The organism is Holdemania filiformis, from assembly GCF_003459085.1.
In the GTDB taxonomy this organism is placed as follows: Bacteria; Bacillota_I; Bacilli_A; order Erysipelotrichales; family Erysipelotrichaceae; genus Holdemania; species Holdemania filiformis.
In genome coordinates this window covers 1-57,671 of sequence record NZ_QRUP01000010.1, presented here as the reverse complement: position 1 = coordinate 57,671, position 57,671 = coordinate 1, and the positions used below count along the sequence as shown (strand labels likewise).

At 50.0% G+C, this 57,671-nt stretch carries 49 protein-coding genes and 1 other annotated feature; of the genes, 17 read left to right on the top strand and 32 right to left on the bottom strand.

Features of this window, described 5'->3' with window-relative positions; translation table 11 throughout:
* Positions 1 to 27: 27 nt before the first annotated feature.
* From gluQRS to ispF, 5 genes are all read right to left on the bottom strand, one after another.
* Positions 28 to 975 (bottom strand): tRNA glutamyl-Q(34) synthetase GluQRS, encoded by a 948-nt coding sequence (gene gluQRS / locus DWY25_RS09365; protein ID WP_117895014.1) that lies wholly within the window; start codon positions 973 to 975, stop codon positions 28 to 30.
* Between the two features lie 262 nt (positions 976 to 1,237).
* Positions 1,238 to 2,092, bottom strand: coding sequence for an anti-sigma-V factor rsiV (locus tag DWY25_RS09360; protein WP_117895013.1), 855 nt, complete (start codon positions 2,090 to 2,092; stop codon positions 1,238 to 1,240).
* A 3-nt stretch (positions 2,093 to 2,095) separates the two neighbouring features.
* Entirely contained in the window at positions 2,096 to 2,590 is a 495-nt protein-coding gene (locus DWY25_RS09355) for a sigma-70 family RNA polymerase sigma factor (RefSeq protein WP_117895012.1), read from the bottom strand.
* Positions 2,591 to 2,885: 295 nt separating this feature from the next.
* Positions 2,886 to 3,185 carry a hypothetical protein gene (locus tag DWY25_RS09350; protein WP_006058448.1) on the bottom strand — a complete coding sequence of 100 codons (300 nt, stop codon included), beginning with the start codon at positions 3,183 to 3,185 and terminating at the stop codon, positions 2,886 to 2,888.
* Positions 3,182 to 3,664 carry a 2-C-methyl-D-erythritol 2,4-cyclodiphosphate synthase gene (gene ispF, locus DWY25_RS09345; protein WP_117895011.1) on the bottom strand — a complete coding sequence of 161 codons (483 nt, stop codon included), beginning with the start codon at positions 3,662 to 3,664 and terminating at the stop codon, positions 3,182 to 3,184. The genes DWY25_RS09350 and ispF overlap by 4 nt, the downstream gene beginning before the upstream one ends.
* A 394-nt stretch (positions 3,665 to 4,058) precedes the next feature.
* Here ispF and DWY25_RS09340 point away from each other — a divergent pair, with 394 nt between their 5' ends.
* The 4 genes from DWY25_RS09340 (at position 4,059) to brnQ (ending at position 7,837) form a co-directional block, all read left to right on the top strand.
* Positions 4,059 to 4,262 (top strand): helix-turn-helix transcriptional regulator, encoded by a 204-nt coding sequence (locus tag DWY25_RS09340; RefSeq protein ID WP_039864070.1) that lies wholly within the window; start codon positions 4,059 to 4,061, stop codon positions 4,260 to 4,262.
* Positions 4,259 to 4,687 carry a hypothetical protein gene (locus DWY25_RS09335; RefSeq protein ID WP_117895010.1) on the top strand — a complete coding sequence of 143 codons (429 nt, stop codon included), beginning with the start codon at positions 4,259 to 4,261 and terminating at the stop codon, positions 4,685 to 4,687. The genes DWY25_RS09340 and DWY25_RS09335 overlap by 4 nt, the downstream gene beginning before the upstream one ends.
* Before the next feature lie 189 nt (positions 4,688 to 4,876).
* Positions 4,877 to 5,746 carry a carbohydrate kinase family protein gene (locus DWY25_RS09330; RefSeq protein ID WP_181981770.1) on the top strand — a complete coding sequence of 290 codons (870 nt, stop codon included), beginning with the start codon at positions 4,877 to 4,879 and terminating at the stop codon, positions 5,744 to 5,746.
* 499 nt (positions 5,747 to 6,245) lie between these two features.
* Positions 6,246 to 6,480, top strand: a binding site (T-box leader).
* A 40-nt stretch (positions 6,481 to 6,520) separates the two neighbouring features.
* Positions 6,521 to 7,837 (top strand): branched-chain amino acid transport system II carrier protein, encoded by a 1,317-nt coding sequence (brnQ, locus tag DWY25_RS09325; RefSeq protein ID WP_117895008.1) that lies wholly within the window; start codon positions 6,521 to 6,523, stop codon positions 7,835 to 7,837.
* 186 nt (positions 7,838 to 8,023) lie between these two features.
* Here the strand turns inward: brnQ and DWY25_RS09320 are convergent, their stop codons facing one another.
* Both DWY25_RS09320 and DWY25_RS09315 read right to left on the bottom strand, forming a co-directional pair.
* Positions 8,024 to 9,487, bottom strand: coding sequence for a tetratricopeptide repeat protein (locus tag DWY25_RS09320; RefSeq protein ID WP_117895007.1), 1,464 nt, complete (start codon positions 9,485 to 9,487; stop codon positions 8,024 to 8,026).
* Between the two features lie 62 nt (positions 9,488 to 9,549).
* On the bottom strand, positions 9,550 to 10,578 hold the full coding sequence (locus DWY25_RS09315) for a diguanylate cyclase domain-containing protein (RefSeq protein ID WP_117895006.1): 1,029 nt from the start codon (positions 10,576 to 10,578) through the stop codon (positions 9,550 to 9,552).
* Between the two features lie 259 nt (positions 10,579 to 10,837).
* Here DWY25_RS09315 and DWY25_RS09310 point away from each other — a divergent pair, with 259 nt between their 5' ends.
* The 3 genes from DWY25_RS09310 to DWY25_RS09300 are packed head-to-tail and all read left to right on the top strand — an operon-like array spanning position 10,838 to position 13,313.
* Positions 10,838 to 12,334 carry a sensor histidine kinase gene (locus DWY25_RS09310; protein WP_244925956.1) on the top strand — a complete coding sequence of 499 codons (1,497 nt, stop codon included), beginning with the start codon at positions 10,838 to 10,840 and terminating at the stop codon, positions 12,332 to 12,334.
* Complete coding sequence (locus DWY25_RS09305) at positions 12,331 to 13,050, top strand: response regulator (protein WP_117895004.1); 720 nt, start codon at positions 12,331 to 12,333, stop codon at positions 13,048 to 13,050. The genes DWY25_RS09310 and DWY25_RS09305 overlap by 4 nt, the downstream gene beginning before the upstream one ends.
* Entirely contained in the window at positions 13,050 to 13,313 is a 264-nt protein-coding gene (locus DWY25_RS09300; protein ID WP_117895003.1) for a hypothetical protein, read from the top strand. Before DWY25_RS09305 ends, DWY25_RS09300 begins: the two co-directional genes overlap by 1 nt.
* 286 nt (positions 13,314 to 13,599) lie before the next feature.
* Here DWY25_RS09300 and fucO read toward each other — a convergent pair whose 3' ends face one another.
* Both fucO and DWY25_RS09290 read right to left on the bottom strand, forming a co-directional pair.
* Entirely contained in the window at positions 13,600 to 14,751 is a 1,152-nt protein-coding gene (gene fucO, locus DWY25_RS09295) for a lactaldehyde reductase (RefSeq protein ID WP_117895002.1), read from the bottom strand.
* Between the two features lie 91 nt (positions 14,752 to 14,842).
* On the bottom strand, positions 14,843 to 15,400 hold the full coding sequence (locus DWY25_RS09290) for a TetR/AcrR family transcriptional regulator C-terminal domain-containing protein (protein ID WP_117895001.1): 558 nt from the start codon (positions 15,398 to 15,400) through the stop codon (positions 14,843 to 14,845).
* Positions 15,401 to 15,657: 257 nt separating this feature from the next.
* Between DWY25_RS09290 and DWY25_RS09285 the strand changes: the two genes are divergently transcribed.
* The 5 genes from DWY25_RS09285 to DWY25_RS09265 all read left to right on the top strand — a co-directional run bounded on the left by DWY25_RS09285 (position 15,658) and on the right by DWY25_RS09265 (position 19,558).
* The gene (locus tag DWY25_RS09285) at positions 15,658 to 16,050 is read left to right on the top strand and encodes a hypothetical protein (protein WP_117895000.1); all 393 of its coding nucleotides are present in this window, start codon (positions 15,658 to 15,660) and stop codon (positions 16,048 to 16,050) included.
* Positions 16,044 to 16,511, top strand: coding sequence for a potassium channel family protein (locus tag DWY25_RS09280; protein WP_117894999.1), 468 nt, complete (start codon positions 16,044 to 16,046; stop codon positions 16,509 to 16,511). Before DWY25_RS09285 ends, DWY25_RS09280 begins: the two co-directional genes overlap by 7 nt.
* Positions 16,512 to 16,513: 2 nt before the next feature.
* Positions 16,514 to 17,179 (top strand): potassium channel family protein, encoded by a 666-nt coding sequence (locus DWY25_RS09275; protein WP_117894998.1) that lies wholly within the window; start codon positions 16,514 to 16,516, stop codon positions 17,177 to 17,179.
* Positions 17,176 to 18,654, top strand: a complete 1,479-nt coding sequence (locus DWY25_RS09270; RefSeq protein ID WP_117894997.1) for a TrkH family potassium uptake protein — start codon at positions 17,176 to 17,178, stop codon at positions 18,652 to 18,654. The genes DWY25_RS09275 and DWY25_RS09270 overlap by 4 nt, the downstream gene beginning before the upstream one ends.
* 262 nt (positions 18,655 to 18,916) lie before the next feature.
* Positions 18,917 to 19,558, top strand: a complete 642-nt coding sequence (locus DWY25_RS09265) for a chloramphenicol acetyltransferase (RefSeq protein WP_117894996.1) — start codon at positions 18,917 to 18,919, stop codon at positions 19,556 to 19,558.
* A gap of 216 nt (positions 19,559 to 19,774) precedes the next feature.
* On the opposite strand, the gene DWY25_RS09260 is transcribed toward DWY25_RS09265, so the two are convergent.
* From DWY25_RS09260 to DWY25_RS09180, 17 genes are all read right to left on the bottom strand, one after another.
* A complete protein-coding gene (locus DWY25_RS09260) occupies positions 19,775 to 20,224 on the bottom strand; it encodes a hypothetical protein (protein WP_117894995.1) in 450 nt (149 codons plus the stop codon).
* 64 nt (positions 20,225 to 20,288) lie between these two features.
* Complete coding sequence (locus tag DWY25_RS09255) at positions 20,289 to 21,623, bottom strand: MFS transporter (protein ID WP_117894994.1); 1,335 nt, start codon at positions 21,621 to 21,623, stop codon at positions 20,289 to 20,291.
* A 51-nt stretch (positions 21,624 to 21,674) separates the two neighbouring features.
* Positions 21,675 to 22,997 carry a hypothetical protein gene (locus tag DWY25_RS09250; RefSeq protein ID WP_117894993.1) on the bottom strand — a complete coding sequence of 441 codons (1,323 nt, stop codon included), beginning with the start codon at positions 22,995 to 22,997 and terminating at the stop codon, positions 21,675 to 21,677.
* A 54-nt stretch (positions 22,998 to 23,051) separates the two neighbouring features.
* Positions 23,052 to 26,081, bottom strand: a complete 3,030-nt coding sequence (locus DWY25_RS09245) for an AAA domain-containing protein (RefSeq protein WP_117894992.1) — start codon at positions 26,079 to 26,081, stop codon at positions 23,052 to 23,054.
* 491 nt (positions 26,082 to 26,572) lie between these two features.
* The gene (locus DWY25_RS09240; protein ID WP_006057238.1) at positions 26,573 to 26,950 is read right to left on the bottom strand and encodes a BlaI/MecI/CopY family transcriptional regulator; all 378 of its coding nucleotides are present in this window, start codon (positions 26,948 to 26,950) and stop codon (positions 26,573 to 26,575) included.
* 184 nt (positions 26,951 to 27,134) lie between these two features.
* A complete protein-coding gene (locus tag DWY25_RS09235) occupies positions 27,135 to 27,593 on the bottom strand; it encodes a hypothetical protein (RefSeq protein ID WP_147336680.1) in 459 nt (152 codons plus the stop codon).
* A 76-nt stretch (positions 27,594 to 27,669) separates the two neighbouring features.
* Entirely contained in the window at positions 27,670 to 29,601 is a 1,932-nt protein-coding gene (locus DWY25_RS09230) for a BglG family transcription antiterminator (RefSeq protein ID WP_117894990.1), read from the bottom strand.
* A gap of 71 nt (positions 29,602 to 29,672) precedes the next feature.
* Positions 29,673 to 30,902, bottom strand: a complete 1,230-nt coding sequence (locus DWY25_RS09225) for a hypothetical protein (protein ID WP_117894989.1) — start codon at positions 30,900 to 30,902, stop codon at positions 29,673 to 29,675.
* Between the two features lie 9 nt (positions 30,903 to 30,911).
* A complete protein-coding gene (locus tag DWY25_RS09220) occupies positions 30,912 to 31,331 on the bottom strand; it encodes a PTS sugar transporter subunit IIA (protein WP_117894988.1) in 420 nt (139 codons plus the stop codon).
* Entirely contained in the window at positions 31,324 to 32,196 is an 873-nt protein-coding gene (locus DWY25_RS09215; protein WP_181981769.1) for an HAD-IIB family hydrolase, read from the bottom strand. The genes DWY25_RS09220 and DWY25_RS09215 overlap by 8 nt, the downstream gene beginning before the upstream one ends.
* A complete protein-coding gene (locus DWY25_RS09210; RefSeq protein WP_181981768.1) occupies positions 32,189 to 33,001 on the bottom strand; it encodes a PTS system mannose/fructose/sorbose family transporter subunit IID in 813 nt (270 codons plus the stop codon). Before DWY25_RS09210 ends, DWY25_RS09215 begins: the two co-directional genes overlap by 8 nt.
* Positions 32,994 to 33,806: a PTS mannose/fructose/sorbose/N-acetylgalactosamine transporter subunit IIC gene (locus DWY25_RS09205; RefSeq protein WP_006057245.1), complete on the bottom strand. Its 813-nt coding sequence runs from the start codon at positions 33,804 to 33,806 to the stop codon at positions 32,994 to 32,996. The genes DWY25_RS09210 and DWY25_RS09205 overlap by 8 nt, the downstream gene beginning before the upstream one ends.
* Before the next feature lie 18 nt (positions 33,807 to 33,824).
* Positions 33,825 to 34,328 carry a PTS sugar transporter subunit IIB gene (locus DWY25_RS09200; RefSeq protein ID WP_117894985.1) on the bottom strand — a complete coding sequence of 168 codons (504 nt, stop codon included), beginning with the start codon at positions 34,326 to 34,328 and terminating at the stop codon, positions 33,825 to 33,827.
* Between the two features lie 337 nt (positions 34,329 to 34,665).
* Positions 34,666 to 42,342: a polysaccharide lyase family 8 super-sandwich domain-containing protein gene (locus DWY25_RS09195; RefSeq protein ID WP_117894984.1), complete on the bottom strand. Its 7,677-nt coding sequence runs from the start codon at positions 42,340 to 42,342 to the stop codon at positions 34,666 to 34,668.
* 459 nt (positions 42,343 to 42,801) lie between these two features.
* Positions 42,802 to 43,542: a YdcF family protein gene (locus DWY25_RS09190; RefSeq protein WP_117894983.1), complete on the bottom strand. Its 741-nt coding sequence runs from the start codon at positions 43,540 to 43,542 to the stop codon at positions 42,802 to 42,804.
* A 269-nt stretch (positions 43,543 to 43,811) separates the two neighbouring features.
* Positions 43,812 to 44,384 carry a guanylate kinase gene (locus DWY25_RS09185; protein ID WP_006057253.1) on the bottom strand — a complete coding sequence of 191 codons (573 nt, stop codon included), beginning with the start codon at positions 44,382 to 44,384 and terminating at the stop codon, positions 43,812 to 43,814.
* Positions 44,385 to 45,012: 628 nt separating this feature from the next.
* On the bottom strand, positions 45,013 to 45,900 hold the full coding sequence (locus tag DWY25_RS09180) for a 4Fe-4S dicluster domain-containing protein (protein ID WP_117894982.1): 888 nt from the start codon (positions 45,898 to 45,900) through the stop codon (positions 45,013 to 45,015).
* Positions 45,901 to 46,041: 141 nt separating this feature from the next.
* Here DWY25_RS09180 and DWY25_RS09175 point away from each other — a divergent pair, with 141 nt between their 5' ends.
* Complete coding sequence (locus DWY25_RS09175) at positions 46,042 to 46,788, top strand: TetR/AcrR family transcriptional regulator (protein WP_181981767.1); 747 nt, start codon at positions 46,042 to 46,044, stop codon at positions 46,786 to 46,788.
* Between the two features lie 346 nt (positions 46,789 to 47,134).
* Here DWY25_RS09175 and DWY25_RS09165 read toward each other — a convergent pair whose 3' ends face one another.
* From DWY25_RS09165 to DWY25_RS09145, 5 genes are read right to left on the bottom strand one after another with little or no spacing between them, the layout of a single operon-like run.
* Entirely contained in the window at positions 47,135 to 48,085 is a 951-nt protein-coding gene (locus tag DWY25_RS09165) for an alpha/beta hydrolase family protein (RefSeq protein ID WP_117894979.1), read from the bottom strand.
* On the bottom strand, positions 48,082 to 49,506 hold the full coding sequence (locus DWY25_RS09160; protein WP_117894978.1) for a glycoside hydrolase family 1 protein: 1,425 nt from the start codon (positions 49,504 to 49,506) through the stop codon (positions 48,082 to 48,084). Before DWY25_RS09160 ends, DWY25_RS09165 begins: the two co-directional genes overlap by 4 nt.
* A gap of 2 nt (positions 49,507 to 49,508) precedes the next feature.
* Positions 49,509 to 49,859 (bottom strand): PTS lactose/cellobiose transporter subunit IIA, encoded by a 351-nt coding sequence (locus tag DWY25_RS09155; RefSeq protein WP_117894977.1) that lies wholly within the window; start codon positions 49,857 to 49,859, stop codon positions 49,509 to 49,511.
* Positions 49,856 to 51,085 (bottom strand): PTS sugar transporter subunit IIC, encoded by a 1,230-nt coding sequence (locus DWY25_RS09150; RefSeq protein ID WP_117894976.1) that lies wholly within the window; start codon positions 51,083 to 51,085, stop codon positions 49,856 to 49,858. The genes DWY25_RS09155 and DWY25_RS09150 overlap by 4 nt, the downstream gene beginning before the upstream one ends.
* Positions 51,078 to 51,416 (bottom strand): PTS sugar transporter subunit IIB, encoded by a 339-nt coding sequence (locus DWY25_RS09145; protein ID WP_006057274.1) that lies wholly within the window; start codon positions 51,414 to 51,416, stop codon positions 51,078 to 51,080. The genes DWY25_RS09150 and DWY25_RS09145 overlap by 8 nt, the downstream gene beginning before the upstream one ends.
* 337 nt (positions 51,417 to 51,753) lie before the next feature.
* Between DWY25_RS09145 and DWY25_RS09140 the strand changes: the two genes are divergently transcribed.
* Positions 51,754 to 53,637, top strand: a complete 1,884-nt coding sequence (locus DWY25_RS09140; protein WP_181981766.1) for a BglG family transcription antiterminator — start codon at positions 51,754 to 51,756, stop codon at positions 53,635 to 53,637.
* A 267-nt stretch (positions 53,638 to 53,904) separates the two neighbouring features.
* Here DWY25_RS09140 and DWY25_RS09135 read toward each other — a convergent pair whose 3' ends face one another.
* Positions 53,905 to 55,014, bottom strand: a complete 1,110-nt coding sequence (locus tag DWY25_RS09135; RefSeq protein ID WP_117894974.1) for a hypothetical protein — start codon at positions 55,012 to 55,014, stop codon at positions 53,905 to 53,907.
* 437 nt (positions 55,015 to 55,451) lie between these two features.
* Here DWY25_RS09135 and DWY25_RS09130 point away from each other — a divergent pair, with 437 nt between their 5' ends.
* From DWY25_RS09130 to DWY25_RS09120, 3 genes are read left to right on the top strand one after another with little or no spacing between them, the layout of a single operon-like run.
* Positions 55,452 to 55,823 carry an iron chaperone gene (locus tag DWY25_RS09130; protein WP_244925955.1) on the top strand — a complete coding sequence of 124 codons (372 nt, stop codon included), beginning with the start codon at positions 55,452 to 55,454 and terminating at the stop codon, positions 55,821 to 55,823.
* Positions 55,820 to 56,416 carry a hypothetical protein gene (locus tag DWY25_RS09125; RefSeq protein ID WP_117894972.1) on the top strand — a complete coding sequence of 199 codons (597 nt, stop codon included), beginning with the start codon at positions 55,820 to 55,822 and terminating at the stop codon, positions 56,414 to 56,416. Before DWY25_RS09130 ends, DWY25_RS09125 begins: the two co-directional genes overlap by 4 nt.
* A gap of 35 nt (positions 56,417 to 56,451) precedes the next feature.
* Positions 56,452 to 57,555, top strand: a complete 1,104-nt coding sequence (locus DWY25_RS09120) for a radical SAM/SPASM domain-containing protein (protein ID WP_117894971.1) — start codon at positions 56,452 to 56,454, stop codon at positions 57,553 to 57,555.
* The last annotated feature ends 116 nt before the right edge of the window (positions 57,556 to 57,671 follow it).

Below are 57,671 nucleotides of genomic sequence, written 5' to 3'. Positions count from 1 at the left end.
GGTACACAGACCGGCAGCGCCGCTTTTCTATCCCTTAGATTCAATTTCTGAAAAGTCCGCGGTTACGACGATCGGCTCACGCCTGACCTTTGACCAGGCAAACTCGCCGATCAACTCCCGCGCCGTGATCGGTTCAAAATCATCGCGCAGGCCCGTCATCCAGGCCAGCTTTCCGATCAGCTCCGGCGCGCTCCAACGTTGACGCAGCTCGCCCAGATCCAGCGCCTGATCCCGTTTGGATAACCGCTGCCCATGTTCGTTGATTAACAATGGAATGTGATAAAACTCAGGGACAGGCAAGCCAAGACAATGATAAAGATAGATCTGGCGGGGCGTGGACGATAACAGATCCATTCCCCGGACAACCTCGGTAATTCCCGTTAATCCATCGTCAATGACCACTGCCAGCTGATAGGCGAACACGCCGTCGGAACGCCGCACAATAAAATCACCGCAGGTCTGATCCAGCCGCGACACCCCCTGTCCCTGAAGTCCGTCCTTCAACGCAATGACCCGATCGTCCACCCGGATCCGCATTGCCGGCCGGCGGTTTTTTTCAAGCGCATATTTTTCCTGTTCGCTTAAATGCCGGCAGCGTCCGCTGTAGAGCAGTTCCCCATCTGTTCCGTGCGGAGCGCTGGCGCTGTGCAGATCTGCCCGGCTGCAGTAACAGGGATAAATCAATTGCTTCTCCCGCAGCTCGCTGAGCTTTTCTTCGTAGATTGCCGTGCGCTCACTCTGCCAGAGGGGCGTTTCATCCCAATCCAATCCCAGCCAGCGCAAATCATCCAGGATCTGTTCGGCATATGCGCGCCGGCTGCGCTGCGGATCCAGATCTTCAATCCGCAGCACCCAGGATCCTTGTTGAGAACGCGCAGACAGCCAGCTTAACAATGCCGCCGTCACATTGCCCAGATGCATCCGTCCGCTGGGACTGGGCGCAAACCGTCCCCGAACTCGTCCTTTTTCAACCATAACCTTCCCCGCTTCCTTTTCCTCACGATGTTCGCTTCCACTTATTTCCAATACCCTGCTTTCACCGCCGGTTCTGAATGTTTTTATGATAAAACTTTTCAACGCAAAAGTAAAACAGACCGTTCGTTCTGATCCGGTCTGCTTACTCTCTTCTTATTCCAGTTCTCTTCTTTCCCCTTTCTTCAGGGTTTGACATTCCTTTTTTCAGCTTTGATCTTTGCCATTATCGCAATGCCTGACTTCTATCTTGATAGCCAGCCGCTTACTTAAGTAATGGCAGATTCAGGACAAATTCCGGCGTTCCGCTGGATCCCGGTGCGATTTCATATTCATCGAAAACAACGACGACCTGACGGTTTTCATTGATATAAAACTTCTGATCGGCCTTCAAGCCTGGATAACCGCCTTCTTCACTGAAATCGAAGAACGAGGATGGATCTTCAGCCAGACGCTGTTCAATTTGAGTGCGGATTTGTTGATCTGCCGCTTCCAATTTATCCTGGCCTATCACTTTCGTCAGCGTCAGCTCCTGTCCGGTTTCCAAGTCCAGATTAAAGAAATAGCGCTGATCATATCCGCTGGCCATCGTGGTTGTCGTGTCGATTGAGAAGCTCAGCAGCGTTCCCTGATTGTAATGAATGTGATAATCCGCATAGAAGTCCACCGGATTGTAGGGTTCAGTTCTGCCTTCCGCCTGTTTCTTCAGTTCTTCGGCTTGTTCGCGCGCTTCAGCGGACAAATGATCCAGTTCCTCCTCAATCCGCTGATTAATCTGTTTCTCAAATTCCGCGTTGCCGCTGTTTTCAACTTTCGGTAGCGTGATGTGAATCACTTCGTTTGCGTCTTCCTTATCGATCTGCACGCCCGTCACGATCCGCAGAAATTCGCCGATCACCGGCAAATTCGCCACATTCTGCGCAAATACCGGCGACACGTGCATCATCAGGGTAAAACAAGCTGCCGCGGCCGCAAAACTGATCAAGCCCTTCAACCCCCAACGGGCTTTCCGCACCGGACTTTGCCCCTGAGCTATCGCCTGTTTCACACGCATCTCCAGCTGCGGGGGCAGCGGTTGGTTCTGATATTCTTCTTTTGCCTTTTTCCAAGGTTCCTGCATTTTCTACACCTCCTGTTTCAATTGTGCTTTCAGTAATTCCAGTCCCTTATAGACCTGGGATTTGATCGTATTGACATTGGTTTGCGTCGCCGCCGCAATCTCGTCGAATTTCATTTCTTCAAAGAAGCGCAGGATGATCACCGTCCGCAGCTTCGGCTCCAAAGCCATGACCGCTTGAAACAGATCGCTGTACTCCACCGGCGATGCATCCTGGGTATAGCCCTGATACTCCTGCAGCGATGCCTGGCGCTGACGCTGTGTGATCTGTCTCCGGCATGTGCCGTTGGCCTCATTGATGCAGATCCGCACTAACCACGTCCGGATATATTCCGGCTGCCGGAGCTGGCCGATCTGCGAATACGCCTTGACGATCGTTTCCTGAACGACATCCAGCGCCGCCTGTTCCTCTTTCACGATGGAAAACGCGATCCGATACAACATCGTTTGATGGTCCAGGATCGTTTTTTCCAATAATTTCTTTTTTTCTTCTTTGTTCATGAGTCCGCTCCTTCCGATCTAAAATCAGATTGCCGCCGCGATTATCACCTCCGATTTTAGAAAAAGATCTTTTTCCGGGTTCTGCTTAATTAGGTGCTCTAGCTGCGGAAAAAGTTGAAATCTACTCTTCTTTTTTTATCTTTTTAATTATTTCGTTTAAGGAAAACAAAAAACCCTCTTTTCCGCAGACAACCGGGATTCAGAAAAAGAGGGAATTCAGTTTACACTGAGGCTGGGAACGATCAACAACATCAGCGCTTTCCCAACTCCTGCCGCAAACGAAATGGAGTTTTGTCTATCGGAAAGCCTGGCGGCTGCGCATGACCAGAAAGGTCATGATGCTGGGATCGATCAGGTTCAACAGATTAAACGACAGATCGACATGGTTCAGAACATTGATCAGGAAAATCGTCGCACACATCGTCCAATATAAACGCAGCCCCAACAAACGCCCCTGCATCAAAAGCGTCAGGCACCAAAGACTGATCGCCGCGATTCCCAGCATCATCCAGGCCTGACTGAACAAGCTCTCAACCGCGATGATTGCGTTGTAAATCAGACTCAGCTGCAGCCAGAAACGACAGAATTTACTCATGCTTCCGCTTTCTCCAACAGGACGACGGCCTGCGCCAGCACGCCTTCTTCCCGGCCGACAAAGCCAAGCTTCTCTCCGCGCGTCGCCTTGACGTTGACCTGATCCTCCGCACAATGCAGTGCCTGCGCGATGTTTTGGCGCATCAGCGGAATATGCGGAGCCATTTTCGGGCGTTCAATCATGATCAGCGCGTCGACATTGCCAATGCGATAGCCTTTGCTTTCCATAAGCTTCGTTACCTGTTCCAGCAGAAGCAGGGAGCTGATCCCCTTGTATTGCGGATCGGTATCCGGGAAATGTTTTCCCAGATCCCCCTCGCCCAATGCCCCGATCACGGCTTCCGCGATTGCGTGAAGCAAGGCGTCAGCGTCGGAATGACCGACTAACCCCTTTGTATGTTCAATTTCAACACCGCCCAAAACTAAACGGCGGCCTTCCGCCAGCTGATGAATATCGCTTGACTGTCCAATTCTAAACATGCTTTATCCTTCTTTCTTTTGTGTTTTTAATGTCGATTCTCAGATCCAACTGCTGCTTTTTCAAAAATCCAGCTTGATTTCCCTGCCTGGGGAATGGGAAACGAATCCTTCTTTCTTTTATTATAAAGAATACGGCGTAAAATCACATCCTTTCTCTGAAATATTTTATAAGAACTTTTCCCTTCTATCCTTCTCCCTAGTTAAAAACTGAGCGCTAAAGATTAGAAAAGCAAGTCATCGAATGAATCATTTCCCAAAAACTGTCCACTTCATCTCAATCTCGTTTGTTCCGTTCATTCTCAATTCCAGAGATAAATGGAAAGCAAACTTGATATAGAAACAAGACGTGCTATACTATAATGGAAAGCAAGCTTTCCACGAATGGAGGAGGTTTATGAAGAACAGACTGGAGGCGCTGCGTAAAGCGCGCGGCATCAAACAGGAAGAATTAGCAGCCGCCCTGGAAGTTTCCCGGCAGACGATCGGCTCGCTGGAAAACGGCAGGTATAATCCGTCGATTTTGTTAGCTTTTAAAATTGCCCGTTATTTTGACGTCAGCATTGAAGAAGTTTTCATTTATGAGGAGGAATCAAAATGAAGAAAAGAAACGCGCTTCTGCTTACCGCAGCCGGATTACTTTTGATCGCCGCTGGTTTACTTCTGCTTCGCACATCTAATTTCTCCACCGATAACCTGCCGGCTCTGCCTTATCTTCTGATCGGCGTTGGCTGCGGCGTTTTCGGTCATGGCGCCGGTGCAGGAATCAGCCGGCATGCCTTGAAAAACGCGCCTGAGATTCAGAAGCAAATCGAAATTGATCAACGGGATGAACGCAACGTGCAGATCGCCAATCGGGCGAAAGGCAAAGCTTACGACGCGATGATCTTTATTTTCGGTGCTTTACTGGTATCGTTCGCGCTGATGAACACGGATCTCTTTGTCATCCTGTCCTTGGTCGCCGCCTATCTGTGCGTCGTCGGCATTTCAATTTACTATCGCGTCAAATTTGACAAAGAAATGTGAAGTCGCAAACAATCAGTCAGGCTCATGAAAAATACAGGATTTTTTCGAAATCCACAAAGGAAGCCGACCGCTTCCTTTTTTCTTTTAAATTCGAAATATTTTCGCGGAATTCCACGTTATTTCCGCACAGATTGACAGTTTTCTTTCCGCCGAGTTTCTGTTATCATGATGGAAAAGGATGTGGGAATCATGAATGGTGTCGCTGTGGTCGGAACCTCAATGATCGATCTTGTCGTGATCGGCCGTCAGGTTTTTGAAATGGAGCATTGCAACAAAGCCCAGATCGTGCGAAGCTTCGGCGGATCGATGCACAATGTCGCGTATAATTGCGGCTGTTTAGGGCTGGAAACACATTTTGTCAGTAAATTCGGGCGTGATGATGCCGGACTGGCAATCGTGAACGATCTGCAGAAAAAAACGTGTTTCGTTTACGGCCCGGTCGTCAACCAAAGCACGCCGGTTTTCATTTCGGCCTCCGATCCGGAAAAAGGTCTGTACTTTTCATCCATCCAGCCAGAATTTCTCTTCCATGGCGAGGGGGAAGATCTTCCTTACTGCGTCCTCTCGGAATGTACCTGGGGAATCACCGATCAGACTGATCCTTTGTTCTTAACGACGCTCTTAGCCAAAACGCCGCAGACGCATTGGATTTTCAGCGGTCAGATTCCGCCGGAGACCACGTTGGACAAATGGGAAGGAATCGTGCTCAACCGCGATGAAATGACAGCTTACGCCGGCTCAGTCCCGATGGCGCAGGCTGCGAAAGCGCTGTTAAAAAAAGGCGTCAGCTGGATTATTATCACCTTGGATAAGGATGGCGCGCTGTTAATCACGCTGGACGGCATCCGCCCCTATTCGGCGGAGAAGGACGGCGATTATCCGCTGGGCTGCGGCGACGCGTTTTTAAGCGGACTGCTCTTAGGTCTGACGCAAGACAAACCGATCGAGCATTGTCTGCATCCGGCTTTAGCCGCCGCGGCGATCGTGCTGCAAGAACCAGCCGCCTTGTCAGAAAAGCTATGTCAGCTGAAACCCCGGACCACTTCCGAACCCCAGTAAATCAGGGATCAGCCAACCAAAATGAGAATCAACCTAATTCAAATTTTTTCAAAAAAAGAACCTTTGGCGTTCTTTTTCTTTGCGAACAATATTTCCATCATATTCTTAAGGAGTTATTTCTTATTTTCCGCAATATTCATTGTGCAGGGTTTTGTTGCCCGCGGATGCCCGTCCGGATAGAATCGACTTTTGGCCTTTTCAATTCGATTCAAGCAGACAGATTTTTGTCGTCTGTCGTAAAAGGAGGGCAATTCTGATGGAATTTCAACCTTTCCTTTCATTCTTAAGTTAATTTTATTTTGATTGATGAAAGAAAAAATCGGAATTATCCCGCTTCTATTTCTTCTGTATGGCAATGTTAGAAGATTAAGACTATCTCCGCCAAAAAAATCATGAGACTAACCTCAGTTCTGATTGATTAATGGTAAATCATGACCTATATTTCGTCGATCTTCCACAAAATAATTGACATCCTGCGGAAATCGAATACAATCAGGGTATAGATTCGATGACAAGAATAAGTAGACGGAAATTTCTGAACCTCACCAGAGAGCCGGATCCAGGTGTAAGCCGGCAGGCAGATTTCCAGCCGAAGTCCTCTTGAAGAAGCCTTCTGAACTGACAGTAAGAAGTGCCGGACGCTGATCCCGTTAAAGACACAGCCCATTGACAGATGGGAAAAGAGCCGGAATTTTCCGGAATCAAGGTGGTACCGCGGTCAAGCCGTCCTTTGTTGGACGGTTTTTTTGTGGATCGAACAGAAAGGAGAGTTTTATGAAAAAATGTTCTAAAAAGAATCTGATCCTGCTGAGCCTGACGTTGTTTTCGATGTTTTTCGGGGCGGGCAATCTGATTTTTCCGCCCTTCCTGGGCCAAAATGCCGGGACGCAGAGTCTGCCGGCGTTAATTGGTTTTCTGATCACCGCGGTGGGTTTCCCGGTGCTGGGAATCGCCGTTGTTTCCCGCTTCAATGGTCTGGATGTTCTGGCTCAGAAGGTTCATGCCGGATTTGGACTGTTCTTCGCAGTTTTGATCTACCTGTCCATCGGACCGCTGCTGGCAACGCCGCGGACAGCCACGCTGCCCTTTGAGATGGCGATCCTGCCCTTGCTTCCGGAAAGCACTTCCCCGCAGCTTTCCCTTCTGTTGTTTACGAGCATATTTTTCCTGATCGCCTGGCTGCTTTCCCGCAATCCAAGCAAGCTGATCGACCGGCTTGGAAAGCTCCTGACGCCGACGCTGTTAGTGTTGATTGTGACCGTCTTTGCCGCCGCGCTGATGCATCCGTTAGGACAGCCGGCCCTGCCGCAGCCTGATTATGCGTCCGGGCCGTTAATCAAGGGATTTTTAGAAGGCTACCTGACGATGGACGCGCTGGCTGCCCTCAATTTCGGCATTGTCGTTTCTTTGAACATCCGCGCGCTGGGGATTGACGACGATCAGGAAGTCATGTCCACCAGTATGAAAGCCGGCTGTCTGGCGGGGTTGATTCTGGCGGTGATTTATATCATGTTAACACTGTTAGGCACTTCGCTTTCCGGCATGCCGATCGGCGCTAACGGCGCGCAGACGCTGACGCTGGCCGTCACTTCGCTGTTTGGCGAAAGCGGCCGCTGGGTCATGGCTTTGATCTTCCTGTTAGCCTGTATGACGACTTGCGTCGGCTTGTTAACCAGCTGCAGCGAATTCTTTTCTTCGCTGACGCCGAAAATCAACTATTCTCAATGGTTATTATTCCTGACGCTGTTCGCGCTGGGCGTTTCTAATTTTGGTTTATCGGCGATTCTGTCGATCTCCGTTCCAGTGCTGAATATGATTTATCCGATGGCGCTGGTTCTGATCCTGCTGGGGTTGGGCGATCCTTTATATCGGGATAACCGCCTGATCTATCCGCTGACCGTGTTCAGCACGGGCGTCGTCAGCGTTCTGACTGAGCTGGATACTTTGGGTTTACGAATTCCCGGACTGACCCAGCTGTTGGAAAATCTGCCGCTGGCCTCGCAGTCGCTGAGCTGGATCTGCGTGGCAATAGCGATGTTCGGCCTTTCGCTGATTCTGGGCAGAAGAAAGAGACCGACGCAAACACATTAGTTCAGAAACGAATTTTCTTTTCAAAGTTAAATATAAAAGGATGATTCCAAAACAGCTATTCAACAGCTTTGCTTCTGGCGATCATCCTTTTCTTTTGCGATTTTAATAAATTCGTTTCTTTCTTCTAATTTCTTTTTTATCTCGGCTTATCGAAAAGCGGCTTTAAAAGCTATCATATAAAGGCTTCTATTCCTCGTCGCTTTTCAACAAAATCCCGCCGACGTTCGTCCGGAAGGCCTGGAAAGCCGCCCAGGCGACCGGTGAAGTCTCGAACACCGCCACTGCGGCATCCAAAACGGCTTTGAGATCCCAGGCAATAAAATCAAGGTACCCGCAATTGATTCCCGATGCGCCGCCCAGCCAGGCTGCGGCATCTGTTCCGGCCTTTTCGCTGATTTTCGCCTCCAATTCATCACGGAAATCCAGGATCGCTTTCGCCCGGTCTTCCCCTTGGAAGCCATCGATCGGATAATAGAAGAAGCCAGCCGCGATCCCCTCTTTATGCAGATCATCCACCGCCTGTGTCATTCCCTGCAAATACTGCTGAATCAGTACCGGGCAGCATGTCGAACCGACCGTCACATCGCCGCGCACCTGTTTTAATCTTTCCTCGCTCGGTTCCATCCGGTAGGCGGTATAGCTGTTCAGTACGCGCGCAGGATCGCGATTCAGATCCAGTCCCAGCGCGCGCAAAGCTTCCGGCAGTTCCGCCAGCGTCATGCCCGCGTCACTTTGCGGCTGAGATACCAGCTTAACCTCGTCAATCACCGCCATTGCGGCGATTTCTCCCAACGTCTGGTCGATCAAAATAGACAAAATCCACCAAACCTGATTTTCATTTTCCGCCATGAGCCCCGCCAGCGACGGGCAGCTTATCGCCAGCGACACCGACTTTTCACGATGCTCCGTGATCCAGACCTGCACTTCATCGGCCGAGATTTCCTGTCCCGCAATCCGCAGCGCCGCTTTGGGCGCCGGCTGGCGGCCGACCATCACGTTCCAGTGTTTCTTCAGACTTTCAGGCATCTGCTTCTGATAATAATCCAGCGCGATCAAGCGTACCCGATCACCCTCGGGCGTTAAGATCAGATCATAATGATCCTGATTGCAGCCCATCTCAAAGGCGATCTCTGAAAATGCCGGATGAAGCAGCCTAGTCGTCTGACTGATGATTTCCTCACTCTCAATCCGGTTGCGCATCCTGACCCGCAGCACCTGTTCCTCACTTTCAAACAAGCGCCAGCTCTCCTGCACCCGTGTCCGGAACGGCTTTTCAAAGCGAGGCAGCGCTAACCGCCGGCGGCAATCCTCAATAAATGCCAGCGTATCCTCATCCCCCGGCCGGGCCTCCAGCGCTCTTTCAAAATAATTCAGCGCCGGTCCCTCCTGATCAAGATAATAATACGCGTACGCCATCCTGAAATTCCAGTTATGATCTTTTCCTAACGGCTCTTCGACCGTTTTTAATAACGCAATGGCTTTCTCAAAACTTGCCTGGTCATTACTATCCGCGGCGTTATTATACGCTTTCGCCAGTTCGCTGATCAGTTCGGGTGTGAGTTGGTTTTCTTCCAGCGCTTCGATCGCATGAATGATCTGACTGTATTGTTCGTTTTCGTTCCAGAGTTCGATCTGTTTCCCTAAATCCATGATTGTCATCCTCCTGAAGATCAGCGCCGCAGAAATCCGACTGCTTTGATCTCATTTCTTGCTTAATCGCGTTCTTCACGCTCTCCACAGAACCGCAGACAGCCCCGGCCGGCCGCCTTCGCCTGGTACAGCGCCTGATCGGCATGGAGCCAAAGCTGGTCAAACCGCCCGCCCTGCTGAGGAAAACGGGCAGCGCCCAGACTGGCACTGACGGGAAACGTCAGTCCTTTTTGCCGCCGAAGCTCTTCCCAGACCCGCTGCAGCTGCTCTGCTTCCTTCTCAATCGCCGTTGTTTGCAGAGCTGAGCTTCCGGCCTGTTCTTCCTTTAAATAGAGGATGAACTCATCCCCGCCAATCCGCCCGCTTAACGCCTGGGGAAAGACGGTTTGGATTGCCTGGCCCAACGTTTCCAGCACTTGATCGCCCAGCGGATGTCCGAATGTGTCGTTGATCTGCTTAAACCAGTCGATATCCAGCATGATCATGACTCCCGGATCCCCTTCCTGCATCGCCACCGTGATCTGCGTTTCGACCCAGCGACGGTTTAACAGCTGCGTCAGCGAATCATGCCGGGCATTGTATTCCATCTGCCGGTAGGATTCTTCCAGTGCGCGCGTCTTTTCTTCAACCAGCTGTTTCAGCTGGCGGTTGGATTGTTCCATTAAACGATGGGGGAAGAATTCATCCGCCCCTTGTTCGGGATCCGGAACGGACTGGTGAACATGCAGGACTCTCCATTCGTTGTTCATCGCGTGCAGCAGGATCGTAAAGCGGAACCGGCCGATAAATTCCAGCGGATTCCCCGTTTGTTCCCGAACCCGCAGCTCGCCGATCACCAGCACGCTGTCCGCGCTGATCCACTGGCTTTGAAACCATTGATCTTCAATAATAAAGGCTGTCGTGCGGGCGTCGATTTCCGCGGAAATTTTATTAACGAACTGTTCGAGATTCCGGCTGACCTCATGTTCCCCAGTACCGATCACGGTTGTCTCCGGTACGAAACAGTCGCCCAGGATCGTGTAATTTTGATTTTCCAGATATTCATGCCAGAGATACTGGCAGAAAGCTTCGGGGGACGGCAAATTTTTCATGCGATCAACTCCTTTTTAACGTGTTTTCGAACTTTGCTTATTCGTTCGGTTCCGGCAGAAGACCGGGGAAATGTAAATCGTTTGATCCAGACCGGATCCGTTCATTTTCTGAATCGGCTGTTTCTATTATAGCGAACTTCGGGTTAAAAGTCTTTACGCAGCGAACGCAAACCCACGGAAATCAACCGTTATTTTTTCTTTTCGCAAAATGGACAGTTTCCTCATTTTAGGCTACAATCAGTACCAGGAGATGAGCACGATGTCAAATTCCCGGATTTCTTTTTCCAGGACGACGCTGCTGCACGGGCTGCAGATGACGGGATTGTTGGCGGGAGCGACCGGGATGGGCCTGGTTTTCCGCCAGCTGGGCTTCCCGGAAACCAACGTCGTTCTGTTATATTTACTGGCAGTGCTGCTGACGGCCTGGATGACCCGCGGTTATGCCTGCGGCGTACTGGCTTCGCTGGCGGCGACGCTGGTCTTCAATTACTTTTTTACCGCGCCCTACTGGTCGTTGTCCGTCGATGATCCGAGTTACTGGATCACATTCGTAATCATGACCATTACCGCCTTCATCACCAGCGCCCTGACGTCCAAAGCCAAGCTCAACGCGCAGAACGCGCTGCAGCGGGAACAGGAAATCAAGACGATGTATGCGCTCAGCCGGCGGCTGAATGAAGAGATCGACATCCGGCAGATCGCCCGTCTGGCTGCCGAGGTGCTCGCCGGCGTTTTGCAGGCCGAGGTCCGCTGCCTGTGTCTGGATGAAAATGAACAGCCGGCAGCCCTTTATGGCGCCCGGCCAGGTCAGAGCGCAATGCCTCTATCCGGCGATGAAACCGCGGTTAACGATAAACCCGGACTCCCGCTGAGCGGGGACACCGTCGAGCTGTTGCTGCAAAACAACGGTGTTCGGCTGGCAGTACTGCAAATTCCGTTAGAAACCATGAACACGATCAGCGAGGCTGACAAACAGCTGGTCCAGTCGCTGAGTGAAACGATCACGCTGGCGATGGACCGCTTCCGCACCGCGAAACAGAAAATCCGTTCGGAGGAGGAAGCAGCTCAGGAACGGTACCGAAGCAATCTGCTGCGGGCGATTTCCCACGATCTGCGCACACCGCTTTCGGCGATCATGGGCAGCGCGGAGATGATCCGCGGCATGAGTCAGGAAAACGATCCGCGGTACGACCTGGCGCAGGGGATCTATCAGGACGCAGACTGGCTGCATTCGCTGGTGGAAAATATTCTCAGCCTGACGCGCATTCAGGACGGTCATCTGAACCTGCATCTGGAAAAGGAAGCAGCCGAGGAAATCATCGCTTCCGCGCTCGATCACATCGCTAAACGGGCGCCGCAGCGCACGATCCAGGTTTCCATTCCGGACGAGGTGCTGATGATTCCGATGGACGGCAAGCTGATCCAGCAGGTGCTGATCAATTTACTGGACAACGCCCTGAAACATACCCGGCCGCAGGAGGAGATCACCTTGACGCTGCGGCGGGAACAGAACGAAGCAGTCTTCACCGTTCAGGACGAAGGCGAGGGGATCGCCGAGAAGGATCTCGAACACATTTTCCAGACTTTTTATACGACGCGCACACGCCGGGCCGATGCACAGCATGGCATTGGCCTGGGCTTGCCGATCTGCGAGTCGATCGTACAGGCGCATCACGGAACGATCAGCGCCCGCAACCGGACTGACGGACACGGCGCGGAATTCACATTCCGGCTGCCTTTGGAGGAAACACGATGAACAAGTTTACAGCCCGGATCCTGATCGTCGAGGACGATCCACAGATCCGTAATTTTATCAGCTATGTCTTGAGCGCCGAGGGCTTTGCCAGCGACAACGCCGCGACGGCGCAAAGCGCGATGACGCTGTTGACGGCGAATGTTTACGATCTGATGCTGCTGGATCTGGGACTGCCGGATTACGACGGCATGGATGTGATCCGTAAGGTCCGCGAATGGTCGGAAATTCCGATCCTTGTCGTATCCGCACGCGATCAGGATCAGGAAAAAGCTCAGGCGCTGGATGCCGGGGCTGACGATTATCTGACCAAGCCCTTTTCCACAACCGAGCTGATGGCCCGGATCCGCGTGGCGATCCGGCATGCTTTCCGGCAAAACACCGCGGCGGTTCAGAAGGTGCTGACGGTCCGCGAGCTGTCGCTGGATCTGGAAAAGCGCCAGGTTACACTGCGCGGCCAGCCGCTGCATCTGACGCCGATGGAATACAATCTGCTCAGTTTATTTCTGCGCAACAGCGGCAAGGTCTTAACCACCCGTTATCTTATCAGCGCGATCTGGGGCAGCGGTTATGGCGAAGACACCCAGGCCCTGCGGGCCTTGATGGCCGGACTGCGGCGCAAGATTGAGGAAAATCCCGCGAAGCCGCGCTATATCGTCACAGAAATCGGCGTCGGCTACCGGCTGGTGGAACAGGAAATTCAGAAAGGACCCTACTAATGCAGAAAATACAGACACAGGAAACGCTCTCAGCACTCAAAAGCGGTGAAATTCTGATGACCCGGAAGGCGGATCAAATTCAGTTTTACGCGTTGGTGAACGATCGGATTCGGGTTCAGAACGCGAACAGCCGCTACACGCTGAGCATCGAGGAATGGCAGGCGTTATTCTCCGATGAGGAATTCTGGATCTACGAACCCGTACAGGCCAGTGAAATTTCGCTGGAAAAGGATGCGGAATACTATGGCTGGAATCATAAGTAGGTTTCCTATCCGTCTTATTCCACAGAAGCCTCTGTCAAAACTATCCCCAAAAGCCTGCACTGGCTGCCGGAAACGAGATTCATGGTTTCCGGCTTTTTTTAGTTTGCCATGCGGAGATCATCGGCGCGCAAAGACAACTTCCGCGCCGGCTGCGGAAACCACAAGAAAACACTGGAATGCTCCAGTGTTTTTTGATGATTCATCAGCATTATGCCGGGGAATGATTTTACCGGCAGCGGCCCGCTGCCTGAGTTCCTGAAATTTCAGGAATGACGCAGGTCTTCAATTAAAACGCTTTCTTATAGACGTCCAAGACCAGCTCAAAGGTGCATGGACGCGGATTGCCGCCGGTGCAGACGTCCGCCATCGCCGCTTCCGCCAACGCCGGCAGATCTTCTTCCTGTACGCCGATTTTCTTCAAGGTCTGCGGGATATTCACGTCCAGGGACAGCTTGCGCACCGCGTCGATCGCCGCCTGACGGTATTCGGTTTCATTCATTCCGTCTACGCCGTCAACCCCTAAAACCCGGGCAATTTCGCGGAATTTCTCACCCGTATAATCCTTGTTGAATTCCATGACATACGGCAGCAGCACCGCGTTGGCAACGCCGTGAGGAATACCGTAAAAAGCACTTAACGGATGCGCCATGCCATGAACGACGCCCAATCCGACGTTGGAGAACGCCATGCCTGTCATATACTGACCCAGCGCCATGTCTTCGCGGCCCTTTGGATCATTGTCCACGGCGGCGCGCAGCGAACGGCCGATCAGTTCGATCGCCTTCAAGTTCAGCGTATCCGCCAGCTCCCAGGCAGCCAGCGTCGTATAGCCTTCAATCGCATGGGTCAGCGCATCCATGCCGGTCGAGGCGGTTAAGCCCTTCGGCATGCTTGACATCATATCCGGATCGACAATCGCCACTGCCGGCAGATCATGCGGATCCACGCAGACGAACTTCCGGCGCTTCGCTTCATCCGTAATCACATAATTAATTGTTGTTTCCGCAGCCGTGCCCGCCGTTGTCGCGACGGCGATCATCGGCACCGCTTTGTTCTTCGTCGCGGCCGTGCCTTCCAATGAAACCACGTCGGCAAATTCCGGGTTGTTGATGATGATGCCGATGCCCTTGCCGGTATCCTGCGGCGAACCCCCGCCGATGGCGATCAGATAATCCGCGCCGGCTTCCTTAAACGCAGCTACGCCTTCCTTCACCATATCCACAGTCGGATTGGCTTTAACCTTATCATAAATGGCATACGGCAGACCCGCCGCCTCCAACAGATCCGTAACTTTCTTAACAACCTGGAATTTGACAAGATCCGCATCCGTGACGATCAGGCCTTTCTTAAAGCCGCGGCTTTTCACCTCATTCACGATTTCGTTGATTGCGCCGTAGCCGTGGTAGCTTGTTTCATTTAACATAAAGCGATTTGCCATACTTGATTTCCTCCTTCGCTTTCTTCACTTCAATTGTAAATAAATTAACAAAGGATTCAAGTTACACTTTGATAAAAATGTAACAATCATTTCATTCCAGCTCAGTATCCCGCAGCACCGCCCGAAGCTTTTCCGGCTGAGCGTCGATCAACAAATCCACAATGGTTTCCGGGCTTTCCTTCGCGCCCTGGGTCACCCATTTTACCGTCATCTGCATCGAGCCTTCACAATACATCTCAAGCAGAAACTGGATCTGAGGCGTCAGCGGCCGGCGTGTCTTCCGTTCAATCCACTCCGTGTAGAAGTCAAGAATGCATTGGTAATCATAACGCATTAATGAATTATAGTCCTGCGATCGGAAGGCCTGGGAGAAAAATGTTTTTTCCTGCCGGATGAATTCAAATTTCTTCAGCAAGCCTTCCCGCAGTGTATATTGAACGCCCATCAGTTTAAATGATTTCTCTGCCAGCCGCTCAAAGTACCAGTTGACCAGATCATATTTATCCTGGAAATGCCGGTAGAACGACTGCCGCGTTGTCTGTGCGGCAGTCACGATATCCCGGACGGTGATTTTATCCAGGGACTCCGTTTCCATCAGCGCCTTGACCGCCTCGGCCAGCCGATACTTCATCGTTTCTTTTTCCGCCATCGTTTCTCATCCTTTTGTTCTGTCTGTTTGTATTTTATCATAAAAAGAATTCCGTTTTCCGTCAACCGCCGGGATGCCGGATTCCCTGATTTTATGCGTTCCCCGCGGCCTTTTCAATCCGTTTTCCACAGCTGAGTTTCTACTTTTTCCCGCCGCTCTCCTCACGCCATTCTCACACGGCGAACCGGTTTTCTCACACAAAACTCACAGCTTTCACGGTATTCTATTCCCGTCAAGATAAAGCGGAGGTCTTCAAAATGAACGAAATCGTAAATCCCATTCAACTCAATGAATTGATCGAAACGATCCGGATTGCGGTCCGCCGGCGGGATTACGCCGGCGGAGAACTGGAAATTGCCAAGGCGATGCGCGATCATCCGCATTCGCCAATCCCGCATAACCTGATGGGAATTTTATTCGTCAGTCAACAGGAACAGCTAATTGCGCTGAAGCATTTCCGGGCCGCGGCGGCGCTCGATCCGACCTATCTTCCGGCCCGCTGCAATCTGGAATTGTGCGCGTCCATGAACGCTCAGGGAAGCTTCGCTTACTCCGTAAGCGACTGCCGTGAAGTTTCATCGAATCCCTGGACTATTCTCTATGATGAAAAAGGCATCGGCCATGTGGTAAGGAGGAAAACTTCATGTTAAGCATGAACTTATTTGGCAAATCAGAGCTGACGGTCATCGTCGGCTGCGGACGGCTCGGCTCCACGCTGGCAAATCAGCTGTCAGATGCGGGCAAAAATGTGATTCTGATCGATCAGAACGAAGCCGCCTTCCGTAAATTATCCCCGGCCTATGCCGGACTGACGCTGACCGGTGACGCGACTAACCGCGCAACTTTAAACCAGGCGGAGCTGAATCGCGCCGATCATCTGGTGATCGTCACCAACAACGACAACACCAACATCATGATCGCGCAGCTGGCGCGGGAATGCTTTCGTACACCGCAGATCATCTGCCGGCTGTATGATCCGCAGCGGGAATGTGTTTACCGGGAATTTGGAATTCAGACGCTCTGTCCAACGAGACTTTCAGCGCTGGCCATCGAGCGGCTGTTAGCGGATTGCACTGCAATCCCGGATGGAAAACAAGAGGAAGGTTATTGACCATGAAAAAGCGAATTCTGATCATCGGCGGCTACCATAAAGCGCAGCGTCTGGCCCGCTCCTTTCTGGACAAGGGCTACGACGTCACTGCGATCAACAAAGATCCCGCCCATTGCCAGGTTTTAGCGCAGATGCCCGGATTAACGGTCATGACGGGCGACGGTTCCAAACCGTTCGTGCTGGAAGACGCTGCGGCGGAGCAGGCGGATATCGCGATCGCACTGACGCCGCGGGATGATGATAACCTCGTGATCTGCCAGCTGTGCAAAAAATTATTTCATATCCGCAAGACGGTTTCCCTGACTGCCAGTCCGGAGAAAGTAAAATTTTTCTACAAGATGGGGATTGATTCCGTCGTCTGCGCCTTATCTACGATAACCAGCATCGTCGAGCAGCAGGCGTTTCTCGACGAATTTACAACACTGCTTCCCCTGAGCGGCGGTCAGCTGCGGATTTCCGAGCTGCGGCTGCCGGCTTCCTCACCGGTGATCGGCAAAACGCTCGGTGAACTCCAACTGAGCCGCGAGGTGATCATCGCGACGATCCTGCGGGCGGACCAGCCGTTAGTTCCTCATGGCGACACGCGGCTCGCGGCACAGGACGTCCTGATCCTGATCGCCGCCGCCAGACAGGAGACCGCCGCGGTCAAGGTGCTGACAGGGCGATGAAAATGATCAAAAAAGCGATCCCACTCAGTGCGGATCTTGCCGGTAAATTCATGATTTTGTGCGGTCTGCTTTGCGCTGTTCCGCTGCTGACGGGACTCTTCTTTCCTTTTCAGCCCGGAGAACTGGAAGCTTTCGGCATCCCCGCCGGTGTCTCCATCCTGGCGGGTTTAGGCGTCTGTTGGAAAGCTCGCGTCCAGGATCCTGATGTGCCCCGTCCGCTGCAGATCCAGAAAAGCGGCAGCTTTGTCTTGTTCGCCTGGCTGTACGGAATTCTCATCGGCGCTTTACCCTTTGTCCTGGCCGGCCGGCTGAATTTCATCCAGGCCTTGTTTGAATCGGTCAGCGGCTGGACGACAACCGGCTTGTCCGTGCTGCATGTGTCTGAGGTTTCACCGATGTTCCTGTTTCACCGCGGCTTCATGCAATATTGCGGCGGGCTGGGATTCGTGATGGTGATGACGTTGTTCGTTGTGAACCGACAAAGCATGAATTTGGTGCTGGCGGAAGGGCATTCGGATCAGCTCGCTCCGAATCTGAGCCGGACTGTGCGGCTGATCTGCCTGATGTATACGACATTTCTGGTGCTTGGCACGGCGGCGTATACTCTGGCCGGCATGAATGTCTTCGACAGCCTGATCCACGCGATGTGCGCCCTGTCAACTGGCGGGTTTTCCACCCGCGCGCAAAGTATCGGCTACTATCAAAGTCCGTTGATCGAATTCATCACCGTGGTGCTGATGTTGATCGGCACGACGAATTTTGCGGCGCTGCTGCTTCTGATGCGCGGACAGATACGGAAGTTTCTGGCCGTCAGCGAGATCCGGTTTCTGGGTCTGATTCTGGCGGCAGCGATCCCGTTAACAGCGCTGGTGCTGTTCTGCGCCGCTTACACCGGACTGCCCGGCAGCTTCCGGATCGCATTCTTCGAGGTGATTTCCGCCTTGTCGACTTCCGGTTTTTCCACTGTCGGCTATGCGGACTGGCCGCAGGCGGCGGTGTTCCTCCTGATTCTGATGATGTTGATCGGCGGCGGCATCGGCTCGACGGCGGGCGGGTTAAAGCTGACGCGGGTGTATTTGATGTTGCGGGGACTGGGCGATCATCTGCGCCGCCGCGGTGCTCCACGGCAAACCGTTACCTGTTCGTTCTATACCCGGCCGCAGGGGAAAACGATCATCGATCAAAAGCTGCTGGAAGGAACCTCGTGTTTTGTCTTCAGTTACTTCCTGATCTATTTAGGCGGGACGTTCCTGCTGATGCTGACGGCGAACTGCACGTTGATCGAGGCGATGTTCGATTTTGCTTCCGCGCTGGGGACTGTGGGATTGTCGATCGGCATTACCGATCCGGCCACGCCCGCGCTGGCCTTGATTGTGGAAATGGCGGGCATGCTTCTAGGACGCTTGGAGATCTTCATTCTGCTGGCCGGGATCCGCACCGTGTTCCTGCGCTTAAAAGCTGCGATTTGCCGGTAGCGGTTTTGTTTCGAGATATGCGGAAAACACGGACTTGCGGAAGGACAGTCAATTTTCCCCCGCTGTCTTTTTTGCTTCTCAATCTTGAGAATCAACCGGGTCTGTTCTATAATGAGACCAGGTTATAACAGCTCATAATCAGGTTGAACGTTTCTACCCTCTGCCGTAAATTGTGGATGATAATCCGAAAGGGTTAGACTCTGCGTTTACGGCTTTTCAATTCCCTTTTATTTTAAACCGCGTGTGCGCCAAGGAGAAAATCATGAATTATCAAATTATAGACCTGGAAACCTACAAGCGAAAAAACCACTTTGAATACTTCAGCCAGCTTGCTTATCCCTATGTCGGCGTGACCGCCGATGTCGAGATCACTGAGTTCCACGCCAAAATTAAAGAACAGCGTCTGCCGTTCTTCCTATCCTTCTGTTACTGCGCCGCTCAGGCCGCAAATACCGTTCCGGAATTCCGCCAGCGGATTGTGGAGGGGCAAATCATTCAGTTTGACCGCTGCCGGACTTCTCATACCGTCGCTCTGGAGGATGGAACCTATTGCTACTGCACATTGGATTATTCGCTGCCCTTCTCCGATTTTCTGACTTATGCGCAAAAGATGCAGGAAGCGGCGAAGCAAAACGGATCGATTGCGGAAAGCGAGGGGGACACGCTTGATTTATTCTACATTTCCACGCTGCCCTGGATTTCATATTCCGCATTGATTCAGCCGGTGTCGATCCCTGCCGACAGTAATCCCCGGATCACTTGGGGCAAGTTCTCAACGCGGGATAACCGGCTGGTTCTGCCGGTATCTGTGTTATGTCATCATGCCTTAGTCGACGGCCGCCATCTTGGACTGTTCTATCAGGCTCTGGATCAGGCCTTAGCCCAGCTGTGCGCCGCTCTGTGACGCTGATCGGTCACGCCTCGAAGAAGCCGGTGTTTCTTGTCATCCAGCCGCTATCCAAACTTAAGCGCCGGAAGCCGCCCCGCAGGGATGGCATCAATGCCAGATCCGATCACGATTGATGATCGACATCGCTGCCAAAAGCAGAAAAATATTTTAGTCAGGTATGATTTGGCAAATCGTATCTGACTAATTTTATTAATAAGATAAGATGGGTTTTTACTCTGGATTTCTCGGTTCACGGTTGCCTTTGATCGTCAGTTCCATCGATTCCAGCTGATGAAACACGCATTCCACTTCATCCTCAATCTGACTGCGGACCGCTTCCGAAAACGGTTCAAGGAATTCCGCGATCGCTTTGTCATATTGATTTTTATACTTTGTGTTCAGCTGTTTCCAGTTCACTGCCCGAAACCAGGACAAACGTTCTTCATGGATCTTCAGCTGGCCTTGCATCATCATCACAGCCAGAATGGGATAACCTGGATAATGCTGCCACAGTGTCGCGTTGTCGTTGCTGGAATAGCCGTTTTCCAAAAACTTGACCGTGTACCGTTTGGCGTGATCCGAGGAGAGAACATAAGCGCGGTCTGTCTGGATGTCAATCCGTTGATCTGCCACGGCGCTCAGCGCTTCGTAGATTTTTGATAGAGGGGGTTTTTTTTCCATGCTTGACTCCTTTATTTTTATTCTTCTATTATACCCTGTCCGCGATCGCTGCGGACTTTTTTACTCAACTCGCCCCGGATTCTGTGCTGATGCCTTCCTTCAAAAATTGATTCAGGCGGCGGTTTCTCACAAACGGCAGGTAGAGAATCAGACAAATCCCCTGACCGATCGCTGAGAGCAGGCCCAGAGCCAGGCTTTCGCCAAAGAAACCGAATGCCAGCGTCGAGATCAGCCGGCCTGCCGTCATGATCGACGTTTCCAGCGCGACTAACCGGCCGCGCATCTGTTCCTCGCAGCCCAGAATCATCGCCGAAGAAACGATGATGTTGCCGATCGAATTCAACAGATTGGCGATCAGATACGAAACGCATACCAACGCCGGATTGCGGCTCAAGGCGGTGATGAACGAGGCGAGGATGCCAAGGATCATCGGCAGTAAGCTGCACAGCTTATCGCGCAGCGGTTTGGGCAGCATTCCGGGGATAAACGTTCCGGCTACCGCGCCGACGCTGCCGAAGGTCAGATATAAACTGTAAAATTCATCGATCAGTCCCTTCTGCTGCAAAAACGGCAGTGTCACTGACGACAATCCGGATACCAGCACATTCCAGGCTAGAAGCAGAAGCAGCAGGTCGCGCAGGAATGGATTGCCGAACGTGATCTGTAAGCCCTCTTTGAAATCGTTGAAAAAGGAACTTGACGCTGAGGCCGGGACTTCGGTCGGCCGCAGTGTGATGAAACATTCCGACAAGGACGATGCCCAATACAGCACGCCGTTGACGATCAACAAAGTTGCCGGCCCGCACATCAGCGCCAACAGGCTGCATATTCCCTTGCCGGTCAGGTTGATGACCATGAACAACCCGGTGTTCCACGACTGTGCCTTCATGAACTGGCTGCGCGAAACGACAAGCGTAAACGCGGCCGTTGCGGCCGGGTTAAACAGTGCGTTGCACAGCGCCATCGCCGCCGCACACAGAATCAGCACCGGCACCGATAACGGACGTCCCCAAAACCACATTCCAGCCAGCACCAGCGTCACTCCGCGGATAAAGTCCATCAGCACCATCATCCTTTTCTTGCTTCGCCGGTCGACGATCGGTCCCAAAAACGGCGTGATCAGCACGGAAACCGCCATGCTGATGGAACTCATGACGCTCATCATCATCGTCGATCCCGTCTGTTTGTAAACCCAGATCCCGGCCGCTATGCTGAACAGTACGTCGCCGAAGCCGGAGAACAGGTTGCCCTGAAGCAAAAGCAGATAGCTGCGGTTGCGTAGCAGCGGTTTTTCGTTCTCCTCCATTCGCTCCTGTCTCTTCCCATTCTCTGGAGCTTCCTTTATCGCTTCATCCATTAATGCCTGCGGCATTTTTACTTTCGTTGCTTTCTTTCTCATCTTGATCACCCGGCTTCACTATAACAAAAACAGGACCCGCAAGTCCTGCCTTTATCCATTGATCCAAATTTCGCGGATCAGCGCCGGTTTCCGACGTTTTGTAATCTGCTCAAAATCCGCCAGCCCTTTGTAGCTGCCGCTCTGCTGCACCAGGGTCAGCAGTTCGTCATGAAGCAGCGGTATCAACTCCTGCGGACGATAGACCGTGTCTTCAATCTCCGGCAGAATCTCTTTCAATATGCACTGCTGCAGTAAGCCCGGCGCTTCCCCGGCCTGCTTTGCCTCATAATACCGATAAATAGCCAGCGTTCCGGGCGTCGTCCAGCGGTCAAGGTAGATCTGCGCCAGGCTCAGAATCCGCACCGGATCCAGAGGGCAGTGAAATAAATGCGGCAGATAATACAATGCCAGATAGGGCGCCTGGGCTAACGCCCGGTCAATCCGCTCCGTCCCCTTTTCTTCGCCGCCTTCGCACAGGCACAGTCCCAGCTCCATCCAGCCCTGGCTTGTCAGCTCCTCCGGCAGCGCAGCCAGCGTCTGTTCAAAGGATCCGCTCCTGCGAAAAGCGTCATCTGGATCGAATTGCTTCCAGATCCGGAAGCGCATGATCTCCGTGAGGGTGCGCACGGCATCCGATAACGGAAACGAACCGCTTAACACCTGATTAAAGCAATCCAAGGCTTCCGCCTTGCGGTTCAGCGCAGAAAGGAAGGTGCCCTTGCGGTGCAGCCAGATCCCGTCATGCGGCTCGCACTGCTCCAGCCGTTCCAGTAAGGTTTCGGACAGTTTCCGATCCGTCCATTGATTGATGTTGATCTGCCAGAACAGGACGATCATCATGACGTATAAATCCTCATCCAGCACCTGAGCCAGATCAAGATACATGAAAATCTGATTTTTCAGCTTCGCGTCAAATTCGCGGTACCGGATATACAGCGGTTTGTGCGGCTGTGTATCCGGAAAGGCAAGATGCTCGATGATCAAGGACAGACACAGCTGCAGCTCCATCGTGATCACCTGCGTTGTCGGCGGCAAGGCTTCGATATCCGTAAGCAGCTCACCGAGCGCTTTCTGATCGAACTGTTCGTAAGCCTGCTTCAGCCGCTGGATTCGTTCTTTACGAAGACTAACCTGTTCGGGTTGTTTTAACGGCGTTTCCCCCAGTTTTCTGAGCAGCAGCTCCAGCCGCTCTTCATCCTGAATTCCCTGGCCTTGTTCCAATTTATATAACGTCATCCGCGAACAAATCGCTTCCCCCGCTTCATCGAGGATAAATTGATCCTGCGTCCAGCCGCCGGCCGGATCTTCCTTTAAGCGCTGACGGCGGTGGATGCCGATCAGCACGCCGGCCAGGCGTTTTGTTTCTTCCTGCATACACTGTCCTCCTCTGCCGGATTCATAAGTCCCTGTCCAGCCGCTTCGTTCAGGCTATTCGCCTAAAGCTTCTAAAATGGATTCCTTGATAAACGAATAGCGGCGCACATAGTCGTTGCGGATCGTGATCAACCGGAGTTGATGCACCTCGCAGATCTGACGCTTTTTCTGGTCCCGGCTGCGGACCTTGGCATCGTTGAAATGCTCCGTGCCGCCAACCTCCACCGCCAACAACGGCCGGTGACTTAAATCATAGATCACAAAATCAAAATGAGCTTGATTTCCGTACATAAACAACTTTCGATCTCCGGCATCCAATTCCAGGACGTCAGTGATCTTGACCTTCTGTTCAACTAAAATCTGACCGAATACCGATTTGATATGCAGAAGTGTTTTCAAAAACTCATCTTCCGCGGCCGTGTTGAAATACTTGAAATTCTTGACCTTGGACTGGAACAGCTGGCTTTCCCGCGCGCTGATCCGGGTTTGGCCCTGTTTTCCGACATACTGCATCAGTTCCAGTAGATCGTTGGTTTTCCCCTGGGAGAACCGGGTGATCTGGGCCCGGTCGGCGATCATGATAAAATGCTGCTGAGCGCGGGTAACGCCGACATTGATCAGCTCCTGATTGTTTTTCACCCAGTCAAACGTGCCCTGAGTCGTCGATTCTGTCATCGCGCAGCTGAGAATCACCGTGTCCTTCTCGTCGCCCTGGAAGGTGTGGATTGTTCCAACCTTAACGAAATCGAGGTCCTGTTCAGACAGAACCCGCCGGATCATCTGGGCCTGACGGCGAAACGGCGTGATCACTGCAACCTTCTTCTGGGGATGATCGCGGATTTGCCTAACAATCTCCGCGACTTCTTCCATCGCCACGTTTTTCTGCTTCTGCGCTGAGGAATGCACGTCGATCAGCATCAGCGCATCCGGTGAGGCTGGCGGACCGCACATCACCAGCTCCCCGCCGTAATATTTCTGATTCGAGAAAGCGATGATCGGATCCGCGCAGCGGTAGTGATGTTTTAACAGGATAAATTTTGAGATCGTATCGATTTTCAGCATCGTGCTGAGGATCGAATTCATCTTATAATCGTAGGCCTGGGGAATATCGTAATCCCACACCAGGCGGGTGTTGCGGGAAGCGGGCAGCGTGATGACCGGCTGCAGCTGGCTTGGATCACCGACAAACAGCGCCCGTCGGCACCGGGCCATCGGCAATAAGGAAAGCGGATTGCTGCACTGCCCGGCTTCGTCCATGATCATGAGATCAAAAATGGGTTCCGCGGTGGCCAGCTTGCTGCAGGACACATTGGTGGAAATCAGAAATGGAAAACAGTCCAACACTTGTTCCAACCCTTCGCGTTGTTGGATCAGCGCCCGGAACTCGAGAAACCGGTCTTCCGGATTGGGAATCCGAAGGATTGATTGTAATTGTTCGTTGCGTTTGTTCAACAGGCGCTGCAGCACAGCCCGGGATTTCAGGTCGAGAAACCGCAGAACTTCGCGGGGATCCTGCACTGCCTGGATTTCATCTTCGCTCACGCCTTCCAGTGTCTGGCGCTGACGGCGCAGTCCGGCAAGCTGGCTTTCGATTGCCATCGCGGTCATCTGGGCGCTCGGCTCCTGCCGGCTGCTGAACCGCAGCTGGTTTAATACCCCTTCCAGTGATTCGATCTGTTCGTCCAGCTCCAGCCGGGTTTCGATCTGATCCAGCAGCTGATTCATCTGCTTACGGCTGCCGGCCAGTTTCTTCGTCAGTGCTTTCAGTTCTTCCCGTTCTTCCCGCGTCGGCGGACAGGCCTGAGCTTGATCTAAAAGCAGATTGATCTGCACCAGCGCTTCCTCGATCCTCTGATTGGAGCCTAAGCGCAGGATTGGAAAGGTGATCCGCCGGTCATCGCTTTGCAGGGAGTTCAGCTTGCGGTCCAGATTGTCGATCGCTTCGTTGTTGTTGGAAACGACCAGGGCGGTCTGATTATTGAGGAAGCAGGAAAGCAGCACGTTGACGATCGTAGCGCTTTTTCCCGTGCCCGGCGGCCCCTGGACGTACACGACATTTTGATTCATGGCATTGTAAATCGCCCGGAACTGATTGATGTTGACCTGCGATCCCAGCGTCAGAACCGGCGTCTTCCGCCGGCGGCTGACTTTTTCCGGCATCCCGAAGAAGGCTTTCAGCGGGGCGCAGAGCGTCTGATTTTGCATCTGGTTCTGAATTTCATTGTATTCTGTTTCAATATTGATGTTCATCCGGCGCTTGAGTTCAAACAAATACGGCCGTTCATCCACGGTTTCGCCCCGGCTGCAGTTCACCGCAATCTGTTCGCTCATCATCGCGGCCTGATTCGGATAGCGGTCGATGAATTCCCCGGCCGAGCAGTCGAGATAGCGCTGCAGTAAAAAGCGCGGCTGATCCTCGTCGTCGCTGACTTTGATGTTGAAGCCAAGATCCGGCGAGACGATCAGCCGGCGGTGAATCAGATCGAGCAAAAGATCGCGGTAAACGATCGGAATCATCCCATCCCGCCGCTGTAAAGCCAGTACATTGATCGCCAGCTTCAGCCAGGCCGGAGCTTGTTTTCGCCGCTGCAGGCGCAGCTCATTCTGCAGCCGCCGCACCATCTGATCAAATTGTTCCAGGCCCAGCGGCATCGCGTTCTTCTTTAAAATATCGGGATCCAGACCATCGACCAGCGTATAGCTGTGAACGGAGGTGTCCTGATCCAACAGGTAGCATTGCCGGTAATAGCCGAGCACCCGCTCGTTGATGCCGGTATATTCCAGAAAATCAAAGTCGTTGTAATGCGCGCGGATTTTATCGATCAAGGCTTCCTGAAGCGGAAAGATTGTACTTTCGATGACCCGCGCCGACAGAATTTTATCAAAATAAACCGTCCCGTCCAAAACATCCATCGACTTTTCCGGATTGAACATTTTCACTTTCATTCTTCGGCTCGGGACTTCGATATCTTCGATCGCAATCCAAAAAAATGTCCGCTTCTGATCGGTCGTGTTATCATACTCGATCTGCAGCCATTTCCCGCTCTGTATCGATTTTGAACACTCCAGGGCCTTGGAATTCATAGATTGACTTGCTCCTTAAGTTGATTATACCACAGCCGTTTTCAAATAGAAAAGCAGACCGCGCAAAGGTAACAACCTTAGGGCAGTCTGCTTACACAACCAGGATTGAAAGAGAATTATCAATAACGCTGGACAAGCCTGCACTTGATCCGTCGCAGTTAACGAAAAGAACCGCAGAGTTTTGCTTTTCGTTTAGTGCTTATTCCCGCAGGCTTGGACGAAAGCCGCTTGCCCATTCATCAGGAACGTTATGATTTCAGGAGTGTTCACGGGAATCGGAATGGATTCCATGATCTTCCGCAAAGCGGATTCCGTAAATTGCGGCGGGTTGTACTCAATCTGATTTTGAATAAGAAATTCCCGGAAGGCGTCGATCAGCCGATCCTGCGATCAATCTAAATTTCTGGGATATCCCATCTTCTAAACGACTAAGCTTGAATCCAGAAAAGAGATCCGTGCCTTATAAATTATTTTTAAGCAGAGAAATCAGCTTATTCCATAGCTTCATATTTTCTTATAACTGCGTCAATTTCATCAAGCGCCGCCTGGTGTTTCTCCGGATCTTCGATAAAACCGAGAAGAATTTCATCGAAGGTCTTATTTTCACTTTTCATTAAGAGCGAGTTGAGTAAATTTTTAGAATACTGACCTTGAGTGATGGAAACCCAATATTTTGTTCCATCAATTTCTGCTTTCCTGATTAGCTCTTTTTCTTCCATTCTCATTAGAAAAACAGCGACTGAACTATCTTTCCAGTGGTTGGGATACGCTTCACGCACCCTTTTATAAATCTCATGACAAGCGATTTGATATTTGTTGTTCCAAAACAATTGAAGAATTAAATTCTCAGAATTAGATGTTTTTTTCATATAGCGCTCCTTCAGCTACAATTATACTATATTTTGTAGTTATCGGAAGGATTTTTACTAAAGTAAGCCTATTATTTCTATTCCCGGCCTTCAGCTTGTAGATTCAACCTTTTTGATTATCATAGATTCTACGCCCTGTCATCACTCTTCAATTTTCTTTCACTCAGTTTTAACTGTACTCTATTTACTGAGAGGCCCGGCGGCGTATCCTCGATTTCCGTTCCCGCAGCTGCCGCTGAAGGACAGTGGATGTTTCCAATTCCGGCATGCGCCGATGCAGCAACTGGTGCGCTTTCATCGTATCCCGGGTTTCAATAAAATAAATTTCTCCGCTCAAGGTTCGGATTCGGATTCCATCCCGGGTATTCCACTCTGCCACTTCACAGAACGGAATTACTGTCTCCGCCTGCGCTTTTTCCAGAAGCAGGACGATTTCTTCAGCACCAATTCGGACGCAGGTTTCATCCTGAATGCCAAAGACAACGATCAGCGCCGCAACGGCAAAGATCAGGCCGGGAATCATCAGCGCGGCATTTCCGGAAAGGATCATCACGATGGCAAAGAAAGCACACAGTCCTGTTGAGGTTTTTGGCTTCGTTCCGATCCGGATGCCGGCTGTCTCATTCGCTGTCAGTTCTTTCATTTTTACCTCCATGGCCGCGTTCTGCGCGGTCGTCATTATAGCCTTCAAGGAAGTTGAAACACTTTACTTTCACGCTTTATTCCTCCACATTTAATATTTTCCTCAGCGTATTCAAATTGGGCTCGCCGATCAGCAGGCTGCATTTATCCGGGTCAATCAGCATCGCCTGCAGGCCCATTTCATAGTTCTGCAGATCCGGATACGCAGCGGCCTGTATAAAGATAATATTCTGCACAAACCGCTGGTTCCAGGAAACTGCATTTTTCAGGATCAGGAAATGAATTTGATTCACTGCCGATGCTTCGATCACAGCGACCAGCGCCACCCGGTAGCCGCATTCGCAGGTCAGCCGCTTATCCTGATCCGTCAGGAAAGTGACCGGATGCTTGAATTCCGGCATCGGCGCCAGAAACCGTTTGGCGATGTAGCGGAAAACTTCATGCTTGGATTTTAGATCCAGATTCGGCGTGAAGCATTCCGAGGTAAGCTGATGATAAAACCAATAAGCGCCGCAGATCTGGGTAATCCGATATTCCGTTTGCGGTTTCATCGTATTAACTGTACTGTACGACTGATAGTAAACCAGTTTTTCGTCCCGAGCCGCCAGCTTGCGGTCATTGATCAGGATGACGTCAAACTGATCGTAGATTTTCTCAACCTCATATAACTCGCAGGAAGCAATTTGTGCCAGGGAATCCTGATATCGTTTTTGAAGCTGTTCAGCATAGCGCCGGGCTTCACAGAGGCCGTATTTACTCGTAACCAAGACCCGCTGCTTTTTCCTCAGCCGGCCGCGGTCCAGCCCTTCCGCGATGCAGACGGTCAGAAAGACCATTTCCTTATCCGCAATTCTCGTATGAAGCTTATCTTCCAGCAGCCGGGAAAGCTTGCGGCTGTATTCGGCGGCAGTGATCAGCTTGCGCTTCACGCGGGTTACGCCCATATACTGCCGGCTGATATCAAAATGATTGCGGACTTGAAAGCCCCAGAAAAACAACGACAGATTTTCCATCAGCGCGTCCGCGTCCTCAAGCCGGCCGCCGTCATAAAAATCTTCTAAAATGACGTTGGCCGCCAGCTTGCAGAGCGCATAGGCTTCATTGTCCATTTCCTGAATCATCAGATTTCTGCGGCTGTCGAAGGAAATTAAAATCATCGCCAGGAAATAGCTGTCATCGCGCAGAAATTCGTAATGATACCGGCGGTCCAGCAGGGCAACGATCGCCTCTGCCGCGCTGAATTCCACGTCGTAGCTCTCCAGCATCCGCTTTTCTTCCTCGGTAAAAGAAACGCATTTGTTAAACTGATTACGCCGGTAGGAAATCCAGAGCGACTTTGACATGTATTGAAACAGCAGCGACGGGACGCTCAGCGTTTCGCTCTGTTTGAAAAAGCTTTCCAGTACTTCATATACGTTTTCCTCAAATTCAGGATTGGTGATCTGACGACGGATGTTGTCCGGGATTCCCTTGTATTCCGGATTGACATAGATTGTTTTTAAGGCTGCGATGCGGATTGCGATCTCATTGCCGTTGACCTTTAATTTCCCGTTGGCGAAGTTCATCGTGTAGTGACTTTTGAGCGAGGTGCCGTTGGATTTTTTGATTAGCGAGCGGATTGTTGATTCGCTGAAATACAGCATCTGCGACAGCTTATAAAGCGTGACATCCTTCATCAGCATTGCCAGAAGCCGGATTTCACGCTCGCGGAAATTGATCAGCTCCCGCTCCATCGTGTTGACGTCATAATCCAGATCCTTCATAAACTGCCTGAACTGGCAGGCATCCTTGACCCATACCTTGTAGCCCTTCGTATGCGTGCTGACCAGTTCAAAAAAATCATCCAGTTCCTCGGAAAACAGAACCTGATTGATCCGTTTGATATCATCGCGGATCGTCCGCTCGCTCACTCCGGTGACAGCCGCCAGCTGCTTGCCTAAAATATAGGTATCGCTGATGGACAGATAATGCAGGATATTCTTTTCGCGGGAAGTAAAATGATAGACCATGGATTTCCTCCTGTTCTGCAAAGAATCCTCATCAAAGGCAAAATGCTTTCAACGAGGATTCTTTCAATGACTTAATTATTAAATAAATGCTGGATGATCAGGGCGACAAATTCTTCCGCCTTGCCTTTCGGCAGCTGCGTTGAGATTCCGTCATGACCGCCGCCGAATTCGCTGGCTTCGACGACATAGCCGTTCTGGCCGTTCGCATAGCCCCAGACAAAGCACACTTTAGCCTGGGAGCTCTTTTTGATCTGGCGGCCGAAGGCGGAAACCAGCTCGCATGGCAGCACGACAATTTCTAAGTCCTGCATCCGCAGAATCGTCGCTTCCAAATCCATTTTAACATGACCCGCTTTGATTTTCCGCTGGAAACCATTGATTTCCGAGATCAGCCACTTCCGCTCATCGTAAGCGACCGCCTGTTCCAGCTTAGCCTGGGAATCGGCCAGGCGGGCTTTCAGGACGTCGATATCCGGATCGTATTCGATTGGAAAGACAAAGGTTTTTGACTGCGGATGGGCAAGGGTCAGGTCCAGCTTTGTATCAAACTGGGAAATCTGCCGGGCGATGCCTGAGCTGACACGCTTCAGCTCATTGAAGTCATTGTTCTGGCGGTACAGCCGGTTGGACATATCCCCGGCGTTGCCGTTGCAGACAAGCGGCGTGACGTTCAGATACGGAATCAGCTCGCGCCGGACGGCCGCCAGCAGATCGCCTGAAATCTGGTATTCTTCCGGAGAAAGCACGGTGGAATGACAGGACATGTTCACCAAGGCCGCGATGGTAGCGTCGGACTCATCCTTAAATTCGATCACAACAATCGAGGTATCGCCATATTTGTCCTTCGCGTTGCGGTTGCCGTAATATCCCTGCGATTCGCCCTTCGTGCACTGCACGCGCGCCGCTTCGTGAAATTCCTTATTCATCGTTTCCTGCGCGCCGTCGATCAGCTTCTTTAGAACCTCCTTGCGCCACCCATCATCATGCGGCATTTCCGGATTGCGCGTCAGCAGCAGCGGAGCGGAATGACTGTGGTCCGCGCTGAGGATGATGTGATCATAAGGAATGTGCAAAGTTTCGACGATGTGATACTTAAACAGATGGACAAAATCGCAGTCAAAATTAGAAATGTCGGCTTCAATCCATAAAAACGGCTTCCCGTCGATCTGCAGTCCCAGCATAATCGCTTCGATTTCATCATGAACGCCCTTGAACTTCTCCGTCCGCATGGCGTGTCCGGCAATGTATGTCGGATGATCGGGCGTGAGGTTCACGCTTGTCGTAGTCGTAACTTTTACCATAAAATCCTCCTATTCGTCGCCGTCCTGAAATTCGACGGTCACTTCCCGCATGAATGCGATCGAATCGCGGCAGCTTTTTACTTTTTCGGATATGAGTTCCGGGGTGACCGACTGGGGCTCCATCGTGATCATCTCCAGAAGCAAGGGCAGGTTCAGTCCCGTGACAATATGCACGTTCGTTCGGTTCTGCAGCTTCAGCATGATCTTCTGGTTGACGCTTCCCCATAAAATGTCCGTGAGCATCACGACGACATCTTCCTCGTGAATATCCTGAATCCAGGCGTCCAGCTGCGCTTCCGCGTCCGATTCCGGATTTTCCTCATAAAAAGGAAAGATCTGAATGAAGCTGACGTCCTGGGTAAACAGCCTTGCGGTTTCCCGCATACCCCGGCATAAGCTGCCATGACTGGCCAACGCTATTTTAAACATGACTTTCTCCTTTAATTAACAGTTGTTCCAATACGGCATTGACGTGATCCGCGCAGAAGGCCGCCGCTGAGCGCAGCGGATCGTCATTTCTGCCGATATAATAGCTGTGATCAAACAGCTGCAGCATCTCCATATCATTTTCATCATCCCCGGCGCAGGCAATCTGATCTGCGCTGATGCCTAGACTGTGCGCCAGCCTGAGAATTTCGGAAGCCTTAGAGCGTCCCTGAGCCAGGACCTCCGCCTGTTTATCTCCGGTTTTGACCAAACGATAGCCGGGAAAACGAATTTGAAATTTTGACTTGATTCCAGGATACAGCTCCCAGCGGTCCAGGTGCAGGCAGATCCGGCTGACCTGCATCGTTGTAACTTTCCGAATGTCACCGATCAGGAAATCGGCAACTCCATTCAAATCACAGATCCGGTCGGTGCGCCGCCACTTTTTCAGCAGCGCCTCCTTGCTTTCCGAGCTGCTTCCGCAGGCTATGCCCTGATCTGAGTACAGCGTCATTTCCAGACCGGGGTGATTCTGCGCAAAGGTGTAGACCGCTTGGATCATATCCAAGCTGAACGCCGCGGCTTCTTCCTGGCGGCCGTGGCTGACAACATTGCCGGAATAGCCGATGACCGCATCGAATTGAAATTTCCGGATTCGTTTTTGAATAAAGGACGGATGCCGCCCGGTCGCGACGATCAGCCGCAGGCCCCGGCAGCGCAGCTGTTCCAGCAAAGCCGCGGTCCGATCGTTTAAATCTACATTCGGCTTATCCTTGGGAACCAGCGTGCCGTCAAAATCCAACGCTGCCAGACGAATTCCGGACAGACCGCCAGTTTCGCCGATCCGCCGGGTAGCCGGCTTAGGCAATGACACCAAAGTAGGAAAGCAGAATCGTCACAACGATCAGAATCCAGACCATCTTAACCGTATTCATGCCCTTGATTTTTGTTAAGCCGAAATAGGTAATCGCGGTGACCAGACACGGCAGCAGCGACGGCAGAATGCCGTCCAGAATTGACTGAATCGTCTGCGTCGCATCGCCGACAGTGATCGCCAGCGGCGTCGTGACCTTGACCAGCGAAGGAATCAGAGCGCCGATGACGATGACGCCCAGCACAGAAACCGCGTCGCGGATGTTGTTGAGCTGATCCTTGCGTGAGGTAATCAATTCCGCGCCGCCGTAATAGCCGACTTCGATCATCTTCTGACGAACCCAGGTAATCAGCGGGGTAAAGATCGCGATCATGATGATGCTGGTAATCCAGTTGCCCTCAATCGCTGCATAGGCAGTCATCGCGCCCATAACGACCTTCGGTATCGTGTTGAACAGCGCGTCGCCGATGCCGGAGAACGGACCCATCAGCGATGTCTTTAACGAAGCCGCCAGCTGCAGGGACGAAGGATCGCGGTCCTGCTCGATCGCCAGCGCCGCTGCGGTGATCGCGGCACCGAAATAAGTTTGGCAGTTGAAGAATTTCAAATTGTTCTGGAACTTTTTCTGCATCAGCTCCGGATCGTCAGCGAACCATTTTTCAAAGAACGGCCCCATCGAATAGACGCAGGCAATTCCCTGCATCGCTTCGTAGCTCTGACTGGCCTGGGCAGTAATGGCATAGCGCAGCGAGAATTTCCGCAGTTCTTTTTTAGTCAGTTTTTCATTCTTTTCACTCATCTCCGATACCTCCTGCATCCACGTTCAGATAAGCGTTGGCTGCCGCTTTGGACTCTTTTTCCATGCGTTTAAACAAGACGATTGCAATGACCGCGCCGACCAGAGTAATCGCCAGGATCGACTGGCCGAAAAAGACATACAGCACAAAGCCGAGAAGCAGATAATGGAAGTTTTCCTTCACCGGCATGTACAGCATCAGTAAAGCCATGCCCAGCGCCGGAAGCACGCCGGAAACCGTGCCCAGCGCACTGGTCAGCCAGACCGGCATATAATTGATAATCAGCTGAACAATCGGCTCGCCGAACAGTAAGAAGATGATGACCGGCAGCGTCTGGCCTAAAGCGGCGCGGCCGAAGCCGTATTCGCCGATGAGAATATCGCGGTATAATTTCTTGTATTCGCGTTTCTCGACATGTTTTTCAGCGCGGTGATACCAATAGGAATTGACCGTCTTGGCAATGACGTCCAGCTGAATGCCCAGCGTGGCGACCGGAACGCCGACCGCCATCGCCAGCTCCAGCGGAGCGTCGGTGCCGGAAGCGATCGCAAACGGAACGGAGATCCACAGGGCAGTGTTGAAATTAGGAATTGACGCGCCGCCATAGGCCGCCAAGCCCATGGACATCAGCTGGAAGGTACCGCCGATCAGCAGCCCGGTTTTGACATCCCCCATAATGAAGCCGGCGATCAGGCCGCGGAATACCTGCTGGCCGCCGAATTTCGCGACTAACTGGACATTCTGCCCCAGCGTTCCGATGACATGGCAGGCAAGAATCAGCAGTATGATCTGTATCGGATTAAACATTCGTTCTCTCTCCTCTCCTCATGATTTACGTTTGTCTTTCATCACCTGATAGAAATCAGCAATCGCGTCGTCCGCCGGCTGCAGCTTGGCTTCCAGCCTGACCCCTTTTTCATGCAGCTGTTCCAGGACGGCGGCTTCCTCATCATTCACGGTGATGTAGCGGCTGATTACGACCGAATCCGCGGTCTTGTCGATGTTGCCGAGATTCCCCAGCGTCAGCGATGGAACGGGTATCCCGTTATCCACCAGGGTTAAGAAGGTTTTAGGACTTTTGGCGACGATCATGACGGCTTGATTTTGATAGCGGTCAGCTTTGAGATTTTCAACGGCTTTTTCGTGAGTTAATACGGACAGGAATACGCCATTGGGTGTGGCCATGCGCAGTGCATTTTTCAGCATCGGATTGTCTGCGCTTTCATCGTCGATGCACAGGACACGCTCCACATGGAGCTTCGGAACCCACATCGTTGCGACGCAGCCATGCACTAAGCGGTCGTCAACACGGCAGTTTAGAATATTCATTGAAATTCTCCTTTCTGCGCCTATTCTAGCATCCAGGTTGTCAAAGAAATCATTCCCTGATTCCGCTCAAAGCGGAAATGCTTTACATCCTTTTTGTCGAAAACAACAAGAACACATGGCTTATCTAAACTGAATGTCAAATCAATTCGAGTGTTTTTATCCTGTCTTGAACGAAATCGCGAACCCAATGAATATAAAGCATCCGCTTTCTTATGTCAGTTAATGGTTCAATCAGAAAGTGATCTAATCATTGAAAGGAAAAAAGCAGACATCCGGGTTTGTTAACCTGAACATCTGCTTTCATTTTATGAGTGACTCAATGCTGAATCGATTTCCTTCATTCTTCGCCGGTATGCTTTCCGCCTTTTTTGATCAGCCAGAACGCAGCTCCGCCGACCAAGACCAACACGGCTCCGCCAATCATCATCCACGGTGCTGCAGAAGATTTTTCTTCTCTTCTATAATCCGGAGTTAACTCCGAATTCGGCGTCGGTGTCGGCGTTTCAGTTTTTGGCTCATCCTGAGCTTCAGAATTCGGTTCTTCCACTGGTGTTGTTTCTTCTTCGGTTTCTTTATTACTATGTTTACCAAATAGAGAATTCCAGAAGTTTCCCGTTGATTTTTGTGTTTCCTGAGGCGCTGGGACCGCAGGATTGGCAGAGTTCACTTCATCAGAAGGCTCTGACGGCATATCCGGTTTCGGATCGGCAATTCTGCGGGTAATCGCATAAACACCTTCGGCAACAGAAGTCTTGAAGACCAGTTCATCGCCTTCAATCTTGAAGTCGGAAATCGCCTGATAGGAAACGTTATAGCGATATAAACCGATCCCTTCTTTCTTGCCTGTGAACGGAATTCGGATTTCATATTCAGGCAAGCCTCGCATCCGCGAGCTGACCACTTTCAACTGCCAGACCTGAACGATTTCCTGCTGATCGAAATTCGAATGATTCGCAGTAACATCGCTGACAGTCAGGGTTTCTCCGCTGGTAAACAAGCCTGTGATCTTAATGCCCTGATCACTGGTTAACGTTGTTTCCGTTGGTGTTTCCACCACCGTAACCTGAATCGTTTTTTCCGCGATGTTGCCTGCGGAATCTGCGACACGATAGGTCACATGATAAACTCCAGCTATGGATGGATCGACGTCGTTGGCAACAACATGTTCCTCAGTCAGGACGAGATCCTGATCTTCAACGTCGCTGACCGTTGCGTAATCGAGCGGATTGAAACGGTTTCCCTGTTCAATCGTCACATCGCTGGCTGTAATGACCGGCGGATTATCGGTTAACGCGGTTACTGTCACGTTGACCGTCGCGGAATATCCGCCATCGCGGGAAGTTACAGTAATGACTGCCGTTCCTTTCCGCAACGCGGTAAGCAAGCCATTCTGATCAACCTGAACGACCGAATCGTTGCTTGTGGTGTAAATCAGCTGTTTATCAATCGCATTTTCCGGAGTTACCGTTGCCTGAATTTCTGCCGTCGTCTTGATTTCAAGCGTGATTTCGTGCTGTGCGACCTGGACGCTTTCGACCGCGATGATCTCCACTTGATAAGCTTCGATTCCCGCAGACAGTGCGCTGACCGCCTGCTGGATTTCAGCGCTGGTAAATTCGCCCTGAATTAAAGCTTCTGCCTGACTGATTGCGGCTTTCAGCTGTTGATAGCCTGCATAGTTTCCGACTAATTCTTCGTCATAACGGCTTGCCAGTAATTTTGCTTCAGTGAGCGTATCCACAATCCGCGGATTGTAGTAGGCTTCAAATTCAACGATACCATAACCACCGTTAGTCGCTGTTCGTTTAATTCCCTGGAATTTAACGTATTTTACTGTCATTTCGCTGCAGTTAATAATATATTGTTTATTCTGTCCGTCGGTGACGTTAGCCATCACTTCAAAGTTTTCGCCATCGTTGGATCCTAAAATCTGATATTCTTTGCCATACACCGTTTCTGAGAACCAGGTAATCCGGACTTCATTGATTGTCCGGGCTTCCGGTAATTCCATCAATAACCATTGATCCTCGGCTTCCGCTTCAGAGATATCTTTATAATTGGATGCCCAGCGAGTCGTATAGTCCTGATCGACTGCTCCCTGCGGCGTTACTCCGTTAGCTGAAACGGTGGACGAAGCGGTTGCAACAGCGCCGATCATCAAGTTCTCGGTCCCCTTGATATCCGCATCGACCTTAATTGTACAATCAGCCTGATAACCACCTTCTTCTGTTGTCGCAGTTATCGTCGCAATCCCGATGCCATGCGTGGTCACAACGCCGCTTTGATCGACGGTCGCCACACTCTCATCGGAAGAAGACCAGAGAACATTTTTATTGTTGGCATCCGCAGGTTCAACGTAGGCTTGAAGCGTCACCGTTTCACCGCGCATGACTGCTGCTTCGCTCTGATTTAACGCGATGCCGGAGACCTTCGATTCAACAGTAATCGTGATTTCAGCACTGACCTCATTGTCCAGAGCGATCGCTCTGATCGTTGTCGTTCCGCCGTTAATCGCCTGGACATAACCAGATTCATCCACGGTGGCAATCTGCGGATCGCTGCTTTCCCAACGAATTGCTTTGTTGTAAGCATTGGATGGCATTACCGAAGCATGCAGCTGCAGGCCTTCCGTTTTTCCCAGCAGAAGATCATCGCCTTCAGTAATCACAACTTGTTCAACATGCAGCACCGCGGCGTTAAAGCGGCTGCAGGCGCTTTCGACTTCATTGACAATCCGCGCCAGTTCCGTATCGTCGTAAGCTGCGCCCTGCTGAATCAGCGAATTTCCAGCCGCGATTGCTTTTTCCACTTCGCTCTTGACCTGGCTGTACATCGTTTCGGAAACAAAGGCGGATGCATCGTTATATTTTGTTAATAACGCCTGCGCTTTTTCCAGCGAAGCGGTCAAAGACAGATTTTCATAGGCTTCCAATTCAACAATGGAATAGCCGCCTTGATAATGTGAACGTTCAATTCCCTTCATCCGCAAATACTGAACCTCAGTCCGTTCAAACGTTAACGTATCCGTTCTTCCCGCTTTTCCGGCATTCTCAATCACTGCGTGATAAAGATCAAAGTATTCTTCGCCATTCAAGGAGCCTTGAATCTTGTATTCGCGGGCATTGGCCGCTTCCCAGGTAATGACCACCTGGGAGATCGTCCGCTTTTGACCAAGGTCGATATCCAGCCACTGATCATTTTCAGCGGCCTTGGTTTCCGCACTCAGGTTGCTTCCGATCAGGTCATTGGACTGTGTATAAGCGGAAGCCCAGCGTGAGGTGCTGGCTGTATAATCGCCGTCGTTGGCATACTTCGCAGCCCGGGAATCATTGACCTGACTGCTCGCCGTCGCCGGATGCGCACCCTGAGCTTGGGAAGCGTAGTTGATCGACTGGCTGTCATAGGTCGTTCCCAGTTCAATTTCACGCGGCTGGCCATCTTTCAGGTTGAAATTTACCTTCAGGGAAACTGAATTGCCTTCGGCCCGGATGATCTGCGCCTCTCCGCGCAATACATCCAGGTGCTGCAAATTCACATTATCGAGGGTAACTGTCGCTTCACTTAACGAGCGGGTAGGATCACTGACAGCCAGACGGATATTTTCAGCGTTGTCTGTCTTTTCGATAATGATCGACAACGGCTTATCCACCGTCACCTCTCCAGCCGATCCCGCAGTGAAGAAGTTCATCGCGATCTGTCCGCTGGCCAGATCCTTGACCGCATGAACGCCGCCTTCCTGTTTGATAATCTGAATGTGTTCATCAGCCGCATAACCTGCCGTTTCTTCCTGACTGGCATTCGGCAGCACGATGTAAGCATACTGACTGTCCGTTGGTTTCTGCCCATGCTGGACAGCGAGCGATAGGAAGTTGTTAGTTCTTTCCGTATAATCCGTAAACTTGGCCAGCTTGTTAACCTCGTTCCAGGTTCCTGTACGAGTTTCCTTTTTAATCATAATTTCGGCGGGATCCAGGAAGACATAGCCGATGGCATCGCCAGCATTGCCTTCCAGCCAGGCATAAGTCGGATGACTCAGAACTTCTTCGCCATTCTCGCTTAATTTAACAACGCCGTCAACAATCAAGCGATTGGATCCGTCAGCCTTAATCTTACGGTTATCCACAATCGTTTCTACCGTGGCAACCTCGGAATCGCTGCCATCGTTGGTAATCCCGGTACCTAAGAAAATCAGCTGATCCCCGAAAACGAAATAGGATTTGTATCCGCTGATTCCTGAACGACTTCCACTGATATTGGAGTCATTGCCGGTTCCGCTGGCGCTCGGCTTGCTGAAAGGTTTATTTCCAGTCAGGATCAAACCAGTAACACCGTTCACGCCATCCAGTGTCGTTCCGCCTGCCCAGGCAGACTGCCCGCTGGTATTAAAGCTAATATCCTGATGCGCCGTCGTTACCCCACTAACCCGGTAATTATCGACAGTCGCGAAATAGTGATCGTTATACTGACTGATGTCTGATGTATAGATCTGGGTGTGGCCCATGCCTTGATAACGGCCCTTATTGTTTTCATTGTTGCCTTGTTCCGTGTTATACATCCGATTGGACGAATTAGAAACCGTGAATGTGAAATTTTCACGATGAACTACCGTTCTATCCATATAAGAATAGACGTTATAACTGTTCTGACGGGTTGCGGTCTCCACATCCTCAGTATTCAGTAAAACCTGAATCCGGATGTAATCGCTGTAAGGAACTAACGAGAAATCCTGAGTTTGCGGCTGGCTGAATTTCTCCGCCGCAATCGTTTTAATCTGCGAACGAAGCTCTGCCGCTGATTCTGTATCCGCGGTTTCCGCATACTGCAGAATGGTTCCCATCATCTTCATGCCCATCGTATCGCCTTGCTGCGCCATTCGGGATACCGCACGGCCGCGGACTAAGTCGAGCACGTTGCCGCCGTAGGAAAGGAACGGAATGAAGGAATCTTTTAAGAACGTTTCATACAAAGCCACATTCTCCGGACTGACCGCATGCTCCGTAAAGTTCAGCATGATCAGACAGTTGGTCAATTCGTCCAGCAGTACAAAGCCGTAAGATCCATTATACGGAATGGACGTATGCTGGATAAAGCTGCCGTCTTTATAGAAACCATCGCCGGAGGTCACATAAGTGAACAACGGAGCCATGCAGGACTGCGCATGTTTCAGGCGTTCGCTGTTGCCCTCAAAGGCTGCACGTTTAATTACAATTGAAACTTTATCGATCAGGTTGGCGCCCGTTTCTTTTAAGCTGCTGTTCAAGCGATAATCCGCCTTGGGAACAAACCGGTCGATCGTTTTAATAATTTGCTGCTTCATGGCTGCCGGTAATTCCTCAGCCATCAGAAAAGCCACATCCATCATGGAGCGCGGACTGCCGATTTCCCAATCCCACCAGTTTGACGAGCCCTTCTTTGTATCTGGTCCGTATTTATTCGCAAGGACAAATTCCATAGCTTCTAAAATCTGAACCCGGACTGTTTCATCCTGATATAAATCAGACAACGGCGTGCGGTACTGCGTCGCGATCATTTTCAGCCGATCCAGAACTTCAGTGACCTTCGCGCCCATTTCTGCGTCGTTCATCGCCTTATCCGTCCACAGTTCCTGCGTGTTCGGCGAAAGCGGATCTTTCATTGTATTTAAGTAATTCAGGGATTTTTCATCGAGATTCCGGACATTTTCAAGATAGATTTCATCCTGGAAGGTACCGGAAGTATCGCCAACCAACTCGCTGGCCCAGTAATTCATAATTTTCTGATAAGCGGCGTCCTTTTCACTGCTTTCAACCAGGTATTTAACCGCCTGCTGAAGCGATGCCAACACGGCATCCACGGCATCCTGATCCATTTCTGCCGAGCTTAATACAGCATGGGCTTCGATCAAAGCTTTTTCTACCCGCGCCCAGCTGGCCTGCGTGTATGCCTCAGGAAGTAAGGTTTCCGCTTCGGCGATCGCAGTTTCTAAAGCTTGAATTTCGATTTTATCACTGTAAACCGTCAGCGGAACAGAAGACCGCATCAACGGTTGGGATTTGAGCATTGCCGTAATGACCGTATTTCCCCGGCCCAGAGCGGTAATTTTACCTTCTTCATTCACGGTCGCCGCTTTCGGATTGGAAGAAGACCAAATCACATCCTGATCCTCGGCGTTGGCTGGATAAACTGCCGCTACCGCTTGCGCCGTTTCGTTGACCGCTAACCGCTGCGCTTCAAGCTGGACATCCAGCGATGATGCGGAAACAGGCAGCGATTCCGAGGTGCTCACAGGAATGATCTGAAAATCATCGACCCAGAAAGTACCGGTGCTCGTTTTTCCCAACAAATACAGATTCACTAAGGAAGTCGCGGCATTCGCTGTATAAACTTCTTCAAAATGAGTCCAATCTTTAGATTGTTTTACTTTATTGTCTTTACCAAAGATTTTCAATGTCAGACAATCTGAGCTAAGATTTTCTGTCTTATACCAAAATGAAATTTTATAAGCCTGTCCTTTAATAAATGGATAATCTTGTAGTTTAAAATATCCTTCACGATCCGCGCCCGTCCGTTTTTCTATCCGTACAGAATACTGACCTTCATGTTTGTCTTCGGCATCTTGATAAGCCATATAATAAACAGCTCTATTCTCGTTACCTTCATGCACTTGATAAATCCACGGTTTGGTCTTCATGTCGTTTTCCCAAACCGCTTTATCCCACCACACCGTAGTATTCGGCTGATCCGGATGCGGAACGACAATCGGTTCCCAGACCTCAAATCCACTGTTTTCAAGGATATTCTCATTCGTGGTATCCAAAGCATCGTTAAACTTCCCCAGCACCTCAATTTCCCGCAAATCATAAATATCTGCCGTCTTTTCCAGTAGTTCCAGCTTGATATACCGGGCATTCCCTACCGTTAGAGAATCAATCGCTTTAGCATCGCTCACATCTGCGGTCTTTGTCCAGTTCTTCCCTGTAAAAGACGTGCTGATCGTGTAATGGGTTGGTTTCTGATCACCCCAGATCAATTTAACCTGAGCATTTTCAACGACGTGATCAAGCCGCAATGTAATCTCAGCCTTCGCTTCGCTGCTGGTCCAGCCTTTTCCATATTGATAATCTACCAGTGCAAAAGCCGAAGTTCCTTCATCGCTTGAACTGACATTCACTTCCGCACCTAAAGCACGATTCTGACGCAGTTCTGGCGCTTTTTCATCAGAAAGCGTAAGATCCGCCGTCAGCATATAATGATCGGAAAGTTTGTTATTCACTACTTTGATATTATCAATTTCAATATTTTTCGTAGCCAGAATATTATCAACCGCAAAGACCTTCATCGCAGGATCATCATCCGGCCAGTAGGTTCTCAGCCATTGATCATCACGGCCGTTAGCCATATTGAAATAATCCAGCAAGCGGGAAAACTCATAAGTATCCTGATCGGTATTAAAATCGCCCATAATCACTTTATACTCAACAGGATCATTCGCGATCTGTTCCGCAAGCTGCGTCATTTGAATCTGGCGAAGTTCCCGAGCGGTCATCTGCTTCGGAGTCTGCGCGCTCAGATGGACATTGTAAAGCGCAATCTGTTTTCCATCTTTTTCAACGACGATGCGCTGAGCCACCTTCGTCGCTTCCAGTTCATAGGTTTCCAGCGGACTTGCCGATGATTTCAGAATCGGATACTGAGATACGAATCCAATACCGAATTCCCCGCCCTCATAGTCTCTGAATTTCGCAAAATCAGTGTGCGCCAATTTTGCGCTGGTTAATCCAGCCATCATATCGGTATTGTTTCGATTGTTGAACATATCAACTTCCTGAACTGCGAGCACTTCAATGTTGTTCTCTGCAATTACATTGGACATCGCAGCCAAATCCGGATGTTTATTCGCTGCGATATTCCAGGTTCCAACGCGCAGCGTTACTGGTGCTTCAGGCGATTGTGCAAAAAGCGGCGTCGCCTGAGATGGAATGATCACAGTCAGCGCCGTGACTACAGCCATCAGAAAACTAAGCAGTTTTTTCATCTTACTTTCCTCTCTTCCCCTTGCTTATTCGTCCTGTCTTCATTCCCATCCCTTTATGTTGGAAATAAACACAAAACGTGTAAGCGTTAACATATTTTCAATTTAGCATGCAAAAAGAGGCTTGTCCAATAAGCGTTTGCAATCCATAAGTAATAATTACTAATCTATAAATTATTCTTATAGATTAACAAAAACCTTTTCACAAAAGGGTTGTTTAAACATCAGCCATATAATACAAAGGAAAATAAACTCATTTTATTTCAACTTTAATTCCAATTCCGTCTTTTACTAAAGGTTGTTTTCAATTCACATTTCAAGGATTATATTTGTCCCTTTTTATCTCTATTTTGACTATTCACTTGATTTCCTCGATTGCGTTATTCAATACTTGGGATCGTCAATTTAAAGCTCGTCAGGAAAAAAAGATTTCTCAGTTTCGACTAAGAAATCCTGTTTATTTTATTTCTGCAGCACCAGTGCTTTCACTAACCCAAACCATTCCCGCACGGTATACATCGGAATCAACGAAACCGGCGTTTTTGAGTTCACGGCACTGATTTGTTCGATTCCCAACTGTTTTGCCAGAATCGAAGCACGCAGCTGATGAAAGCTGTCCGTGACGATCACGACATTTTCACTTAAGTTGTTCTGACGCAGCAGCTTTAAAGAATATTTCAGGTTTTCACCCGTATTGCGGGCTTGATTTTCCTCCAAAATTCGATTCGTCTCCAGCCCGTTTTCCACAAGCCAGTTCTTCATGATCGTGCTTTCCGCATAATCCTCGCCATTGCCCTGGCCTCCGGTCACAATGACTGTACATTCCGGATTTTCATTAGCATAATCCAGCGCGGCCTGAAGCCGCCGTTCCAGAATTAAGCTCGGCTGACCCGCATTGATCTTCGCCCCCAGAACAATCACGGTGGTTCCCTGATCCTGGGAAGCAGAAATATGCGTATTGGCTGCGTTTACCATGAAGCTGATCAAAATCAGAACCAGTACGCCGCTGATCATCCAGATACCATTCATCCATCGCTTTCCAGAATTCCCCAGTTTTTCATGGATTAAGTCCTCGCTGATCAGCATTGTTCCTAACGTTAGAAAAAAGGCATTGCCGAATTGCAGGGAAACCGTAATCATTGTCAGACAGGCATAGGCTAAACAAATTATTCCTAAAATCACCATGATTATTTTTCTTTTCATCCTCGCCGCCTGCCTTTCTGACGTTAGAATATCATATTTTAAAATGAATATCCGGAATGTCAGAAAACCTTAAGTTCACCGTAAGAGTCCGCGATGTTTCTTTATTAATTCGTATAGATCTTACGTCTATTTTTAACATTCTCTTTAATCTTTATCAGGAAAGCAGCTTGTCATTTAGAAAGAAAGTCTCGGATTAGGTTAGAGAATAAAATGAGTTCCGTTCCTCTTTCATCCAGCGAAAAACCGGCGTTCAGCCGGCTTTCCTTCTCCTATTCGCGATTTTTTAATTCTTCCAGCAGTTCTGTTTTGATGGCGTTGAAGGCTTCCTCATCAGAAGTCAGCGGCACGCAGGTGCCAAAGATATTCGCCAGTTCCAGTTCGGTCTTCGCTTTATTCATTCGCAGATTGATGCCCGATTCATCCGCATGATAACGCTGACGGATCTGTTTCTCTAATTCGTCCAGACTTGTTGGAACCAGGAAAAAAGCTTTGTTGTCCGGATGTTTAATCCGGATCTGACCAACGCCTTGCGCTTCAATGGAAATCAGGACATTTTTCCCCATCGCCGTCAAAAACTCCACATGCTCAGCCGGAGTCCCATAGTAATATCCGTTGAATTCAGTATACTCCAGCATCCTGTGATCCCGAACGGCATTCGCAAAGTCCTTATGATTAACAAAGTAATAATCCCAGCCGTCTTTCTCCGTTTCTTTCTTCGGCCGTGTGGTCAGAGAAATGATATCCATCAAGCCCAATTCTGGATCGTCCAGCAGCTTCTGACGTACCTGATCTTTACCGATACTGCTGACGCCGCTCAAGATGACGACTAATCCTTTTGCCATAAATTCGCCCCTCCCTCAGATTTCATAATGTAGTTATACCGCAAAACGCTGACAATGACAAATATTTTCTTTTCAATTGTAAAATTTTCATCATTGCATGCTACGTTTACAAGCATAACTCTCTGCGAAATCTGTTCTTCTGAATCTATTATAGCAAGAAAACTTCAGAACCTGCATTGGATTGAGTAAATATTCCAACAGATTTCCTGATCTCTTTCTCAGATTCTGGGAAGAACTTCTTTTTAAAAGAAGTAAGATCAAAACCATCCATTTTACGAGTGATTTGTTTTGAGCCTGTAAGGCTCTGTTCCTGGCCTGCGCCTCAAGGCGCTGGCTTTCACTTTGTTCAAGCCCCTATTGCATTTGATCTCTTTTGCTGCCCCTAAAGGAGTGTTCGGATTACTTGCCCTGACCCTTAAAAGGGTCTTCGTATTCCTTTACACTCAATAAATCCATATCTTATAAATGGAATTTCAGTACCGCGAAATTTTTCCTGCTGCTACTGTGGAAGTCTGCCTCTTCATCAATTTCTTCCATGGCCAGCCATTCCATGGAAAAACCGCAGCGCATTTCGCTGCGGTTGCCTTCTTTCCTAATTTCTGACTTGGGAAAACCAAAGACCCGTGACTTAGATAAAATATTCAACAGACTTCTTCGCCGACAACTTGCCTTCGATAAAGTCGCGTTTTACTGCGGTATCATACGAGCGCGCATTGTACTCGCAGACAAATGAACAGCGCATGCAGTTGATGCACTTAGTCTCATCGATTTCCAATGTCTGCGGATCGATCGCGCCGGTCGAACAATTCGCCGCACAGGCTCCACACTGAATACAATTTTCCGCTTTGAATTCTTTCGGTGCTGCTGAGATTTCCTTCGCGAAATCAACTTCCGGTGTTCCTTCAATCGTGATCGCTTCAACCGTTCCACTGTTCAGCTTATCCATGACCTTGCTCGCGAATTCAGTCATTATCTTATTATCATCAACATTTGGACGACTGTGTCCTGCCTTGGCGACGCTGGCAAAAACGTGCGGCGTTACCAAACCGATCGCGCCGACGACGACAAATCCCTGCTTGGAAACGATGCTCGCAATATTGGCATAAACATTCTCAGCTGCACGGTTTCCAAAGGCGCAGACAACAACGCACGGGGTGTTATCACCCTTTAAGTTAGTAAACAGGCCTTCGATCATCGGGATCTGTCCGCCATACGACGGCGCGGCGACGATGGCCAGATCCTCAGCCGCAAACGTCACTTCTTCTGTCCGGGATGTCGCGTTGGTCAGATCCGCAAACTCTACATCATCAGAGAACTTCGCCGCTAACATTGCCGCAGCATTTTTTGTTCCTTCTGTCGGCGAGAAAACCGCGACCTTCACATGTTTGAATTTCGGTGCTTCCTGCGGTGCCGGCGTTTTCTCCTCTGCGCAGCCGGCCAGTCCCATCAGTGCAGCTCCGGCGGTTAACGCAGCGGTTCCTTTAATAAAATTTCGACGTGATATTTCCTTCTTCATTTCTATTTCCTCCTCGTCCCTTCCATTGTATCAGGGTTTGTTCAATTTTCAACAATCAATCGATTATTTTTGCAATCATTAGATTATTTTATTTTGCCAAACGAGAATTATGCTATAATGACAAGCAAAGAGGACACGCCTATGAACGAACATAACGCTCTATTGAAGAAATCCCGGATGACCCGTTACTTTATTGACGCTGTGATCACACTGTCGGATGATATCCCGGTCGATGCGATCACGCTGCGCCAGGTCGCAGCCGCCGCCGGCTATAACAGTGCGACGCTTTACAACTATTTTCAAAATATGAACCAGTTAATCGCCTTCACACTGATCGACCGAATGAGCCGGATCTGGATCGACGCTTCAAAGTTACAGGGGCAACTGGACGGTTCGCTGAATCACTATCTGGGGCAATGGCTCGCCCAATGCCGCGAATCTTTCCAGCATCCTCAACTCTTTTTGTATTTTTTTCAACTGGAAGAGAAAGCGCAGATTTACCAGCGGATACCCGACTATTTCGCGGTCTTCCCCGAGATCCGCGAACAGCTCAGCCCCGGACTCTTAGCGCAGACTGAAGAAACAGACTTCGCGCGAAAGAATCAGAATATTCTGCTTCCCTGCGTCACGGAGGGTTATTTCCTGTCAGTTGATGTGGAAAACCTGATTGCGGCAGCCGATATTCTGTTCGGCGGCATTCTCTTACAAATCCTGCGCCATCGTACAGATTCCCAGGCCCCGATTCACTACACGCAGGTCTTCTTTCGTTTCCTGCATTCGTTCACTGATTCTTATCGGCAAAAATCAAGTCCGGAAAGTGACAAGTTATATGAACAGATTGAACACTGGGATCCTTCTTTTTCATTTCTCAATTCCTTTTTAATCTAACTTTAATCCTCTTAGTTTCAAAGTTTTCTTCCGGACATCACACATTCCGGAAGTTTTTTTTATTTTCGCTTCTCCGTTTCATTTTCTTCCTGCGCTCTTCCTTCTTTAAAACAATGGCCTGTCTTTTCGCTAATCTTGCTTTCAATCCGCAGAATCGCACTTGTGAAAAGTCCGCGGCGGATGACACCCTTCGTTAAGACAGACAATTCCCGGTTTCGTTTGTGTTTAACGCAAACAAAAAGGCATACGATCATGCCTTTTTGCCTGGGAGGTTTTTGAAAGGAGTGAATTTCTCATTTTCATTCTTGTGCGTGATGCTTTAATTCTTCACAGGAAGAATCCTCCATTATTTCATCTGATCCGCAAAGAAGTGGACAGTTGCCTCAACGACGGCATTCTGGACGTCCGGATAGTTGCCGAATTCCCCGGCTCCAAGCGAATGCGTGCCGCGCGGCACATCCAGATGAGTTGTAATTTTAGTGTTGACCGCCGCTTCGAAGATCGGATCCGTGATCGCCTTGGTTACGGTGTTATCCTGCCCGCCGGTGACTACCATCAAACTGCCGGTATAGGCGCTGAGATTGACCATCGGCTTGGCTTGTGCGGATTGAACTAAGAAGTCGTGTGCGACCGGAACCTCCTGATTCCAGATCCGGATGGCGGCGACACCGCTGTCCGCGGATTCTTCGATTAGTTTTCTAATCGTTTCCTCATCGCCCATGCTTATCAGCGACTTTAGCCCGTCGGCCGCAGCCGGTGCCCACAAGACGGTCGTTCCGATCTTTTCCTCGCTCAAATACAGTGAAGTCACGCGGCCGCCCATACTGTACCCCAGCATCCCGATGCGATCTTCGTCAAGCTTGTAGTTTGCGCGGGCAAACGCGAACACGCTGGCAACATCGTCGTGCATATTTTCCAGTGTGTAGGCCATAAAGTCTTCCTGACTCTCGCCGCAGCCTGGAAAATCCAGCCGAAGACTGGCGACGCCCTGTTCGGCCAGTCCTTTTGCGACATCAGTAAACGCCCCGCTCTCTTCCTTGCTGCCCTGGAAACCATGAGCGAAAACGACTAACGGATACCCCGCTTCCGGCATGTCCGCCGGCAAGTCCAGAACAGCCTGGATTTTAGTGCCGCGGGCGGAATCGATCTCAACCTTCTCGCTGGTCGGCGTTTTCACCGTTTCCGGGAGGTTCTCAGGATCGGGTGTTGGGGTTGACGTTGGTGCAGGAGTAGAAGCGCATCCGGTTAAGCTCAGGCACAGGCTCGCCGCTAATAAGCCATGACTCCAGGACTTCATAATTCTTCACCCTCCGTTTCGATGACATGCCGATACCAGGCATAGCTGTCTTTTTTCACCAGCTTGCGCGTACCCTGACCCTTATTGTCTACATCGACATAAATCAGGCCGTAGCGTTTTTCCATCTCGCAGCTGTTGCCGCTGACGATATCGAACGGTGACCACAGCGTATAAGCAAACAATTCCACTTCATCCTCTATCAGTTTCCGCATCTGCGCGATATGCTCGCGATGATAGGCGATGCGGTAATCGTCATGAATCTGCCCTTCGCTGTCCAAAGTTTCTTCCACGCCGATGCCGTTTTCCGCGATCATCATCGGTACATGATAACGATCCCAATAAGAGCTCATCGCGATATACAACCCGGTCGGATCGATCGTCCAGCCCCATTGCGTTGCATTCGTAAACGGATTGGCCACCTTTTTTCCGGAAGCGTCAACACAGTGCGAATAATAATACGCCACCGCCAGGAAATCCATCGTGTTTTCCTTGATCAGCTCCGCGTCGCCCGGCTCCATCTGAATCGTAATGTGATGTTCCTTAAAATAACGCTTGGCATATCCCGGATATTCTCCGCGCAGCTGCACATCGGAATAGAAATAATCTTTCATCCGGTTTGCCTCCAACGCCTGCTCGCAGGCTTGCGGATCGCTGTTGAGCGGGTAAGTCATCTGATCGGCAAGCATGACGCCGACCTGGATCTGCGGATCAATCGTCTTCGCCGCCCGGACTAACAGCGCATTCGCCACAAATTCGTGATGAACCGCCTGGTACTTCGCCGCTGTGAAATCCTCGTATTCGTCCATGATCATGCCTAACGAGCTGAATGATTCGCCGAAGATCAGGTTGATCTGGTTGACAGCGATCCAGTACGGAACTAAATCGTGGAACTGTTCAAAACAGGTCCGGGCATAATTCACATACATTTCGATCGTCTCACGGCCATACCAGCCCTGATGATGCTGGACGATCGCCAGCGGCATATCGTAGTGCGACAGCGTGACTATCGGCGTGATCCCAGCCTCATGCAAGGCTTCAAAAACCTGGCGATAATAGGCTATGCCCGCCGCGTTAGGCTGTGCATCATCGCCATTAGGGAAAATGCGCGCCCAGCTGATGCTCATGCGGAAGGCCTTAAAACCTGCCTGCTTCATCAGCTCGATGTATTCCGGATAGCGTTGATAGAAATCGACCGCCTCATGCTTGGGATAATGATGAACCGGGTGATCGGAGAAAACATCCGCAATCCGTTCCGTTAAGGATTGCCGTGTATAATTGACGTTGCCGCCGTGCGCGTCGTGTGCCCGGCAAATCTGAATATCAGCGACATTGACGCCTTTGCCGCCTTCCTGCCAGCCGCCCTCCATCTGGACCGCCGCGCTGGCGCCGCCCCACAGAAAGGTTTCCGGAAACTTCGCCATCGTTAACCCTCCTTTTCCGCCAGCTTGCGCATGACGACTTCGAAAGTCAGAATCAGATCGGCAGTCAGCTCGATCTCGCTGTTGATCGTCATCAGCGTATCCTGAGCGTGATTAAATAACATGCTGTATTCATAGCGGATACCGCGGGCTTCATTCTGGATGATTTCCGTTTGCGCCCGATGCGCTTCCGCAATTTCCTTTTTCGCCGTTTCCAACAGCGACCGCGCTTCAGTGAAATTCATCTCCCGCATCGCTTCGCGGGCCTGCTTGGCATAGTTGCGGGCGTCGCCGGCATGCAGGATGATTCCCATTGCGGCGCTGACCAGGGCTGGCTGTGTGTTTTGTTCGCTCATGCTTCTTCCTCTTCCTTCAACACTTTCATTTCGTGGGCCTTAAAGAAAGGATACCAAATAACCCAGGATACCGCAAACAGGACAACTTCCAGCAGAATGACCCGGAAATCACCATGCGTCGCCAAGAAGGAACAGATCGGCATTGGCAGCTGATTGACGTTCATGACGGCATGCGGAATGGTGACCAACCCGGCCTTTAAGACAAACCAGACGATTGTCGGGATAACCAGTGAATTGATCCACATCGGCAGCATCAGAATCGGATTCAGCGCGATCGGCGCGCCGTAGACCAGCGGCTCATTGATATTGAACAGCGACGGAACCAGCGCCACCTGGCCGAAGCGCTTCAGGCGCTTGCTTTTGGAACGGCACATCATGACGTTCAGCGCCAGCGTCACACCCATGCCGCCGATAAAGATAACGCTGAAGGTGATATTGGAAGTATAGATATTGGCCGGCGCCAGACCGTTGGCAAAGGCTTCCGCATTGGCAGTGATGCCAGCCAGCGCAATCGGCGTCGTGATCGGATTCATAAACCAGCTGTTAACGCCGAAGGAATAGAAGAACGCCGGAATGAAGATACATAACAAGAAGCCCGGGAACGTCTGTCCAATCGCGATCAGCGGACTGAACAGCTGCGTGATCAGCGCGAACAAATCCAGATTCAGGCCATAGATCAAGGTCGTGGTCAGCACGAGCACGACGATGCCCGGAATGACCTGGTTCAGCCAGCGGACTAAGAAATCAGGAATCGCTTCCGAATCCTCAAACCAATGCAGCTTGAAGTAAAGATTACTGATAACAATCGTCACGATCCCCGCGAAGAATGCCGGAATCATGCCGGTCCCGCCGAAGCGGCCGAAGGCTACCTGAAACTGGAAATTTTCGATTGACGGACGAATGATCATCATGAACATCATCAACGAGATCAAGCCTGTTGAAACGCCATATTCGCCGAAGCCGTATTCCTTTGCGCCGTGATAGCCGACTAAGAAGACCAGCGTCAGCGACATAATGCCGAAGCTGAACGTATATACCGGCGATAAATCCGGTAAGAACGGCAGATAACCGGCGATCAGATTGTAGATGGAGACTAACGATCCCAGCAACAGGATCGGAACGTTCGCCATCAGTGCGCTGGAGAGTGCCTTGATGATTTTTTTATCCATAAACTTGGCGACTTTCGGGGCAAAATCGCTGCCCAGCCATTGAATCAACTTATCCATGATTGAATTCTCCCTTATTCTTCTTAATTGCTTCCATACTTAATTCCATCAACCCTTTGCCGTCCAGTCCGGCATACATTTCCTTGGGAATGACGATCACCGGCACATGATACGGCTCGCACAGCTGCGTCATCTCCGCTTTCACATATTCCAGATGCGGACCCAACAGAAGCAGGTCGATCGCGTTCACGTCATCTTGAACGCTGTTTTTATTTTTAGCTTCGATCTTGGCGACGACATTCATTTTCTTAGCGGCAATCCGCATTTGCTGAGCGAGGAATCCGCTCGACATACCCGCGCCGCAGCACAGCAGAATTCTGATTTTATCCATCTTGATTTTCCCTTCCTTTTCGTATGAGAACCGGTTCTTACGCTATCATTATTGCGGATAAAGGGATTCCTTTCCACTCGCTTTTTTCACCGCTGGTGTGAAAACTCCAACAATTTCATACCCGCGGTGAATTTCATTGATTGAACCCGGCGGGATCTCATGCGTATAATAAGATCAACAAAGCGCCCGTGTTCAACCTAGATTTGTTCTCAAAACAGGCGGCTGCCGGATGAAAGCCCCGGTATTCCGATCCTGCCGGGCAAGCAAACCGATTCACGACAGCCATCCAAAAATACCGCAATTCTCATTTTATCCAATCGGAAGGAGGGGAAACCGAATGGATCTGATCAAAGAGAAAATCATCCTGCAGCTGCAGAAGCAGCCGGAGCCGTTAAGCTCCACCCGTCTGGCGGAGCAGCTTCATGTCAGCAGCCGGACGATCAAGAATCACATCAAGGAGATCAATCAGGAACAGCCCAATTTAATCCAGGCGACAACCAAAGGATATATCTTAAATAAGCAAATGCCGCTGCCGGTTCCGGAAGAAACGCCGGCTCAGTCCTATGAGGAGCGGTTTTCCTTCATCACGCATCTGTTTTTTGTCGATCACGCATCCTCGCTGAATCTTTACGATTTATGCGATGAGCTGTATTTGAGCTATTCCTCGATGAAACAGCTGATTTCCAAGGTAAATCAACAATACGACGCTTACGATTTGTCTTTAAAATGCAAGAATGACACGATTTTTCTCGTCGGCACCGAGCGTAACAAGCGACGCTTTCTAACGCAGACCTTATATAAGGAGGCAGCCGGCCACTTTGTCGACGCCGCGATGTTGAAAACACATTTCCCGGAAATTGATATCGCGTATCTGCAGACGACGATGCACAATATTTTCATGAAGTATAATTGTTATATCAACGACTTTGGGTATACCAACCTGCTTTTACATATCACGGTTATTCTTGACCGGATCCTCAACGGCAACGCCTTCAGCGAAACCGACGGCCGGCAGGAAACAGTCCATCCGATCTGTGAGGAATTGATCGCCACGTTTTCCACCCACTTCGGCGTACAATTTAATCCGCTGGAGCGCCAGAATATGAACGAGCTGATCACCGCAAACATCAATTTTATGCAGCGCAAAGATGATGAAACATTAAAAACGATCGTCGGGCCGCAGATTTTCACGCTGACGCATGAAATTATCGACGAGGTCAACCGCCGCTATCACCTGCAGCTGAACAAAGAAACGTTGTTAGTGCCGTTATCTCTGCATTTCAAGAATCTGTTCTATCGATCCCAGCAGCAGACCAGCTTGAAAAATCCATTATTGGAAACGATTCAATCCTCCTGTCCGCTGCTTTACGACTGCGCGATCTGCATTACGGATTATCTCGACGAACATTTCAACATTCAGATCAGTCCTGATGAAACGGCCTATCTGGCAATGCACATCGGTGCGGATCTCGAACGGCAGCAGAAGGACATCAAGAAGTTGAAATGCGCGCTGCTCTGCCCAGATTATCAGCAGAATCAACAACAGATTTACAACTGTTTGTTAATCCATTTTGATTCAGATATCATCATTCCGACGGTTGTTTCGTTCGAGGAGGAGCTGGAGGATAAAAGCTATGAGCTTCTGTTTACCACCGTTCCAGTCCCTGCGAACCGGGGCTTTACGATCCTGCTTCCGCCGATGATCAGCGCGATGAATCTCAAAGAGATTTACAGTCAAATTCAGACTGTTCTGGACCGTAAAAAAATGCAGATTCTGACGGAATATTATCCGCAGTTTTTCTCGCCTGCCTTATTTTATCTTGACAAACAAGCGGACAGCCGGCGCGACGACATCCTGAAAATCTTATGCCGGAAGCTGCGTAACGAACATTTCATTTCCTCTCACTTTCTGGATGAAGTGCTGAAGCGAGAGCAGGCAGCCTCCACCGCTTTCGGACAGATCGCGATTCCCCATTCAATGAAAATGGACTGCGAAAAAACCGGGCTGGCCATCGCCATTTCTCCCAGCGGCATCCAATGGGGAACACAACGCGTGCATATCGTTTTATTGATTGCGATCAATGAGAAAGACTCACATTTATTTAAGGAATTATACGAAGCGTTGATCCTACTTTTCTCCGATCCGTCGATTCTGGAAGTCCTGCGTCAATGCAAAACCTTTGAGGAGTTCACCAACGTCATCTTCAGTTATACGATGTGATTTAATTCTTAACTCAATCTTTAGGGCTCGAATGTCAAAGACAAACTAGTTTAAATGACGAAACCCCCGGCTCTCTCAACCGGGGGTTTTTGTAATCCTGATTTATGAATGCCGATTTTACAGGAAATTGCACTGGAAATGAACAGCTTTCTGCCGCCGGGACAATTTAATTTCCTCGATCTTGGCGTATTCCCAGCCATCGCTTACCTGATTAGCTTTTTCAGTCCTCACTTCATCATTATTTGATTGTTCAATGTTTTGTACCAATCAATCCTGAGAGAAAGCGAACTGAGCATGATTCTCGGCTTGAGGCTTTGGATCAGAAATCTTTTTCAGTTGTTCATGAAGATCTTTCGGGGTATTTATTCTATTTAAAACTTGGACGATCTGATTCACTTCTTCTTCGTTTAAACTATCCAAGTCTTTCTCATCCCTTTCCGTTAATTCCCATTTCTGCCGCAGTAACTCCTTCAACAAGGATACTTTCCCTTTTATGATCCCTTGAACCATTCCTTGTTTCACGCCTTTCTTTACACCTTTCCGCATCCCTTTTTCTATGCCTTTTTTATACACCGTCTTCTCATCCATCTCGTCATATTTCATCCGCATCTTGGCGATTGCGTAACTGGTGTCCTTTAAAAAATCCATCCGTTTTTCTTCCATCATCCGAATAACCTCCTCTTTCTCTATCAATTCATGAATGATCTTCTGCTTTTTCGGATCCCGGCTGTATCGAAGCATATATGTGATCTTGTCTGAAATCCGCCACTGTTCGGTCGGAATCCTCTCCAGCGCCTGCGTTTTTTCCATCTCGATCCATAGCGTCCGGCAGCGTTCCTTCGGCATCCGTTTGCTTGTTTTCTCATTGGTATACCGGTGGTAATGCAGGTATTCACGACTCGCTTTCATTTCAGGCATCCGCTTGGTAATCATGATCTGAAGCACAGGAATAAAATCAAAGCTGCCGCCCACTTCAATCTGATCGGAAACCATCCTTGAGGCATAGCCCTGCGACCGCAGCGATAACGATTCCGCCATCCGATAATTCTGCATTTCTAAATTCACCAGCATCGATTTTCCCTGATCATCCCGGATCCTCACCATGACGTCGTAGCGGACCCCTTTCTCCCGGAAGTTTGCTTTCACCGGTTCTGTCGCTTCCGAACCTATCCACACAATCCGCCGATGAAGCAAATCCGAGAGATACATCGTCAGGATCTTTCGGGAAACCGGATTCTCCGCGTTCATCACATGACGGAACACGTCGTTATCCCGATAATCAAGGGCGGCCAGACTTTTTCTAGCCTGAGCGCGGGTCAGTCCCGCCTGCCGTAATTGTTGATCGGAAATGTTGAGAAGTAAGTTATTTTGTTTCATATTCAGGAGCCTCCTAATATTAATATTGCGGAAAATCAGGAAAAGCCCCCTAAAAGAATTGAAATTTGTAAAAATACTTTTTTGAGTTAATCTTTCTGAGCTCATTATAACTCAATACCGTTTCATTTTCAATTCCATCTTTAGTCTTTTAACAGACTTTACAAACGAACGCTGCCCCCTTTTCTTTTCATCGCAGCGTTACAATTCCTTCTTTATTTATTTTTGTTTTTCAATCTTTTCGCTTCAGATCTTTTTTCTTCCAGATCCTTCGCCGCCCTTCGGGAACTAGTCTAAAACATGATATAATAATTAAGAAACAGCCGCGTGCTTTAATCCGATTCCGACAATTGATAGAAGGGCATAACAAATTAACTGAGATTCTCTTCAAGGATCGGAAACTGCGGTGCCGGTTTATTTAACGAAAGGAAGCCATGATTATGAAAACAGAGAAACGGAAATCAGTTGAAGATTACCTTTGTTCATTCCCGGAAAAACAGCGTGACCTGTTAAATCAGCTGCGAATGCTGATCAAAAAAACGATGCCTCAAATGGAGGAAAAGTTATCCTGGGGTGCGCCGACTTATGTTCTGGAAGGTCGCTATTGCCTGCAATTTGCCGGAAATCAGAAGCATCTAGGTTTCTACACAAGCCCGGCAACGATCAGACAATTTCAAACTGACTTAAAGCCCTATAAAACCAACGAAAAAAATACGCTGCAGCTTCGCTGGGATCAGCCGCTTCCCGAAGATTTACTCATCAAGATGATTCAGTTCCGCGCGGAAGAAGTCCGAAGAGAGTCTCTGAAATGAAACTGAAAGTCGGTTGTTATGTTCCATTTGCCGAACGATTGCGGGAAGAATATAAAATTAATGGCGATCAAATGACTGCCAACATCGGCACCGACAAGATCGAATCCCTTATGCAGCATTTCATCGCTGTTCATGACGAACCCCTTTTCTTTATCCTGGAACTGCCGACTCAGGCAGAGAATGAACAAGAAATCCGGCCCGGCGTTGTGGAAAAGCTGCATGTCGATGTATATTATCTTGACGGTTGTTCTCAAGCTGCGGCGCTAACCCTTTTAAAGCAGACAGGACCGCTTCTGATAGAGGACGGACTTTCGACCTTTGGTTTTGGTGGTTTGGAGAGCGGCGATGAGATTTTGTTCAGCAAATATAACATAGTAACGATCTTCGGTCAGAATCTTCAAAGCTACGCAGAGTTCTTCGCGGCGCTTCAAATCCGGGAAAATCCAAATCTGCTTACGGCCTGGGATCTTTTTGATCCGCAGCATCCTGGTGTCAGTAAAAGCGTCACAGTTCAGGGGAAGGACATCTATTCCATCCCTGAACAGCTGAAAGATCGGGGGCTGTACCTGGCTCAGCGAAGAGAAGAAAATTAAACATAAAATTTAACAAACAGAAACGAGGTCAAGCTATGAAATACTTTTCGATGTTAATCAAACCGGCGTCCAGCTTATGCAATCTGCGCTGCCGTTATTGTTTTTACTGCGACGTCGCGGAAAACCGGGAGATTCCTTCTTATGGTGTGATGAACGAAGAAACGATGAAGATTCTGATCGATAAAACGCTGGATTTCTTCCGAGAAGAAGTGACGATCACCTTCGCTTTTCAGGGAGGGGAACCGACTGTAGCGGGTCTGGATTATTTCCGGCAATTTATCCGCCGGGTCAACCTGAAGAAGAAAAGCTATCACTATATTCAATACGCGCTGCAAACCAACGCGACGCTGCTGAACGACGAATGGATCCGCTTTTTGAAACAGAATCGCTTTTTAGTCGGGGTATCGCTGGACGGCTATGCCCTGCAGCATGATGCGATGCGTCCGGATGCCAAAGGTCAGGGAACGTTTGCCCGCATTCTGGAAAACATTGAAAAGCTGCGTCAGGCAAAGATTGATTTCAACATTCTGACGGTATTAACCCGTCAGCTGGCGGAGCATCCGAAAGAATTATTTGAATTCTATCTTGAGCATCATTTCGATTATATCCAGCTCATTCCCTGTCTGCCGCCGCTGGAAGAACTGAACGATCCTTATTTCCTGACACCGCAGGCTTTCTTCCGGTTTTACGACGAATTTTTCCAGTTGTGGCTGGAAGAACTGAAACAAAATCATTACATCAGCATAACCTTGTTTGATAATCTGATCCCGCTGTTTGCGGGTGTTCCGCCGCAGCAGTGTGGTTATCTGGGCTTCTGCAGCATGCAGTTTGTCGTGGAGAGCGACGGCAGCGTCTATCCGTGCGATTTCTATGTGCTGGACGAATACAAACTGGGCAATCTGCGGGATTGCAGCCTGGCCGATTTATCGAAATCAAAGATCCTGTCCAGTTTCCTGCAGGGACCGCGCCGATCGACAAAGCTGTGCGAAACCTGCCGCTATGCGCAAATCTGCCACGGGCAGTGCAAGCGTTTGAATGTTTGTTACTTCGATGAACAATTCTGCGGCTATCAGGCGTTTATCCAGAAACATGAAGCGATACTGAGACAGCTGGCGATGACTCTGCGCAGACAAGCGTAAACCTAAGTTTATTGCAGAAAGCAACAAAAATCATTCAAGGAAATACTTCGATGATTTAAAAATGAAAGGGGCTGTGACAAATCAGGAAAATAAGAAAAAACCATAAGCTCACAGCC

Excerpts from the sequence above, each read along its gene's own strand:
- DWY25_RS09265 (WP_117894996.1), top strand. The coding sequence starts at position 18,917 with ATGAATTATCAAATTATAGACCTGGAAACCTACAAGCGAAAAAACCAC.
- DWY25_RS09195 (WP_117894984.1), bottom strand. The coding sequence starts at position 42,342 with ATGAAAAAACTGCTTAGTTTTCTGATGGCTGTAGTCACGGCGCTGACT.
- DWY25_RS09205 (WP_006057245.1), bottom strand. The coding sequence starts at position 33,806 with ATGTTTAATCCGATACAGATCATACTGCTGATTCTTGCCTGCCATGTC.
- DWY25_RS09245 (WP_117894992.1), bottom strand. The coding sequence starts at position 26,081 with ATGAATTCCAAGGCCCTGGAGTGTTCAAAATCGATACAGAGCGGGAAA.
- DWY25_RS09320 (WP_117895007.1), bottom strand. The coding sequence starts at position 9,487 with ATGGATTTAGGGAAACAGATCGAACTCTGGAACGAAAACGAACAATAC.
- DWY25_RS09300 (WP_117895003.1), top strand. The coding sequence starts at position 13,050 with ATGCAGAAAATACAGACACAGGAAACGCTCTCAGCACTCAAAAGCGGT.
- DWY25_RS09120 (WP_117894971.1), top strand. The coding sequence starts at position 56,452 with ATGAAATACTTTTCGATGTTAATCAAACCGGCGTCCAGCTTATGCAAT.
- DWY25_RS09350 (WP_006058448.1), bottom strand. The coding sequence starts at position 3,185 with ATGAGTAAATTCTGTCGTTTCTGGCTGCAGCTGAGTCTGATTTACAAC.
- DWY25_RS09210 (WP_181981768.1), bottom strand. The coding sequence starts at position 33,001 with ATGAGTGAAAAGAATGAAAAACTGACTAAAAAAGAACTGCGGAAATTC.
- DWY25_RS09135 (WP_117894974.1), bottom strand. The coding sequence starts at position 55,014 with ATGAAACAAAATAACTTACTTCTCAACATTTCCGATCAACAATTACGG.
- gluQRS (WP_117895014.1), bottom strand. The coding sequence starts at position 975 with ATGGTTGAAAAAGGACGAGTTCGGGGACGGTTTGCGCCCAGTCCCAGC.
- DWY25_RS09305 (WP_117895004.1), top strand. The coding sequence starts at position 12,331 with ATGAACAAGTTTACAGCCCGGATCCTGATCGTCGAGGACGATCCACAG.
- DWY25_RS09235 (WP_147336680.1), bottom strand. The coding sequence starts at position 27,593 with ATGAAAGAACTGACAGCGAATGAGACAGCCGGCATCCGGATCGGAACG.
- DWY25_RS09310 (WP_244925956.1), top strand. The coding sequence starts at position 10,838 with ATGTCAAATTCCCGGATTTCTTTTTCCAGGACGACGCTGCTGCACGGG.
- DWY25_RS09355 (WP_117895012.1), bottom strand. The coding sequence starts at position 2,590 with ATGAACAAAGAAGAAAAAAAGAAATTATTGGAAAAAACGATCCTGGAC.
- DWY25_RS09125 (WP_117894972.1), top strand. The coding sequence starts at position 55,820 with ATGAAACTGAAAGTCGGTTGTTATGTTCCATTTGCCGAACGATTGCGG.
- DWY25_RS09285 (WP_117895000.1), top strand. The coding sequence starts at position 15,658 with ATGAACGAAATCGTAAATCCCATTCAACTCAATGAATTGATCGAAACG.
- ispF (WP_117895011.1), bottom strand. The coding sequence starts at position 3,664 with ATGTTTAGAATTGGACAGTCAAGCGATATTCATCAGCTGGCGGAAGGC.
- DWY25_RS09240 (WP_006057238.1), bottom strand. The coding sequence starts at position 26,950 with ATGAAAAAAACATCTAATTCTGAGAATTTAATTCTTCAATTGTTTTGG.
- DWY25_RS09180 (WP_117894982.1), bottom strand. The coding sequence starts at position 45,900 with ATGAAGAAGGAAATATCACGTCGAAATTTTATTAAAGGAACCGCTGCG.
- DWY25_RS09290 (WP_117895001.1), bottom strand. The coding sequence starts at position 15,400 with ATGGCGGAAAAAGAAACGATGAAGTATCGGCTGGCCGAGGCGGTCAAG.
- DWY25_RS09270 (WP_117894997.1), top strand. The coding sequence starts at position 17,176 with ATGAAAATGATCAAAAAAGCGATCCCACTCAGTGCGGATCTTGCCGGT.
- DWY25_RS09190 (WP_117894983.1), bottom strand. The coding sequence starts at position 43,542 with ATGAAAAGAAAAATAATCATGGTGATTTTAGGAATAATTTGTTTAGCC.
- fucO (WP_117895002.1), bottom strand. The coding sequence starts at position 14,751 with ATGGCAAATCGCTTTATGTTAAATGAAACAAGCTACCACGGCTACGGC.
- DWY25_RS09220 (WP_117894988.1), bottom strand. The coding sequence starts at position 31,331 with ATGTTTAAAATAGCGTTGGCCAGTCATGGCAGCTTATGCCGGGGTATG.
- DWY25_RS09275 (WP_117894998.1), top strand. The coding sequence starts at position 16,514 with ATGAAAAAGCGAATTCTGATCATCGGCGGCTACCATAAAGCGCAGCGT.
- DWY25_RS09250 (WP_117894993.1), bottom strand. The coding sequence starts at position 22,997 with ATGCAGGAAGAAACAAAACGCCTGGCCGGCGTGCTGATCGGCATCCAC.
- DWY25_RS09165 (WP_117894979.1), bottom strand. The coding sequence starts at position 48,085 with ATGAAGTCCTGGAGTCATGGCTTATTAGCGGCGAGCCTGTGCCTGAGC.
- DWY25_RS09175 (WP_181981767.1), top strand. The coding sequence starts at position 46,042 with ATGAACGAACATAACGCTCTATTGAAGAAATCCCGGATGACCCGTTAC.
- DWY25_RS09200 (WP_117894985.1), bottom strand. The coding sequence starts at position 34,328 with ATGAATATTCTAAACTGCCGTGTTGACGACCGCTTAGTGCATGGCTGC.
- DWY25_RS09315 (WP_117895006.1), bottom strand. The coding sequence starts at position 10,578 with ATGAAAAATTTGCCGTCCCCCGAAGCTTTCTGCCAGTATCTCTGGCAT.
- DWY25_RS09360 (WP_117895013.1), bottom strand. The coding sequence starts at position 2,092 with ATGCAGGAACCTTGGAAAAAGGCAAAAGAAGAATATCAGAACCAACCG.
- DWY25_RS09230 (WP_117894990.1), bottom strand. The coding sequence starts at position 29,601 with ATGGTCTATCATTTTACTTCCCGCGAAAAGAATATCCTGCATTATCTG.
- DWY25_RS09335 (WP_117895010.1), top strand. The coding sequence starts at position 4,259 with ATGAAGAAAAGAAACGCGCTTCTGCTTACCGCAGCCGGATTACTTTTG.
- DWY25_RS09330 (WP_181981770.1), top strand. The coding sequence starts at position 4,877 with ATGAATGGTGTCGCTGTGGTCGGAACCTCAATGATCGATCTTGTCGTG.
- DWY25_RS09145 (WP_006057274.1), bottom strand. The coding sequence starts at position 51,416 with ATGGATAAAATCAGAATTCTGCTGTGCTGCGGCGCGGGTATGTCGAGC.
- DWY25_RS09255 (WP_117894994.1), bottom strand. The coding sequence starts at position 21,623 with ATGAGAAAGAAAGCAACGAAAGTAAAAATGCCGCAGGCATTAATGGAT.
- DWY25_RS09155 (WP_117894977.1), bottom strand. The coding sequence starts at position 49,859 with ATGAGCGAACAAAACACACAGCCAGCCCTGGTCAGCGCCGCAATGGGA.
- DWY25_RS09260 (WP_117894995.1), bottom strand. The coding sequence starts at position 20,224 with ATGGAAAAAAAACCCCCTCTATCAAAAATCTACGAAGCGCTGAGCGCC.
- DWY25_RS09185 (WP_006057253.1), bottom strand. The coding sequence starts at position 44,384 with ATGGCAAAAGGATTAGTCGTCATCTTGAGCGGCGTCAGCAGTATCGGT.
- DWY25_RS09160 (WP_117894978.1), bottom strand. The coding sequence starts at position 49,506 with ATGGCGAAGTTTCCGGAAACCTTTCTGTGGGGCGGCGCCAGCGCGGCG.
- DWY25_RS09340 (WP_039864070.1), top strand. The coding sequence starts at position 4,059 with ATGAAGAACAGACTGGAGGCGCTGCGTAAAGCGCGCGGCATCAAACAG.
- DWY25_RS09225 (WP_117894989.1), bottom strand. The coding sequence starts at position 30,902 with ATGGTAAAAGTTACGACTACGACAAGCGTGAACCTCACGCCCGATCAT.
- DWY25_RS09130 (WP_244925955.1), top strand. The coding sequence starts at position 55,452 with ATGAAAACAGAGAAACGGAAATCAGTTGAAGATTACCTTTGTTCATTC.
- DWY25_RS09150 (WP_117894976.1), bottom strand. The coding sequence starts at position 51,085 with ATGGATAAGTTGATTCAATGGCTGGGCAGCGATTTTGCCCCGAAAGTC.
- DWY25_RS09280 (WP_117894999.1), top strand. The coding sequence starts at position 16,044 with ATGTTAAGCATGAACTTATTTGGCAAATCAGAGCTGACGGTCATCGTC.
- brnQ (WP_117895008.1), top strand. The coding sequence starts at position 6,521 with ATGAAAAAATGTTCTAAAAAGAATCTGATCCTGCTGAGCCTGACGTTG.
- DWY25_RS09140 (WP_181981766.1), top strand. The coding sequence starts at position 51,754 with ATGGATCTGATCAAAGAGAAAATCATCCTGCAGCTGCAGAAGCAGCCG.